Below are 57,671 nucleotides of genomic sequence, written 5' to 3' on the forward strand. Positions count from 1 at the left end.
GGGAGGCGAATTCTACAGCGTTACACGCTGCTGTCAACACCTCTTTTTCAACTTCCTTTTGGCTTCGATGAACTGAAGCAACTTGCTGTCGAATCTCGCATAACTCATTGTTTACCAAGGAGTTTTCAGTTTCGACTGCGCCGGAAGTGGGGCGAATTATAGACTTCCTGATTCTGCGGTCAAGGACTAATTACACTTTTGTTGCAGATGGTGCTTTTTTAGCCATAAGACGCGGGATTCGACGCATCACAGGCGGGATCCGCAGGAGCAAGAGCAACGCGCCTATAGAAGCATAGATAGCCCACTCCTTCAGATCAGCCCGTACGATCCAAAGCATATGCAATAAACCAAGCCCCAGAATCACGTACACCAAGCGATGCAGCTTCTTCCAACGGCTCCCCAGCCGACGCTGGCTGTAGCGATTGGAGGTCACCGCCAACGCCAGCAAACACAGGAAACCCAACGCCCCCACAATAATGTAGGGCCGCTTGCGTAACTCCACGCCCAATTGCGACCAATCCAACCCTAGGATAAATACGCAGTAAGCCGCGAGGTGCAACACCACATAGGCAAAACACCACAACCCCAGCTGTCGACGCACAGCGATCCACCCTGCCCAACCGCTGAGCTTTTGCAGAGGCGTCATCCCCAGGGTGACCAGCAACAGGATCAGCGTCCCCAACCCCAGGCGATCAACCAGCACTTTGCCGGGATCAGGCCCCAAGGCCAAACTCCAGGCCTCATACAACCAATACAACGGCCACACCGCCGCTGCTATAAAGACGCCAACGCGCCAGATGGGGTAACGCATCAATAGTTCTTCCGCAGATCAAGACCCGTATAAAGAGAGGCGACCTCTTCCGAGTAACCGTTGAACATCTGCGTCTCGCGCACATTCGGGCTGAATAAACCACTGGGCAGGCGTCGTTCTCGCGCCTGGGTCCAGCGCGGATGGTCGACCGTGGGATTCACATTCGCATAAAACCCATACTCATCCGCCGCAATGCTTTGCCAGGTAGTTTTCGGCTGCTCACTTACCAGGCTGATCCGCACGATGGACTTCACACTCTTGAAACCATACTTCCATGGCACCACCAAACGCAGCGGCGCACCGTTCTGGTTGGGCAATTCACGCCCATACATGCCCACTGCCAGGATCGCCAGAGGGTTCATCGCTTCATCCAGGCGCAACCCTTCTACATAAGGCCAGTCGATCAGGCCGAAGCTCGAACGCTGGCCCGGCATGCTCTTGGGGTCTTGGAGGGTTTCAAAGCGGATGTACTTGGCCTTGGAGGTCGGCTCAACCTGCTTCAGCAGGGCTGATATGGGGAACCCCATCCAGGGAATGACCATCGACCAAGCCTCGACACAGCGCAGACGATAGATCCGCTCTTCTAACTGGTACGGTTTCATGAAGTCTTCCAAGGCGTAACGCCCCGGTTTCGCAACCTCGCCATCAATTACGACACTCCATGGCTCGGTCTTGAGCGGCCCGGCATTTGCCGCGGGGTCGCCCTTGTCTGTACCGAACTCATAGAAGTTGTTGTAGTGGGTCGCATCTTTGAACGGGGTGATGGCCTCATCTTTTACCGTCACTGCCTGCCATTGCGTACCTGGAAGCTTTTCGGCGAACCAGCCAGGCGCCTTGCCGGGCTCGACATCAGCATAACGCGCAGTGTCAGCCGCACTCGCCCAACGCGGCAGGCTACTGGCCGCAATACCGGCAAGCGCGCCACCGAGCAAACTGCGACGGGAGAAATAGAGGGATTCTGGGGTGACATCCGATTCGTGGCAGTCGGACGCTTTGGGCAATTTGATTAACATGGCAACTCCGCAGCATTGGAGAACTGATGCACCAATAGACTGCGGAGTATGTGGGAAATTACATTAAGGCAATGTTTTGTCCCGGCGAAGATGCAACAGGTACTGAACCGGACCCGAAGCGGCATATACCAGGAACGCCAGCAGCAGAATCCGCGGCGGATCGCTGAAGACGACCGCGAAAACCAGCACCACCACCAGAATTGCCACGAAAGGCACCCGCCCCTTCAGGTCGAGCTCCTTGAAGCTGTTGTACTTGATGTTGCTGACCATCAGCATGCCAGCCGCCGCGACCATCAAGGCTACCAGGAACGACATCTTCGACCCCTGGATACCATAGTCACTGAACGCCCAGACAATACCTGCCACCACACCTGCCGCAGCAGGGCTGGCCAGGCCAATGAAGTAGCGCTTGTCGGCAGTGCCTACCTGGGTATTGAAGCGCGCCAGACGCAACGCAGCTCCCGCCACATAGATGAAGGCAACCATCCAGCCAACCTTGCCCATATCCCCCAGCGCCCAGGCAAACGCCAACAACGCAGGTGCGACACCAAAGGCAACCATGTCCGACAGCGAGTCGTACTCGGCACCGAAGGCGCTTTGGGTATTGGTCATCCGCGCCACGCGCCCATCAAGGCCGTCGAGCACCATGGCCACGAAGATCGCGATGGCGGCAAAACCGAAATATTTGCTGGCACTCGCCGCATCACCTGCCGCCAATGCGCTCTGGGCACTCATGGAATTGATGATGGAGTAGAAACCGGCAAACAGGTTCGCCGTGGTGAACAGGTTGGGCAGAAGATAGATGCCACGATGCCGGACCTTGCGGCCTTCCGCGTCATGCCCTTCTTCGACATGCTCATCGATCGGTAGCAGGCTTTCGGCGTCAGAGGCCTGGTTTGGCTCTTCGGGACGTTCGCTCATGGACTTTACCTTGCAACGGTGTGAAAAAATTCGACAGACACTTGCGGCGAGTGTTCGCCCGCAAACGATGCAGCTTTATACCAGAACCAGCCCTCAAACGAAAAAACGCGGCCTAGGCCGCGTTTTCACTTGATCCGTACGACTTAGTTCTTGGCTTTGTCGACGATCTTGTTGGCACCGATCCACGGCATCATGGAGCGCAGTTGCTCGCCGATGATTTCGATACCGTGAGCGGCGTTGTTACGACGCTTGGCGGTCATCGAAGGGTAGCCGGTTGCGCCTTCGCTGATGAACATTTTGGCGTACTCGCCGTCCTGAATACGTTTCAGGGCGTTGCGCATGGCCTGACGGGATTCGGCGTTGATCACTTCCGGGCCGGTCACATACTCGCCGTATTCAGCGTTGTTGGAGATCGAGTAGTTCATGTTGGCGATACCGCCTTCGTACATGAGGTCAACGATCAGCTTCAGTTCGTGCAGGCACTCGAAGTAGGCCATTTCCGGCGCGTAGCCAGCTTCAACCAGGGTTTCGAAACCGGCTTTTACCAGCTCGACGGTACCGCCGCACAGAACAGCCTGCTCGCCGAACAGGTCGGTTTCGGTCTCGTCCTTGAAGGTGGTTTCGATGATGCCGGTACGACCACCACCAACGCCAGCAGCGTAGGACAGTGCAACGTTCTTGGCGTTGCCCGAGGCGTCCTGGTAGATCGCGATCAGGTCAGGGATACCGCCGCCCTTGACGAACTCGGAACGCACGGTGTGGCCCGGTGCTTTCGGCGCGATCATGATCACGTCGAGGTCAGCGCGCGGCACAACCTGGTTGTAGTGGATCGCGAAGCCGTGGGAGAAGGCCAGGGTAGCGCCCTTCTTGATGTTCGGTTCGATTTCGTTCTTGTACAGCGCGGACTGGAACTCGTCCGGGGTCAGGATCATGACCAGGTCGGCAGCAGCAACAGCGGAAGCAACGTCAGTCACTTTCAGGCCATGAGCCTCGGCCTTGGCAACGGTCGCCGAGCCTTTGCGCAGGCCAACAGTCACGTCAACGCCGGAGTCTTTCAGGTTGCACGCTTGAGCGTGGCCCTGGGAACCGTAGCCGATGATGGCGACTTTTTTGCCCTGGATGATCGACAGGTCACAATCTTTTTCGTAATAAACTTTCATGAGGTTCCTCTATATATCCAGGCCGTAAGGCCATTCACTAATTTGGGTTAGATGCTGAGTACTTTGTCGCCACGGGCAATCCCGGTGACACCACTGCGTACGGTTTCCAGAATCGAGGCCGTCCCGATCGACTGGATGAAGCTGTCCAGCTTGTCGCTTGTACCGGTCAGTTGCACGGTATAAACGCTGGCGCTCACATCGACGATCTGCCCACGATAAATATCGGTAGTGCGCTTGATCTCGGCACGTTGGGCACCCGTAGCCTTGACTTTAACCAGCATCAGCTCACGCTCGATGTGGGCACTTTCCGACAGATCGACCAGCTTGACCACTTCGATCAGCTTGTTGAGGTTCTTGGTGATCTGCTCGATCACCTCATCGTGACCTACAGTAGTCAACGTCAGGCGCGACAGGGTCGGGTCTTCGGTCGGGGCCACGGTCAGGCTTTCGATGTTGTAGTTGCGTTGCGAAAACAGGCCGACCACACGAGACAGAGCGCCGGGTTCGTTCTCCAGAAGCAGGGAGATAATGTGCCGCATGATTAGGTTCGCTCCGTCTTGTTCAGCCACATGTCGCGCATAGAGCCGTCTTTGATCTGCATCGGGTAGACGTGCTCGCTGGTGTCGACCTGGATGTCGATGAACACCAGGCGATCCTTCATGGCGAACGCCTCTTCCATCTTCGGCTTCAGATCCTTCAAATCAGTGATGCGCATGCCGACATGGCCATAGGCTTCAACCAGCTTGACGAAATCAGGCAGCGATTCCATGTAGGAATGGGAGTGACGGCTGTTGTAGCTCATGTCCTGCCACTGGCGAACCATGCCCAGTACACCGTTGTTCAGGCAGACGATCTTCACCGGCAAGCCATACTGCAGGCAGGTCGACAGCTCCTGGATGTTCATCTGGATACTGCCCTCACCGGTCACGCACGCAACGTCGGTGTCGGGGAAGCTCAGCTTCACACCCATGGCCGCAGGGAAACCAAAGCCCATCGTGCCCAGGCCACCGGAGTTGATCCAGCGGTTAGGCTTGTCGAACTTGTAGTACTGCGCGGCGAACATCTGGTGCTGGCCCACGTCGGAGGTCACAAAGGCGTCGCCCTTGGTCACTTCGCACAGGGTTTCGATCACGGTCTGTGGCTTGATGATGCTGCCGTCGCCCTTGTCGTAAGGGAACAGGCCGCGGTCACCACGCCATTCGTCGATCTGCTTCCACCAACTGGCAACGGACTCCTTGTTCGGCGTCTCGCCAATGTCCTTGAGCGCGGCGACCATTTCGGTCAATACGCTTTCCACTGGACCTACGATCGGCACGTCGGCCTTGATGGTCTTGGAGATGGACGCCGGGTCGATGTCGATGTGGATGATTTTGGCATTCGGGCAGAACTTGCTCGCGCCGTTGATCACCCGGTCATCGAACCGCGCACCCACGGCCAAAATCACGTCGGCATGGTGCATGGTCAGGTTGGCCGTGTAGCTGCCGTGCATGCCGAGCATGCCGACGAACTGACGATCCGAACCCGGGAAGGCACCGAGGCCCATCAAGGTGTTGGTCACCGGCAGGTTGAGCATCTTGGCCAATTCGGTCAAAGGTGCGGAACCACCACCCAGGATCACCCCACCACCGGAGTACAGCACCGGACGCTTGGCCGCCAGGAGCATTTCTGCGGCCTTGCGGATCTGCCCCGAGTGCCCACGAACGGCCGGGCTGTAGGAACGCAGCTTGGCTTTCTTGGGGAAGACGTATTCGAATTTTTCCGCCGGGTTGGTCATGTCTTTCGGGATATCGACCACCACAGGCCCCGGGCGACCGGACTGTGCGAGGTAGAAGGCCTTTTTCATGACGTCCGGGATCTCCGACGGATGCTTGATCATGAAGCTGTGTTTCACGATCGGCCGGGAGATACCGATCATATCGGTTTCCTGGAATGCATCGGTACCAACCATGGTGCTAGGCACCTGGCCGGAAATGATCACCATCGGAATGGAGTCCATATAAGCAGTCGCGATGCCGGTAATGGCATTGGTTGCGCCTGGGCCGGACGTTACCAGCACCACGCCGGCTTTACCGGTGGCACGGGCGTAACCGTCAGCCATATGGGTCGCGGCCTGTTCGTGGCGAACCAGGATGTGGGTAACACCAGGTTCCTTGAACAGTGCGTCGTAGACATGCAGCAGAGCACCACCTGGGTACCCGTAGATATAGTCGACGCCTTCGTCACGCAAAAAGCGGACGAGCATCTCACCACCAGATAAAAGCTCCACGTTGTTCACCTCTAAAACGCCAGAATACCGTCCGTTGAAAACCGACGGGTCTTAATAGGTTTACTTCTCAACAGAGCATGAGCGACGGTGGTCGCCGACTACGTCAGCACTGACTGAGCAAGTATTGGGATCGTCCCAAGTGTTGCGGGCTTTTCCCACCCAGCGCGAGGTAACGCGTTGCGGGTGTAACAGGTCGGCGCGGATGTGCGCCTCATGATCTGCTGAGCGGGCCTGCTTCTGGCAGTCCCGATACAGCGGACTTTGGATTCTTCTGTTTCAGCCTCTTCAAGTCAAGCAATAATTGCGCTTTTTTCCAAGTAAGCGCATGAGAACGAAGAAGAAAGGGGTTTGAGGAGGGATAAAACTCGCCTGAATGTCGTCAAGCGGTAGAAATGTGCGCAAGACTGCCGGAAAACCCGGCAGTCAGGCAATTAACGAGCGTCGACGATCAGTTGGTCGAACTTTTTCAGCGCATTGCGCAAGCCGAGGCTCTCGCGCGGACGATCGGCGTAGACCATCTCGGCCATCTCCAGGATTCCCGACGCATTGGGCAGCGGCAAGTCCTGTTCCAGGATCTGTTTCATCCGGGCCAGGAAAACCCACTGCAACCACTGGTGAAAGTCCAGGGTATCGACAGAAAACGGCTCGACGCTGCTCAGCGCCTCGACACTGGGAGACACATCATCCCACCAGCCCTGCACACGCAGTTCACGCTCAATCAACAACAACTGTTCGGCAATCGCCGGAAAACGCGAATCCATCAGAGGCTGACCTTGGCTTTTTGCCGGGCCTGGGCGGCGCCGGCAGCATCACCTTGCGCGGCACGTGCATCACCAATCAAGGCCCACAGGCTGGCCTGCAGATCAGGACGACCGTTGGCCATGGTCAAGCCACGACGGGCGAACTGTTCAGCTTGCGGCACGTCACCCTGGGCCATGCGCACTTGCGCCAGACGGTAGAGCACCTGCGGCTCACGTGGTGCAACACGCTGGGCGCGCTCGAGGCTGGACGATGCGCCGTTCAAGTCGCCACCGGCCTGCTGTTGCTGCGCGGTGGTGAGCAAGGCCAGGACCGGGCCGTCCAACTGCTCGTCGGCAGACAAGCCGCCAGCATTGGCCGAAGGAATCCCGCTCGGTGTCGACGGCATGTTGTAGGAACCCTGGTTGATCGGCGCCGTATCAATCGGCGCGGAATTCGACGGCCCTGGTGTAATCGGGCCCGGCGTCCAAGGCGCGGAGCTGATCGGCGCTGACGTGGTGGCGCCTCCGCCAGGGACCATCACTACCACGCCAGAATCCTGCGGCACGGCCTGGGTCGTGGCAGGGTTGGGACGGGTGGTCACGGTCTGGCGAAAGCCGCCATTGGCCGAAATCCGATCATTGTTGGACACAGCCGTGCCGGAATCCACCACAGGGATGGAGCCGCGCTGCACGCTGGAGCAACCACTGAGCAAAGCTAACGTTGTAATAGCCGGAATCAACCACTTGTTCACTTGAAATCCTCTTTGCTTAATTCATCCAGCCCTTGACCCAATCCATCACCGAATCCGCGTCTGTGGGCACACCTGTGCCACACGGAGCGCCGGCTGGCGGTTCGCTGCCGCGAATATACGGCATCTGCACCGCGCCCGGACAGTTGGCATCGGAGCCCTGGCCGGTATGGGGGTCGATCCAGGCCTGAACGATATTGTCAGGTTGTGGCATGTTCAGTGGCAGCGGGTCGGCCTTGCGCATAAAGCTGGTCCAGACCTGCAACGCGCCGGTCGCGCCGGTAAAGGGTGTCTTGCCGTTGTCATCGCGCCCCAGCCATACCACCGCAAGTAGGTCCTGGCTGAAACCGGCGAACCAACTGTCACGGGAATCGTTACTGGTACCGGTTTTGCCAGCCAGCGTCAGGTTGCCCGGCAGTGAGCTATACACCGACCGCCCGGTACCTTCGCGCATGACGCGCTGCATGGCGTTCTGGATCAGGTAGATGGAGGCCGGATCAAAGCGCTGCTCGATCTGGAACGGGTAGCGCTTGAGCGGTTCGCCTTCCGCCGTGAGCACACTACGGATCCCGCGCATCGGCGTATTGAAACCACCGTTGGCGAGGGTCTGGTACATGGTTGCCACTTCCATCGGGCTCAAGCCCCCCGCGCCCAGCAACATCGACGGGAACGCCGGGAACTCGCGGCTGACGCCCAGCCGCGCCAGCGTCTTGAGCACATTCGGCACACCCAGTTCCAGGCCTAGCCGCGCCGTGGACAGGTTGTAGGAATGCGCCAGCCCCTGGTACAGGAATACGGTGCCGTGGGAGCGACGATCATAGTTCTGCGGCTTCCACACCTGGCCGTCGGCGCCCTTGACCGAAAACGCTTCGTCGGACAGCCAACTGGTCAGGGTGTATTTGCTCGGTTTTTCCAGCGCGGTGAGGTACACCGCCGGCTTGATCAGCGAGCCAATCGGCCGCACGGCATCCAGCGCCCGATTGAAACCGGCGAAGCTGGCCTGGCGGCTGCCGATCATGGCCTGGACCTCGCCGGTCTCCGGATTGGTCACCACCATGGCGGCTTCGACTTCGTCCGAGCCTTTACGCCCGGCCAGGCGCTTGAAGGTATCGCTGACCGAGGCTTCGGCCTTCATCTGCAGAATCGGGTCGAAACTGGTAAAGATCCGCAGGCCTTCTTCGGTCAAGTCTTCGTCACGATAGTCTTCGCGCAACTGGCGTTTGACCAGGTCGATAAAGCCGGGGAAGGAACTGTCGGCCAGCTTGCCACGGGTGGTGACACCCAGGGGCATCTTCTTCGCAGCAGCAACCTGTTCAGCGGTCGCAACGCCCTGCTGCTCCAGCACATCGAGCACCAGGTTGCGGCGCTCCAGGGCCCGTTCCGGGTTGCGGCGCGGGTTGTAATAGGACGGTCCCTTGACCATGCCCACCAGCAGCGCCACTTGGTGCAACTTGAGCTCGGACAATGGCTGGCCGAAGAAGAACTGACTGGCCAGGCCGAAACCGTGCACCGCGCGCTGACCATCCTGGCCGACGAACACCTCGTTGAGGTAGGCCTCCAGAATCTCCTGCTTGCTGTAATGCAACTCCAGCAGCATCGCCATCATGGCTTCGGTGAGTTTACGGGTCAGGCTGCGTTCGCTGGTCAGGTAGAAGTTCTTGACCAATTGTTGCGTCAGGGTACTGCCGCCCTGGGTCATCCGCCCACCCGATGTGTTGACCCAGATGGCGCGGGCGATGGACTTGGGCGATACGCCCCAGTGGCTATAGAAATCCCGGTCTTCGACCGCAACCAGGGTTTCCAGCAGATACGGCGGCACCTGATCGATCTTGATCAGGATGCGATCTTCAAGGTTCTTCGGGTAAATCCCGCCGATCAACAATGGTTCAAGGCGCACCACCGGCAGCTTGCCGCCATTGAGTGCAGAAAGCTCAGCCACGTAGTCCCCGGAGAAGCGCACGCGCACCGGCTGCGCCTTTTCGAGGCCCTCGTAGAACTGGAAGCCGCGGGTGTTCAGATCCACGGTATTGCCGCTGACCGCCGCCGCCCCCGGACCATTGGCCACGGCTTCGCGCCGGTAGCCCAACGCATCGAGTTCGGTGAGAAAGTCGGCCTTGCTCAGCTTCTGGCCGGTAAACAGTTCCAGCGGGCGAGCGTAGACCTTCGCCGGGATGGTCCAGCGCTTGCCAGAGAACTTCTCCTGCACCACCGCATCGAGGTAGACCGCGATGCCGGCGATCACCACTAGGCCCACCAGGCCGAGCTTGAGCGCCCAGCCCAACCAGGGGCGCAGGCTGCGGGAAGGAGGTTTTTTACGGGAACGGGGAGATCGAGTACGAGTCATGGCGGCGGATTATACGCACTTTATTGATGATCAACATGAACCGGACGGCGGTTTGCATGACCGGCTTGAGCGGCCATAATGCGCTCCATTATTTTCCCAGACTCCGAAGGATCGCCCGTGAGCCAGCCCCTGATTGCCGCCCTGCAAAACCCGGCCCTGTTTCCTCATCCGGTCGAAACGTTTCAAGTCATCGAAACCCATATTTCCTGGGTCCTGCTCACCGGTCCCTTTGCCTATAAAATCAAGAAACCGGTGAACTTCGGCTTCCTCGACTTCACCCAACTGGATGCCCGCGCCCACTTCTGCAACGAAGAGCTGCGCCTGAACCAACGCCTGACGCAAGATTTGTATCTTGAAGTGTTGCCGATCACCGGCAGCGTTGAAGCACCGCAACTGGGCGGCGAAGGCCCCGCCATCGAACATGTGCTGAAAATGCGCCAGTTCCCGCAAAGCCAACTGCTGAGTACCTTGCAGGCCAACGGCGAGCTGACCAGTGGCCACATTGATGAGATGGCTAGCCAGATTGCGCAATTTCACCTGAACGCGCCCAAGGTTCCCGAGGCACATCCGGCCGGCACCCCGAACGAAGTGATGGCGCCGGTGCGGCAGAACTTCGAGCAGATTCTTCCGTTCCTCAGCGACAAGGCCGACCTGGCCCAACTGGAAGCACTGCAAGCCTGGGCCGAGAGCAGCTTTGAACGCCTCAAGCCCCTGCTGGAGCAGCGCAAGCTCAATGGTTTTATCCGCGAGTGCCACGGTGATATCCACCTGGGCAACGCGACCATGATCGACGGGCACGTGGTGATCTTCGATTGCATCGAGTTCAACGAACCGTTCCGCTTCACCGACGTGTGCGCCGACACCGGCTTCCTGGCCATGGATCTGGAAGACCGTGGTCTCAAGTCCCTGGCCCGGCGTTTTATCAGCCAGTACCTGGAGCTGACCGGCGACTACCAGAGCCTGGAGCTGCTGAACTTCTACAAAGCCTACCGCGCGCTGGTCCGCGCCAAGGTCGCGCTGTTCAGCATGCCGTCCGAGGCAACTCCGGTCGAACGTGCAACCACCCTGCGCCAATACCGCAACTACGCCAACCTGGCCGAAAGCTACAGCACGATCCCCTCGCGCTTCCTGGCAATTACCCATGGCGTGTCGGCGACCGGCAAGAGCCATGTGGCGATGCGCCTGGTGGACGCGCTGGGCGCCATTCGCCTGCGCTCGGATGTCGAGCGTAAACGCCTGTTCGGCGAGCAGCAGGTGGAGAACACTCCGCAAGCCGGGATCTATGCCTCGGACGCCAGTGCCGCGACCTACGCGCGCCTGAATACCCTCGCCGAAACCGTGCTGCGCGCAGGCTTCCCGGTGGTCCTGGACGCAACCTACCTCAAACGCGAGCAACGAGACGCTGCCGCCAAAGTCGCAGAAGCCACCGGCGCGCCATTCCTGATCCTGGATTGCAATGCACCGCAGGCGGTTATCGCTAGCTGGCTGGCAAAACGTCAGGCAGATAAAAACGATCCGTCCGACGCCACCCTGGCGGTCATTGAACAGCAGCAAGCCAGCCGTGATCCCCTGGGCGCCGAAGAGCTGCTGCTGAGCAAGCGGGTCGAGACCAATGAGAGCGGGACGCTGGACGCGCTGGTTGCCCATGTTCGCCAGCACCTGCCAGGGTTGTAAGAAATATTTCCTGGCCGTGATGCCGTTAACAGCTCACGGCCGGAAATAGTGGCACTATAATGGCATTATAAGTCCAACAGGAGATGCCGCCATGGGCCAGCCGAAGCTGCTTGATACCCCGCTCTACGCGCTGCTGCATAAAGATGACATCCGTGGCTTCAATCAGGAGCGCCCCAAGGATGGCGTCATAGATATGCGCGGCGGCGACTTCCGCGGGCTCGACCTGCGTCACCTGGACGCCGAGGGCGTGGATTTTACCGACGCCTATTTCCGTTCTGCCGACCTGCGTGGCCTGGACTTGCGCGACTGCGCGCTGGAAGGCGCGAGCTTGGCCCATGCGCAGATCTCGGGCACTTACTTCCCCCCAGAACTGAGCGCTGACGAGATCCTCATGTCGGTCAATTTCGGCACTCGCCTGCGTTACCGCACCCGCTGACCGTACACCTTGATACCCAGCTGCGCGCAATGCGGGCTGGGGGCCGGCACCTGCCACCGTCAAGATTCCAGCGTCAGCCTTAGAAGCGTTTACGTCGTTTCTGAGCAAACAACTACGCTTTTCCTACTGAGCGCTACACTCCTTTCAGGCTTGCCTGGTCACGATACCCACCGAACCATTCGGCCGTCGCAAGGAGGCTTGATGAATGATGAGCTGCAACACCTGAAAAACCTTGGCAAGACCTCGGCGCAATGGCTGCATGCGGTGGGCATTCATAGCGCTTCGGACCTGCGTCGCCTGGGCGCGGTAGACGCCTACCGGGCGGTACGTACCCGCGGCTTTCGGGCTTCAAAGGTCCTGCTGTATGCCATCGAGGGCGCATTGATGGACGTGCATTGGAACGATATTCCAACCGAGCGCAAGGAAGCCTTGAATCGCCAATTGGAAGCGTTGTCGGCACGCAATAAGAACTGAGAAGAGCCAAAGCCCAGTGTTTGCGGGGATTCCAAACAAGCGTTTGAGGAAAACCTTCCAGGGTGCAAAAACAAATGTTGACTCTCAAATGAGAATCGTTATGACTATCACAACTGGTCGCGAGATCAGCCGATAACTGAAAGACCATTGGTTCGGACTCTCAGATTATCTCCTCATCAGGCTAATCACGGTTATTTGACCCGGCTCTTGCCGGGTCTTTTTTTGCCTGCGTTTTATGGCCCAGGCACACGAGTGCATTCCTTGTGGGAGCTGGCTTGCCGGCTCCTACCGTTTTTAACGGGCGATGATCAGTGGATGGCCGAGTTCAGGATGGGGCTGCACTAGCACATCCAGGCCAAACACTGCCTTAAGCAGCTCAGGACGCAACACTTGCGTCGGTGTATCCAGGGCATGGGGACGACCGTTCTCCAGCAGCAGGATGCGGTCGCAGTAGCGCGCCGCCAGGTTCAAGTCGTGGAGGATCACCAGCACGGCGGCGCCACGGTCGGCGAAGCTGCGGATGGCCTGCAAGGTGGTGTGCTGGTGCAAGGGGTCAAGCATCGAGGTCGGCTCATCGAGCAATAACGTCTGCCCCGCCTCGCCCGGCCATAATTGCGCCAGCACCCGCGCCAGGTGCACGCGCTGGCGCTCACCGCCGGACAGGGCCAGGTAGCTACGTCCACTCAAATGGCCTACATCGGCAGCGCGTAAGGCCGCTTCGATGATTTCATCGTCGCGTACCCGCCCGCTTTGGTGGGGCAAGCGCCCCATGCCCACCACTTCCTCGACGCGAAAAGCAAAATCCAGGGTCGACACCTGGGGCAGCACCGCCAGCCGCTGTGCCCGTTGCGCGCCCTGCCAATCCTTGAGCTCGCGTTCGTCCAGCCAGACTCGCCCTTCATCCGGATGCAATTGCGCGCACAACGCGCCCAGCAAGGTACTTTTACCCGCTCCATTGGGGCCCAACACACCCAATACTTCACCCGGCCGAAGGTCAAGGGTCACATCGGCCAGTACGGTTTTGCGACCGCGGCGGATCTGCAGGTTTTCCACTCGCAGCATCAGGCGCGTCCTCGCAACAGCAGGTAGAGAAAAAACGGAGCACCGATAAAGGCGGTAACAATGCCGATGGGCAACTCAGCCGGCGCCAGCGCCAGGCGGGCCACCAGATCGGCGAACAGCAACAGACTCGCGCCCGCCAGCACCGAGGCCGGCAGGAGCACGCGGTGATCCGGCCCCGCCAATAGCCGCACCAGGTGCGGCACCACCAACCCGACAAAACCGATCAGCCCTGCAGCAGCGACCGCTGCGCCCACCCCAAGGGCCGTGCAAAACACCAGTTCGCGCTTGAGCCCCTCGACATTGATCCCCAGATGGCTGGCCTCCGATTCGCCCAGGAGCAAGGCATTGAGCGCCTTGGCCCGGCGCGGCAGCCATAGCGCCACGCCCGCACTTACCAGCAGCAACGGCCACAACCGCGAGTAGCTGGCGCCATTGAGGCTGCCCAGGTTCCAGAACGTCAGGGTGCGCAAAGTGGCGTCATCCGCCAGGTAGGTGAACAGGCCCACCGCCGAAGCCGCCAGGGCGGTCAAGGCGATGCCGGCCAAGAGCATGGTTGCAACATTGGTCTGGCCGTCGCGACGCCCCAGGCGATACACCAGTGCAGTCACACCCAAGCCACCAAGAAATGCACACAGCGACAGCAGATACGGCCCCACCGCGTCCGGCAGGCCACCGAAAGCCGCGCCGCCGACGATGGCCACCGCGGCCCCCAGCGCAGCCCCACTGGACACCCCGACCAGCCCCGGGTCGGCCAACGGGTTACGGAACAACCCCTGCATGGCCACCCCCGACAGCGCCAGCACCCCGCCAACCGCCAGCCCCAGCAACGTGCGCGGCAGGCGGATCTGGCCAAGAATCAGTTCAGCCTGCTCCAGGCCCTGGGCCTCGATGGGCACGCCCAGCAAGCGCAGGGCGGCGCGCAATGTGTCGAGCAACGGCAGGCTGACCGGCCCCAGGGCCAGGGACAGCCAGATCGCCAATACACACAACAGGCTCAAGCCGATAAACAGCGCACGCGGTTTAACCAGAGTGGTCATGGGGCGGCTTGGGCTTTAACGGGGTAGAACCCGGCGGACAAAGCTTGCAGGCTAGCCGGCAATCGCGGGCCCAGGCCACCGACCAGCAGCGTGGGGTCCAACTCAAACACCCGGCCTGACTGGGCCGCCGAGGTTTTCGCCAGAATCGGGTTCTCTTTGAACAAGGCCGCGCGGGCCGCCTCGCCACTCAGGGCGCGGTCGGAGAACACCAGCACTTCTGGGCTCAACTCCGCCAGCGACTCAACCGAAAACTGCTTATAGCCGCTGTGCGTCGCCAGGTTGCGCCCACCCGCTTGTTGCAACACCCAATCGGCGGCAGTGTCCGTGCCAGCGATCAGCGGCTTGCCACCGGCATGCCCGAGCACCAGCAGCACGCCGGGCGCCTTTTGCCGGGCTTGCGCCTGGGTCACGGTCTTTTTCTGCAGGTTCAGTTGCTGTTGATAAGTACTGAACAGTGCCGCGGCCTTGTCTTCGGCCCCCAACAACTTGCCCAGGTGTTGCAGGTTGCCTTGCAGGGTCGGCAGGTCCGGTTGCGCGGAGAACAGTTCCACTTGCACCCCCGCGTTACGAATCTGCGCCAGCACCGGTGGTGGCCCCATTTCCTCGGTGCCCACCAGGATCTGCGGGCGCAGGCTCAGGATCCCTTCGGCGGAGAGCTGGCGCTGGTAACCGATACTCGGCAGCGCCTTGAGCGACTGCGGATGCTGGCTGGTAGTATCGACACCCACCAGCTTCGACTCCCCGCCAAGGGCCGCCACCCACTCCGACAACGCACCGCCGGCGCTGACCCAGCGTTGAGGCAGCTCAGCGGCTTGCGCCACGTGGTTGACCAGCAGTCCAACAACAAGCGCAATAGCGCTGGTACTCAGGCGCATAAAAGGGTTTCCTTCCAAGGGTGGGGTCAGTCATATGACCGCCTGGCATCGTACTGAGCACGCAGTCAGCCAACGGGCGAAGCCGGCATTTGATAATTGTTTGCATTTGCACGTCAAGCACTGGGCTCACCCGCAAACCCCGGATCACTCTACAGCCCTTGAGCCGCGCCACCTGAGAACACTTATGAAGTTTCTGTGCCCCTCCCACGAACTAGCCCCTGGCAGCAGTCGCGGCTTCGATCTCGATGGCCGCAAGCTGTTTGCCGTACGCCGCGAAGGCCGCGTGTATTTCTATATCAACCGTTGCCCTCATCGCGGCGTACCGCTGGAGTGGCAACCTGACCGGTTTCTCGACCCCAGCGCGAGCATGATCCAATGTGCCACCCATGGCGCGTTGTTTCTGATCGAAAACGGCGAATGCGTCGCCGGCCCCTGCGCGGGCCAGAGCCTGACGCCCCTGCCCGGCCGCGAAGATGCACAGGGGTTATGGGTGCAACTCTAATCGTTGAGCAACACCAACAAAGGGCGATCGATGCAGATTTGCTGGGCACTCACCTGTACGCCGTAAGCCAGGACTTCCACCCCGGCAGCCTTGGCCTCGCGCAGCGCAACGGCGTACCCCGCATCTATTTCCACAGCGGGCCTTACGCCATCAATGCCGGACAGATTCACGCAATACAACTGCACGGCTCGTACACCGCTACGGGCCAGGTGCGCCAACTCCCGCAAGTGCTTGGCGCCACGCTGAGTCACCGCATCGGGAAACGCCGCGATAGACGTGCCGTCAAAGCCCAGGGTGACACTTTTGACTTCGACATAGGCTGCGCCGCCAGGGTAGTCCAGGCGAAAGTCGATACGGCTCTTCTCCTGGCCGTAGGGTACTTCACGCTTTAACGCGGTAAAGCCGTTGAGCTCCGTGATCACCCCGGCATTCAGCGCCTCTTCAACCAACGGGTTGGCCCGCGCGGTGTTGACGCACGCCAGGCGGCCCTGGGGGGTTTGCGCAATCTCCCAAGTGCCCGGCAGTTTGCGCTTGGGATCGTTGGAGCGACTGAACCAGACCGGGCCGCCCTCAACCATGCAGTTGAACATCGAGCCGGTGTTCGGGCAGTGGATGGTGAGCAGTTCGCCAGTAGCGGTTTCGATATCGGCCAGAAAACGCTTGTAACGGCGAATCAGCCGGCCTTCTTCGAGAGGAGGATTAAAAAGCATCAGCCTTGCCAACTCCGCAAGCCACGGGCAATCCGCTCCACGGCTTCCTGGAGACGGTCGAGGTTTTGCGTGTAGGCAAAACGCACATGATGACCCGCCTGGAAGCGACCGAAATCCAACCCCGGCGTGAATGCCACATGCTCGGTTTCAAGAAAGTGCCGGCAAAATGCGAAAGCATCACCGCCAAAGGCGCTGATATCGGCATACAGGTAAAACGCGCCCTCAGGCTCGACCGCAATACCGAAACCCAACTCACGCAAGGCCGGCAACAAAAAGTCACGCCGGCGCCCGAACTCGGCCCGGCGCTCTTCGAGAATCGCCAGGGTTTGCGGGGTAAAACAGGCCAATGCCGCATGCTGGGCCATGCTGGGTGCACTGATGTACAGGTTCTGCGCCAGCTTCTCCAGTTCGCCCACGGCTGCGGGCGGTGCCACCAGCCAACCCAGGCGCCAACCGGTCATGCCGAAATACTTTGAAAAACTGTTTAGGACAAACGCCTCGTCATCCACTTCCAGCACGCTGGCCGCATCAGTGCCATAGGTCAGGCCATGATAGATCTCATCCACCACCAGATGGCCATTGCGCGCTTTGATCGCACTGGACAGGCCGGCCAGCTCATCGCGGGTCAGGATGGTTCCGGTCGGGTTGGCCGGCGAGGCGACCAAGGCCCCCACACTGTCCTGGTCCCAATAGCGCTCCACCAAGTCGGCGGTCAGTTGGTAGCGCACCTCGGGACCGACCGGCACCAATTGCGCCGCGCCTTCCACCAGTCGCAGGAAGTGCCGGTTGCAGGGGTAGCCGGGATCAGCCAGCAGCCAATGCTTGCCGGGATCCACCAATAGGCTGCTGGCCAGGAGCAAGGCCCCGGAGCCGCCCGGGGTGATCAGGATGCGCTCGGGGTCGATATTCAAGCCGTAGCGCTGCTGGTAGAAACCACTGATGGCCTCGCGCAACTCCGGCAGGCCACGGGCGGCGGTGTAGCGGGTCTTGCCATTGGCCAGCGCGGCCTGACCGGCCTGGATGATCGGCTCGGCGGTGGTGAAGTCCGGCTCGCCGATTTCCAGGTGAATCACATCATGGCCCGCAGCTTGCAACTCATTGGCCCGCGCCAGCAACGCCATGACATGAAACGGTTCGATAGCACGACTGCGAGCACTGTAGGGCTGAGCCATTAGCCTTCCTTAACAATGAGGACAAAATCGGGATTCTACCGAACCCGTGAGGTAAAACATGTTCTATTGCCTGCCCGACCGGGATGATGAGCCGGGCAAGCGCCTGCAAAAAGACTAAAATCATCATTCGAGACGGTGGATGCCCTTCCATGGCGGGTCGCAACAGTTTGCAACCCCCGCGTGACGGGCCCAGACAACCGGGAGTGGCGCACCCCGAATCTATCTGGTAAGTTCGCCCGCTTGCAGCCGCAGGGCCGGCAGGTGTCGGTGATGTTGCAATCCTGCGCAATGGATTAGAAGAGTGAGAGGCGGTCTATTCATGTCCACCCAAGCAAAGCAACAGAGCATCAGCGGCTTCGAACCCTACATCGAGACGAAGGGCGAGGAGTACATGGGCGAGCCCATGCGCAAGCACTTCACCAAGATCCTGCAGAAATGGAAGCAGGACTTGATGCAGGAGGTCGACCGTACGGTTGACCACATGAAGGACGAAGCAGCCAACTTCCCTGACCCGGCCGACCGTGCCAGCCAGGAAGAAGAGTTCAGCCTTGAACTGCGCGCCCGTGATCGCGAGCGCAAGCTGATCAAGAAGATCGACAAGACGCTGCAACTGATCGAAGACGAAGAGTACGGCTGGTGCGAATCCTGCGGCGTCGAGATCGGCATTCGTCGCCTGGAAGCCCGTCCTACTGCTGACATGTGCGTAGACTGCAAGACCTTGGCCGAAATCAAGGAAAAACAGGTCGGCAAGTAATCCCTGCCGGGCTGAACGAATGGGGCGTGCAAACGCCCCATTTTTGTTTCTGGAGTTTGGCGGTTTTCCAGTAATATCCAGGCCATGACAGCCTCTCCTTATATCGGGCGCTTCGCCCCCACGCCCAGCGGCCATTTGCACTTTGGCTCCCTGGTTGCAGCCCTCGCCTCCTACCTCGACGCCCGCGCCAATCACGGCCGCTGGCTGATGCGCATGGAAGACCTCGACCCACCCCGTGAAGAACCCGGCGCCCAGGCGGCGATCCTGCATGCCCTGGAAAGCTACGGTTTTGAATGGGACGGCGAACTGGTCCGCCAAAGCGAGCGGCATGATGCCTACGCCAAAGTTTTGAACGATATGTTCAACCATGGCCTGGCCTACGCCTGCACCTGCTCACGCAAGCAACTGGAAGCGTATAACGGCATTTACCCCGGCCTGTGCCGCAATGCCGGTCACGACCAGCAGGGTGCCGCCATTCGTCTACGTGTTCCCGAGCTGGAATACCACTTCACCGACCGTGTTCAAGGCCAATTCCGACAACACCTGGGGCGCGATGTCGGCGATTTCATCATCCGCCGCCGCGACGGCCTGTACGCCTATCAACTGGCCGTGGTGCTCGACGATGCCTGGCAAGGCGTCACCGATATCGTGCGCGGCGCCGACCTGCTGGACTCCACACCGCGCCAGTTGTACCTGCAGGAGCTGCTGGGCCTGCGCCAGCCGCGCTACCTGCATGTGCCCCTGATCACCCAGCCGGACGGTAACAAGCTGGGCAAATCCTATCGCTCCCCGCCGTTGACGCCCGACCAGGCCACGCCGTTGCTACTGAGGGCGTTGCGCGCGCTCGGCCAACAACCGGGGGATGAACTGCACCATGCCAGCCCACGAGAATTGCTGGATTGGGGCATTGCGCACTGGGATGCCACCCGGATCCCGCGCACACTCACATTGGCCGAGGCGCAATTACACTGAAGGCGCTTGCAGCCTGCCAGCCATCCGTTAACATCGCCGCAGTTTTTCAATCAGAGGCCAACATGTACATCTATCGCTTGGTCCTGCTGTTGGTCGTCGGGATCTACCTGTTTTCTCCCGCCATCATGGACTGGTGGATCGACGCCACGGGCGCCTGGTATCGCCCCTATCTGCTGTGGCTGATCCTGATCGTCGTGACCTTTATCCTGCAGAGCCAAAAAGATGCCGATGAGCTTTAGCCTGACCCAGATGCTGCTGATCAGCGCCGCCTACCTGGCGGCGCTGTTCGGGGTGGCCTGGATCAGTGAGCGTGGAATGATCCCGCGGGCGATCATTCGCCACCCGCTGACCTACACCTTGTCGCTGGGCGTGTATGCCAGCGCCTGGGCGTTCTATGGTACGGTGGGCCTGGCCTACCAGTACGGTTATGGGTTTCTTTCCAGCTACCTCGGGGTGTCCGGGGCCTTCCTGCTGGCGCCGGTGTTGCTGTACCCGATCCTGAAGATCACCCGCACCTACCAGTTGTCGTCGTTGGCCGACCTGTTTGCGTTCCGCTTTCGCAGCACCTGGGCCGGCGCGCTGACCACCATTTTCATGCTGATCGGCGTACTACCGCTGCTGGCCCTGCAAATCCAGGCCGTGGCTGACTCCATCAGCATCCTCACCCATGAACCGGTGCAACATCGGGTGGCCCTGAGCTTTTGTGCGCTGATTACCCTGTTCACGATTTTTTTTGGCTCGCGGCATATCGCCACCCGGGAAAAACACGAAGGCTTGGTGTTTGCGATTGCCTTCGAGTCGGTGATCAAGCTGATCGCTATCGGTGGCGTGGGCCTGTACGCGCTGTACGGGGTGTTCGACGGCCCGCAGCAACTCGAGCTGTGGCTGCTGCAAAACCAGACCGCCCTCGCCGCCCTGCACACCCCGTTGCAAGAAGGCCCATGGCGCACGCTGTTGCTGGTGTTCTTTGCCTCCGCCATCGTCATGCCGCACATGTACCACATGACCTTTACCGAGAACCTCAACCCGCGCTCGCTGGTCAGCGCCAGTTGGGGCTTGCCGCTGTTCCTGCTGCTGATGAGCCTGGCAGTACCGCTGATCCTCTGGGCCGGCCTGAAACTGGGGGCCACCACCAACCCGGAATATTTCACCCTCGGTATCGGCATCGCGGCCAACAGTAAGTCCCTGGCATTGCTGGCCTACGTCGGCGGCTTATCGGCGGCCAGTGGCTTGATCATTGTCACCACCCTGGCGCTGTCGGGCATGGCCCTCAACCACCTGGTGCTGCCGCTTTACCAGCCGCCTGCCGAAGGCAACATCTACCGCTGGCTGAAATGGACACGCCGCGCGCTGATCGTAGCCATCATCATGGCCGGCTATGGCTTCTACCTGCTGATGGCGGCCGAGCAGGACCTGGCCAACCTCGGAATCGTGGCCTTCGTCGCCACCTTGCAGTTCTTGCCGGGGGTTCTGTCGGTGCTGTACTGGCCGACCGCCAATCGACGCGGGTTCATCGCCGGGCTGCTGGCGGGGATCCTGGTGTGGCTGGTGACTATGCTGCTGCCGCTGGTGGGCAATCTGCAGGGCTTCTATATCCCGCTGCTGAACATGATCTACGTGCTGGATGACACCAGTTGGCACATGGCTGCCATCGCCTCGCTGGCGGCCAACGTGCTGATGTTCACCCTGATTTCCCTGTTCACCAACGCCAGCCCCGAAGAAACCAGCGCTGCCGAAGCCTGCGCGGTGGATAACGTGCGCCGCCCGCAACGCCGCGAACTGCATGCGGCATCGCCCCAGGAGTTCGCCACCCAACTGGCCAAGCCCCTGGGCGCCAAGGCCGCACAAAAGGAAGTGGAGCAGGCACTGCGCGATCTGTACCTGCCCTTCGATGAGCGCCGCCCCTACGCCCTGCGCCGCCTGCGCGACCGCATCGAGGCCAACCTGTCGGGGTTGATGGGCCCCAGCGTGTCCCAGGACATGGTGGAGACTTTCCTGCCCTACAAGGCCGGCGGCGAAAACTATGTCACCGAAGATATCCATTTCATCGAGAGCCGGCTGGAGGACTACCACTCGCGCCTCACCGGCCTTGCCGCCGAACTCGACGCCCTGCGCCGCTACCACCGCCAGACCCTGCAGGAACTGCCCATGGGCGTCTGCTCCCTGGCCAAGGACCAGGAAATCCTGATGTGGAACAAGGCCATGGAAGAGCTTACCGGCATCGCCGCCCAGCGCGTGGTGGGCTCGCGCCTGACCACCATCGCCGATCCGTGGAAGGAACTGCTGCAGGGCTTTATCAACCTGCCGGACGAACACTTGCACAAACAGCATCTGGCCCTCGACGGCCAGACGCGCTGGCTGAACCTGCACAAAGCGGCGATCGACGAGCCCCTGGCCCCCGGTAACAGTGGCCTGGTATTGCTGGTCGAAGACCTGACCGAAACCCAAATGCTCGAAGACAAACTGGTGCACTCCGAGCGCCTGGCCAGTATCGGGCGCCTGGCGGCCGGGGTGGCCCACGAGATTGGCAATCCGATCACCGGTATCGCGTGCCTGGCGCAGAACCTGCGCGAAGAGCGCGAAGAGGACGACGAAATCACCGAAATCAGCGGGCAGATCCTCGAACAGACCAAACGCGTCTCGCGCATCGTGCAATCGCTGATGAGCTTTGCCCATGCCGGCGGCCACCAGAATCACGATGAAGCCGTGTGCCTGGCCGAAGTCGCCCAGGATGCCATTGGGCTGCTGGCCTTGAACCGGCGCAATTTCGAAGTACAGTTCTATAACTTGTGCGATCCGGAACACTGGGTGGTCGGCGACTCACAACGCCTGGCCCAGGTGTTGATCAACCTGCTGTCCAATGCCCGCGACGCGACACCCGCCGGCAGTGCGGTAAGGGTCAAGAGCGAGGCTTTCGAGCACACGGTCGACCTGATCGTGGAGGACGAAGGCAGCGGTATTCCACAGAACATCATGGACCGATTGTTCGAACCCTTCTTCACCACCAAGGACCCTGGTGAAGGTACCGGTCTGGGCCTTGCACTGGTCTATTCCATCGTTGAAGAGCATTATGGACAAATCACCATCGACAGCCCGGCTGACACCGAAAGCCAACGCGGCACCCGTATTCGGGTGACCTTGCCGCGTCATGTCGAAGCGACGTCCGCTGTGAACTGAGACCGTCGAGAGAATTGAATCAATGCCGCACATTTTGATCGTCGAAGACGAAACCATTATCCGCTCTGCCTTGCGTCGCCTGCTTGAACGTAATCAGTACCAGGTCAGCGAAGCCGGCTCGGTGCAGGAAGCCCAGGAGCGTTTCAGCATTCCCACCTTTGACCTGATCGTCAGTGACCTGCGCCTGCCTGGCGCACCGGGCACCGAACTGATCAAGCTGGGCCAGGGCACGCCGGTGCTGATCATGACCAGCTACGCCAGCCTGCGCTCCGCCGTCGACTCGATGAAGATGGGCGCGGTGGACTACATCGCCAAGCCTTTCGATCACGACGAAATGCTCCAGGCGGTGGCTCGCATCCTGCGTGATCGTCAATCGGCCAGCAGTGCCCCGGCGGAACGGCCGGCCGGCAAGGCCGCCAGCGACAAGCCCGGGGTCGACAACAGCAATGGCGAAATCGGCATCATCGGCTCCTGCCCGCCCATGCAGGACCTGTACGTCAAGATCCGCAAGGTTGCGCCCACGGACTCCAATGTATTGATCCAGGGCGAGTCCGGTACCGGCAAGGAGTTGGTGGCCCGCGCCCTGCACAACCTGTCCAAGCGTGCCAAGGCGCCGATGATTTCGGTGAACTGCGCGGCAATCCCTGAATCCCTGATCGAGTCCGAACTGTTCGGCCATGAGAAAGGTGCCTTTACCGGTGCCAGCGCCGGACGCGCAGGCCTGGTAGAAGCGGCGGACGGCGGCACGCTGTTCCTCGACGAAATCGGTGAATTGCCCCTGGAAGCCCAGGCGCGCCTGCTGCGAGTGTTGCAGGAAGGCGAGATTCGTCGGGTCGGCTCGGTCCAGTCGCAAAAAGTCGATGTGCGTCTGATCGCCGCGACTCACCGCGACCTGAAAAGCCTGGCCAAGATCGGCCAGTTCCGCGAAGACCTGTACTACCGCCTGCACGTGATCGCCCTCAAGCTGCCGGCCTTGCGTGAACGCGGCGCCGACGTCAACGAGATTGCCAATGCGTTCCTGTTGCGCCAGAGCGCACGGGTCAACCGTACCGACCTGACGTTCGCGGCCGACGCCGAACAGGCCATCCGCCACTATTCGTGGCCAGGCAACGTGCGCGAGCTGGAAAACGCCGTGGAACGCGCGGTAATCCTTTCGGAAAGCCCGCAGATCTCCGCAGAGCTCTTGGGCATCGACATCGAACTGAGCGACCTGGACGATGACGACTTCATTGGCCTGGCACCCCAACAGGGCGGCAGTAACACCAGCCATGAGCCCACGGAAGACTTGTCCCTGGAAGACTACTTCCAGCACTTCGTCCTGGAACACCAGGACCACATGACCGAGACCGAACTGGCGCGCAAATTGGGCGTCAGCCGCAAATGCCTGTGGGAGCGGCGCCAGCGCCTGGGCATTCCAAGGCGCAAGACCGGGGTTGCCAGCGAAAGCTGAGGCCAACTCACATGGGGTAACACCCCAAACGTGAAAAAACTGTTACCTCAGATATTCACGTAACAAAAAGCCGGGGCTTACGGTAACGAAGCCCCGGCTTTTTTATGCCCGCCAAACCCACCAGATCCCACCAAACCCCTTGTTTTGCTGGGGTTTGCAAAAGTTGGCACGCACCCTGCTATATGCTTAGTACAAGAACAATAAAAAGCACCGTACACACACAATAAAAATAAGACGAATCGACTCACGCACAATAAAAACAACACGGCGGAGGCGCAGCTAACTGATTCTTTTGGAGAGGCGTTGCATTTGGGGCTTGCCCCGCAACCAGGCCGAGAACAACAAAAACTGCCCTAAGGCAGAGCCTGAACTGGTTGGATCATTGATCATCGCAACACAGCGACCAAAGCAATCCGTTTGCTCTTGACTCCCGATTGGGAGTGTCATGAAGGTCAAATCTCATGACGAGGGCGATCAACAAAAACAAGAAGCCCGAAATCAATAATAAAAATAGAGCACGCAACTACTTTCTGGGGGAGCTTCGGCTCCCCTTGTAGTTTCTGCGATTTGAGCGTCAACCGGCCTCATTTAAGCATCTGGCTCACGGCTTGCAGCTAGTTCCTACACCATCCCCTGACTAAATGCTAGAATCCCGGCCCATCATGCGGTCATTCTTCGTTATGGCCGAACATTCCTTCAAACAGTGCATCCCATGCTGAAGAAGTTGTTCCAGTCATTCCGTTCCCCCTTGCGTCGTACGCAACACATTCGCAGCACGCCTGAAGTGCTCAACAGCAATCAACATTCGCTGCAGCGCGCCCAGTTCAGCCGTTATGCGGTGAACATCGTCGAACGCCTGCAGAACGCTGGCTACCAGGCCTACCTGGTCGGCGGCTGCGTGCGCGACATGTTGCTCAACATCACCCCAAAGGATTTCGACGTCGCCACCAGCGCCACGCCTGAACAAGTGCGTGCCGAGTTTCGCAACGCGCGGATCATCGGCCGGCGCTTCAAATTGGTGCATATCCACTTTGGTCGCGAGATCATCGAGGTCGCGACCTTCCGCGCGGGCCACCCGCAAAACGATGAAGAGGAAGACAGCAACCAATCTTCCCGCAACGAAAGCGGACGCATCCTGCGGGACAATGTTTACGGCACCCTGGAAGAAGACGCGCAACGTCGCGACTTCACCATCAATGCCCTCTATTACGATCCGGTCAGCGAGCGCATCCTCGATTACGCCAACGGCGTGCACGATATCCGCAATCACCTGATCCGCCTGATCGGCGACCCCACGCAGCGCTACCAGGAAGACCCGGTGCGCATGCTGCGGGCCGTGCGGTTTGCCGCCAAGCTGAACTTCGGTATCGAGAAACACACAGCCGCGCCGATTCGCGAACTGGCTCCGATGCTGCGGGAAATCCCCTCGGCGCGCCTGTTCGAAGAAGTGCTCAAGCTGTTCCTGTCCGGGCATGCCGCCGACACGTTCGAAATGCTGGTGGACCTGCAGTTGTTCGACCCACTGTTCCCGGCCAGCGCCGATGCACTGGAGCACAACCCGACGTACACCCACACCCTGATCAGTGAAGCCTTGATCAACACTGACCTTAGGATCAAACAGAACAAACCGGTGACCCCGGCCTTCCTGTTTGCTGCCCTGCTCTGGCCTGCGTTGCCAGCCCGGGTGCTGCGCCTGCAGAACCGTGGCATGCCGCCAATTCCAGCGATGCAGGAAGCCGCCCACGAACTGATCGCTGAACAGTGCCAGCGCATCGCGATCCCCAAGCGTTTCACCATGCCGATCCGCGAGATCTGGGACATGCAGGAGCGCCTGCCACGCCGCAGTGGCAAACGTGCCGACCTGCTGCTGGACAACCCGCGCTTCCGTGCCGGCTATGACTTCCTGCTGCTGCGCGAAAGCGCCGGCGAGCAGACCGATGGCCTGGGCGAATGGTGGACCGACTACCAGGACGCCAATGACAGCGAACGTCGCGAGATGATCCGTGAGCTCAGCAGCAAAGGCGAAGCCACTGGCGACGGGCCGAAGAAACGCCGCCGCAGCAGTGGCAGCAAACGCAAGCGCAGTGCCGCCGACACCTCTGGCGAATAAGCACGGTGGAGCGTATCTACATCGGTATGGGCAGCAACCTTGCTGCCCCGCAACAGCAGTTGCGCGACGCCCTCAAGGCGTTGGCGCAATTGCCGAACACCACATTCGCGGGTGTTTCTGCCTTCTATCAAAGTGATTCCCTGCTTAGCGGCCAGCCGCGCTACACCAATGCCGTGGCGGCGCTGGACAGCACGCTTGCGCCGCTGGTACTGCTGGATGCGCTGCAGGCCATCGAGAACGATCAGGGCCGCGAACGCCTTGAGCGCTGGGGGCCACGCACCCTGGACCTGGATATCCTGCTGTTTGGTGATCGCCTGATCGACGAGCCGCGCCTCAAGGTGCCTCATTACCAAATGCATCTAAGGGCTTTTGTGCTCTATCCACTTGCCGAATTGGCGCCGTCCACTTTAAAACTGCCTGACGGCCGCCTACTCAGCGAAGTGCTCGGCGAATGCCCGTTCGTCGGCCTCGAACGCCTGCGGTTGTAGGAGCGAGCTTGCTCGCGAAAATCGTCAATATAAATGCAGGCGGCCTGATTAAACGCGTTGTCTAGATGTTCTTCGCGAGCAAGCTCGCTCCTACAATCGCATCAGTAACAGCGGTAACACCCCGCTCGTAACAATGCGGTAACACATCCAATTGACTTCCCGAGTCCTCCTCACGACTATAGGCGTCCCGCTGCCGCCAACCCGGCGCTGAAGGGCGCAATCCAGGCCTTATAAGCACTGCTCTGAAGAAAGTGCGCCTGTATAAACGAAGACTCACGCGCGTTACTCGCTGTTTCCAAGCGCCTGAACGAGGACCCTTTTCATGCCAGACATTACCCTGACCACTTTGCAGAGCCTCAAACTCAAAGGTGAAAAAATCGCCATGCTGACCTGCTATGACGCCACGTTCGCCCAGGCCTGCTGCCAGGCCGGCGTCGAGGTGTTACTGGTAGGTGACTCCCTGGGCATGGTTCTTCAAGGGAATGACAGCACCCTCCCCGTCACCACCGATGAGCTCGCCTACCACACCGCCAGCGTCAAGCGCGGTAACGAGGGCGCGTTCATCATCGCCGACCTGCCGTTCATGGGTTACGCGACGCTGGAGCAGACGTTCCAGAACGCCGGCAAGCTGATGCAGGCCGGGGCACATATGATCAAAGTGGAAGGTGCCGTGTGGCTCGCCGAGTCGATCCGCCTGCTGGCTGAACGCGGCGTGCCGGTATGCGCGCATATGGGCCTCACGCCACAGTCGGTGAACATCCTCGGTGGCTACAAGGTCCAGGGCCGCAATGAAGCCCAGGCGCGGCAGATGCGTGCCGATGCCATCGCCCTGGAGCAGGCTGGCGCCGCGATGATCGTACTCGAATGCGTGCCAAGCGAACTGGCGCAAGAAATCACCCAGGCGGTGAAAATCCCGGTGATCGGCATTGGTGCGGGCAGCGCGACTGACGGCCAGGTCCTGGTACTGCACGATATGCTGGGCCTGAACCTCACCGGCCGCGCACCAAAATTCGTGAAGAACTTCATGGCCGGCCAGGACAACATCCAGGCTGCACTGAGCACCTATGTCGCCGAAGTCAAAGCCGTTACCTTCCCAGGCATCGAACACGGATTCTCTGCATGAACACCGTCAAAACCCTGCGCGAACTGCGAGCCGCCGTCACCCACGCGCGTAGCGCCGGCAAGCGCATCGGCTTCGTGCCCACCATGGGCAACCTGCATGCCGGCCACGCTACGCTGGTAACCCGCGCCGCCGAGCAAGCCGACTTCGTGGTGGCGAGCATTTTCGTCAACCCACTGCAGTTTGGCGCCGGCGAAGACCTGGACAAGTACCCACGCACCCTCGCCGCCGACCAGGAAAAGCTGCTGGTGGCAGGCTGCAACCTGCTATTTGCCCCTACGGTTGACGAGATGTACCCCGGCGGCATGACCGTGCAGACTCGGGTCAGCGTGCCGCAATTGTCCGAAGGCCTGTGCGGCGCCAGCCGTCCGGGCCACTTCGAGGGTGTGGCGACCGTGGTGAGCAAGTTGTTCAACATGGTCCAGCCTGACCTGGCGGTATTCGGGCAAAAGGACTATCAGCAACTGGCGGTGATCCGCGCCATGGTGCGCGACCTGAACATGCCGATCCAGATTATCGGCGAACCCACCGTGCGCGCCGAGGACGGCCTCGCGCTGTCCTCGCGCAACGGTTACCTGAGCGAAGAACAGCGCGCCATCGCCCCGGTGCTGTACCGCAGCCTTTGCCAGATCGCCACCGCGATCCAAGCCGGCGACCGCGACTTTGCCAAACTGCGCGCCGAACAGATCCAGCACATCGAGGCCGCCGGCCTGCGGATGGACTACCTGGAAGTTCGCCAGGGCCAGCACCTGCGCCCTGCAACTGTCGAGGATCGTGATGTGGTGATCCTCGTTGCCGCTTACCTGGGCGCGACCCGGCTGATCGACAACCTGCACCTCACGCTCCCCGCCTGATCCTGGCGATACTCCACTGTAGGAAAGGCTTGTGTGGGAGCGGGCTTGCCCGCGAAGGCGTCGGGTCAGCGACAAATGCATCGACTGACAGTCTGCAATCGCGGGCAAGCCCGCTCCCACACAAAGCGGCTCCCACAGTGGTTTGGTAGCCCCCCTCAGGCCCCGGTATAAAAAAGTACCGGCCTCTGCACAGACAAAGCCAAGACATATCGACACGCTAGGTTTAATGTAATCGCCCGGCGTTATAGTAAGCGCTGTCTGGAACCCAATCCTTGATACAAGACTGGACGTTCCGGGTTTAGAAGTGTCCTAAAGGCAGTCCCAGCAATAAAAAGGAAACCCGCAGCGATGGCGTACTACCGCACTCCCCATGACGTTACCGCTCTGCCCGCTTGGCAAGCGCTCAATCAACATCGCCAGGCCATGCAGGATTTCAGCATGCGCGAAGCGTTCAATGCCGATCCCCAGCGCTTTACCCAGTTCACTTTGAGCAGCTGCGGGCTGTTCCTCGATTACTCGAAAAACCTGATTACCCCTGAAACACGCGACCTGCTGGTGGGCCTGGCCAACGAAGTCGATCTCAAAGGTGCGATCAAGGCGCTGTTCGACGGCGAGCCGGTCAACTCTTCGGAAGGTCGTCCGGCGCTGCACACTGCACTGCGCCGCCCGGTGGGCGACAAGTTGTCGGTCAACGGCACCAACATCATGCCCGACGTGCACAAGGTGCTGAACCAGATCACCGATCTGGTGGGCCGCATCCATGATGGCCTGTGGCGCGGCTACACCGAAAAACCAATCACCGACGTGGTCAACATCGGCATCGGTGGCTCGTTCCTCGGCCCGGAGCTGGTCTCTGAAGCGCTGTTGTCCTACGCCCACAAAGGTGTGCGCTGCCATTACCTGGCGAATATCGATGGCAGTGAGTTCCACGAACTCACCCAGAAGCTGCGCGCCGAGACCACGCTGTTTATTGTCTCGTCGAAATCCTTCAACACCCTCGAAACCCTGAAAAACGCCCAGGCCGCCCGCGCCTGGTACCTGGCCCAGGGTGGCTCGGAAGCCGAGCTGTATCGCCACTTCATCGCCGTGTCGAGCAACAACGCGGCGGCCGTGGCCTTCGGTATCCGTGAAGAGAATATCTTCCCGATGTGGGACTGGGTCGGCGGCCGTTACTCGTTGTGGTCGGCCATCGGCTTGCCTATCGCCCTGGCGATTGGCATGTCCAACTTCAAGGAACTGCTGTCTGGCGCCTACTCCATGGACCAGCACTTCCAGAACACCCCATTCGAGCAGAATATGCCTGTGCTGCTGGGTCTGCTGGGTGTGTGGTACGGCAATTTCTGGGGCGCTCAGAGCCATGCGATCCTGCCGTACGACCACTACCTGCGCAACATCACCAAGCACCTGCAACAACTGGACATGGAATCCAACGGCAAAAGCGTACGCCAGGACGGCAAGCCGGTTGCGGTCGACACGGGCCCGGTGATCTGGGGCGGCGTGGGCTGCAACGGCCAGCACGCTTACCACCAGTTGCTGCACCAGGGCACCCAACTGATCCCGGCCGACTTCATTGTGCCGATCGTCAGCTTCAACCCGGTCTCCGACCATCACCAGTGGCTGTATGCCAACTGCCTGTCCCAGAGCCAGGCGCTGATGCTCGGCAAGACCCGCAGCGAAGCCGAAGCCGAGCTGCGTGACAAAGGCATGGCCGAGGAAGAAGTACAGAAACTGGCGCCACACAAAGTCATCCCTGGCAACCGCCCGAGCAACACCCTGGTGGTCGAACGGATCAGCCCGCGACGCCTCGGCGCACTGGTGGCGATGTATGAGCACAAGGTGTTCGTGCAGAGCGTTATCTGGGGCATCAACGCTTTTGACCAATGGGGCGTTGAGCTGGGCAAGGAGCTGGGCAAAGGCGTCTACAACCGCCTGACAGGCGCTGAGGAAACCTCGGCCGAAGATGCCTCGACCCAGGGCCTGATCAACTACTTCCGTGGTCGTCACCGCGGTTGAAGTGATCGGCACTACAATCAGGGATTGAACCTGCACAAGCGCCCTTGTGTAGGAACTGGCTTGCCAGCTCCTGCACAAGGGTCAGCCTTGAGCTCTTGTATCTATAACAAGAAGAGGGATCCCTTATGTTCGATATCAGCCAGTTTCCCCATGCCGATGCCGTGCGCCGTGCCGCACAACTGGGCCAAGAGGACTATCAGCGCCTCTATCGTCAATCCATCGATCACCCCGATATCTTCTGGGCCGAACAGGCCAAGGCCTTGCTCGACTGGATCACGCCCTGGCAGACCGTCCAGCACTGCGATATCCACACCGGCGCCGCCCAGTGGTTTGCCGGCGGCCAGTTGAACGTCAGCTATAACTGCATTGACCGGCACCTGGCGCAACGTGCCGATCAGCCGGCCTTTATCTGGGAAGGCGACGATCCTGCAAAATCTTCCAAAATCACCTACCGCCAACTTCATCAAAACGTCAGCCGCCTGGCCAATGTGCTGAAAAGCCGTGGGGTGAAGAAAGGCGATCGGGTGTGTATCTACATGCCGATGATTCCCGAGGCCGCCTACGCGATGCTGGCCTGTACGCGGATTGGCGCGGTGCACTCGGTGGTGTTTGGCGGGTTTTCACCGGATGCCTTGCGCGACCGCATTCTGGATGCCGACTGCCGCACGGTGATCACTGCCGATGAAGGCGTGCGCGGCGGCAGGCCCGTGGCACTGAAACAGAATGTCGACAAGGCCTTGGCCAGTTGCCCAAATGTCACGACGGTACTGGTGGTGGAACGCACGGGCGCTGCGGTGGCCTGGACCGAGGGGCGCGACCTCAAGTATCAACAGGCTGTTGACGCGGTCAGCGGCGAATGCCCGCCCGAGGCAATGGATGCCGAAGACCCGCTGTTTATCCTCTATACCTCCGGCAGCACCGGCAAGCCCAAAGGCGTGTTGCACACCACCGGTGGCTACCTGCTGCAAGCGGCAATGACCTTCAAGTACGTGCTCGACTACCGCGAGGGCGAGGTGTTCTGGTGCACCGCCGACGTCGGCTGGGTCACGGGCCATAGCTATATCGTGTACGGGCCACTGGCCAATGGCGCCACCTCCCTGATGTTTGAGGGCGTGCCGAGTTACCCGGACAGCTCGCGCTTCTGGCAGGTGATCGACAAGCATCAGGTGAATATCTTCTACACCGCGCCCACCGCCTTGCGGGCCCTGATGCGTGAGGGCCATGGCCCGCTGGAGAACACATCCCGGGCCAGCCTGAGGTTGCTCGGCAGTGTCGGCGAGCCGATCAACCCGGAAGCCTGGGAGTGGTATTTCAATGCCGTCGGCGAACAGCGCTGCCCGATTGTCGATACCTGGTGGCAGACCGAAACCGGCGGCATCATGCTCAGCCCGCTGGTCAGCGCCCAGCGCATCAAGCCTGGCTGCGCCACCCAACCGATGTTTGGGGTGCAGCCGGTATTGCTCGACGAACAGGGTAAGGAAATCAACGGCGCCGGCAGTGGCGTCCTGGCGATCAAGTCCAGTTGGCCGGGGCAGATCCGCAGCGTGTATGGCGACCCACAGCGGATGATCGATACCTACTTCAAGCCCTACCCCGGCTACTACTTTACCGGCGACGGCGCGCGGCGCGACGAGGATGGCGACTACTGGATCACCGGGCGTATCGACGATGTGATCAACGTGTCCGGCCATCGCATCGGCACCGCCGAGGTGGAAAGCGCGCTGGTGCTGCATGACAAGGTGGCCGAGGCCGCCGTCGTCGGCTATCCCCATGACCTCAAGGGCCAGGGCATCTATGCGTTTGTCACGCCGATGAATGGCGTCGAGCCCAGCGACGAGCTGAAAAAGCACCTCTTGGAACTGGTCAGCAAGGAAATCGGTAGTTTCGCCAAGCCCGAGCTGATCCAATGGGCGCCGGCCTTGCCCAAAACCCGTTCAGGCAAGATCATGCGACGTATCCTGCGCAAGATCGCTTGCAATGAGCTGGACAGCCTGGGCGATACCTCGACCCTGGCCGATCCGAGCGTGGTCGACGGCCTGATCGACAAACGCCTGAACCGATAGGAACCCCCAAGCCACCATGGAATTTCTGCGCAACCGTATCGAATCCCAGTTGATGAGCCTGACGGGCCTGTCCCTCGGCAATCTGGACCTGGAGAGCCCCAAGGGCGACCCAGGGCTGTTCGGGCCGGACTCGGTAAGCTGGAAGGTCCATGGTGACTTCAGCAGCATGCTGATCGGTGGCATCAGCGCCTTGATGTTGCAGGCGCTGCATCCCCTGGCGTTGGCCGGCGTGTGGGACCATTCGAATTTTCGCCAGGACATGCTCGGGCGTTTGCGCCGCACTTCGCAGTTTATTTCCGGTACCACCTTTGGCTCGCGCCGCGACGCGTCATGGCTGATCGAAAAGGTGCGCACCATCCACCTGCAAGTGGTCGGGCATGCGCCTGACGGGCGTCCTTATGCGGCCAGCGATCCCGAGTTACTGACCTGGGTCCACGTCGCCGAAGTCAGCAGCTTTCTCGCGGCGCACCTGCGCTACAAAAACCCGGATTTATCGCCCAGGGATCAGGACCGCTACTACAGCGAAATAGCCCTGATCGCCGAACAGCTGGGAGCTCGGCATGTGCCGCGCTCACGGCAGGAAATTTCGGATTATCTGCAGCGGATTCGCCCACAACTGCTGTGTGACGAACGCAGCCGTGAAGTGCTGCGCCTGCTGCTCAACGCCCCGGCACCCAGCACCCTGGCCAAGCCGTTCGGCGCGCTGATGATGCAAGCGGGTATTGATCTGCTTCCGGACTGGGCCAACGACATGCTTGGCCAACAACAAAGCCCACTGCAACGCCAACTGATCCGCACTGGGGTCAGGCGTAGCGCGCCACTGCTGCGCTGGGCAATGCGCAACGGCTCGGTGCAGCGCGCCCACAGGCGCATGGGCCTGCTGTAACGCAGCTTTGTAGGAGCGGGCTTGCCAGCGAAAATCGTCAACGCTGACGCAACACGCCTGAAGAAACGCGGCGATGTCGAGTTTTTCGCGGGCAAGCCCGCTCCTGTAAAAGCCGGGACCCACAGGAGCTGTTAAACTTGCGCGCTTAAATTCCCCAGCAAGGCGCGCTCCATGTCGTCCCTGAATCAGGCGCTGCGCGCCGCCCTCGATCACCGCCAAGACCTGCTCGCCGAGCTGCATGCCCAAGGCACCGATTGCTATCGGTTATTCCATGGCAGCCAGGAAGGCGCCGGCGGCTTGACCATCGACCGCTACGGCCCGCAATTGATGGTGCAGAGCTTTCACCAGGCGCTGGACAGCGATGCACTGCTGCAATTGCACCTGATGATCAACCAGTACCTGGGGCTTGAATTGTTGCTGGTCTATAACGACCGCTCCCGAGGCAACTCGCGTATCGACCGCGAAGACACCGTATACCGCGCCGAGCCCGCCGCCCTGGAAGACCTGGTCGGCCATGAGTGGGCCCTGAACTATCGCGTGCGCGGCCGCCATCCTGGGCAGGACCCGCTGCTGTTCCTGGACCTGCGCAACACCCGCGGCTGGGTCAAGGCCCACAGTGCCGGCAAAAGCGTACTTAACCTGTTTGCGTACACCTGCGGCGTCGGCCTCAGCGCAGCGGCTGGTGGGGCCCGTGAGGTGTGCAACCTGGATTTTGCCGAGGGCAACCTGGCAGTCGGCCGCGAGAACGGCGACCTGAACCCACAATTGCCGCCCATGACGTTTGTACAGTCCGATTACTTTCCGGCCATCCGCCAACTGGCCGGGCTGCCGATCACCCAGCGTCGCGGGCAAAAACTGCCGAGCTACCCGCGCCTGGAACCACGTCAATATGACCTGGTGCTGCTCGACCCGCCGGCCTGGGCCAAGAGCGCCTTTGGGACCGTGGACTTGCTGCGTGACTACCAGAGCCTGCTCAAGCCGGCATTGCTGGCCACCGCACAAGATGGCGTGCTGATCTGCTGCAACAACCTGGCAAAAGTCAGCATGGACGACTGGCGCGAGCAGGTCTTGCGCTGCGCTGAAAAGGCCGGCCGACCTGTACGCGACTGGAAAGTGATGACACCCGGTGCAGACTTTCCCTCACAAGACCAACAGCCCCCACTGAAGACCTTGATCCTGCAACTGTAGGATTGTCCTGAAATGCTTGGCCTGGCGTAATAAAGGCGCGGTTCTTCGGAACCGCAAACCCGTGCCATACTCCAAGGCACTCCTGATTGATATAGATGGCGTCACCCATGTCCAAAGGATTGATTCGCGCCGCAGGCGCCTTGCTGACCGCCCTTGCACTCTACAGCTTGCTGGGCTTCCTGATTCTGCCCGGTATTGCGCTTCGCGTGGCCAACCAGCAGTTGGCCAACTACGCCACGGTACCGGCCCGTATCGAGCGTATCGAGCTCAACCCGTTCAGCCTGGAGCTGACCCTCTGGGGCCTGAAGATCGGTGAACCCGGCAAGGAGCAAGTGGGCTTTGAGCGCCTCTACGCCAACCTGCAGATCGACAGCCTCTGGACACGCGCCCTGCACCTGGCCGATGTGCAGCTGGACAAACCCAGGACCGAAATCCTCTTCGACAAAGCCGGCACGCTCAACCTGGCGCAACTGTTCAAAGTACCGCCGAGCGAACCAACCCCCGATGACCCCGACAGCAAACCGTTCCCGCTGCGTATCGAACGCATCAAGCTGGCCGACGGCTACGTGCACTTTGAAGACGTGCGCCCCAGCGAGCCTATCGAGTTCCTCTACGACAAACTCGACTTTGAGCTGAAAAACCTCAGCACCCTGCCCGAAGACAATGCCGACATGACCCTGGTCGCCGCCGGCCCCGAAGGCGGTCAGATCGACTGGACCGGCAATTTCAGCCTGGTACCGATCGCCTCCGAAGGTAAGCTCAAGGTCACCGATGGCAAAATGAAGGTCTGGTGGCCCTATGTACGGGACGCCCTGCCGCTGGTCCTGGAAGACGGCATCCTCAACTTCAGCACCGACTACAAGCTGAACCTGGCCAAAGAAACCGAACTGAACCTGACCAACGTCTCCGCGAGCATCGCGCCGTTCGCGATCAAGGCCCCGGATGGGCGGCCCCTGGCGCGCCTGGAACGCCTGGATGTCAGCGAAACCTCGATCGACCTGGCCAAGCAGCAAGTGATCGTTGGCAAGATCCGCAGTAACAAGCTCGAAACCTGGGCCGCCCGCGAAGCCGACGGCCAACTGGACTGGCAGAAACTGTTCGCCAGCCAGCCGAGCAAGCCGGCCACCAAGCCCGAGCCAGCCACGGCGCCCGCTACAGCCGATTCGCCGGAACCCGCCCCCACAGCACCGAGCAAGCCTTGGCAAGTACTGCTCAAGGACGTGCAACTGCGCAACTACCAGGTGCACTTGGCTGATCGCCAGGTAAAACCTGCTGTGGCACTGGAACTGGGCCCGCTGAATGTCGATGTACAAGACTTCGACAGCCTCAATCAAAGCCCCTTCACCTTGAAGATCGACAGTGGCCTGGGCAAGCAGGGCAAGCTCCAGGCGAGCGGCCAGGTCAACCTGAACCCGGTCAGCGCCAAGTTGAAAGTCGACACCAAGGATATCGACCTGCGGGTTGCCCAATCCTATATCAGCCCGTTTATCCGCCTGGAACTGCGTAGCGGCATGCTCGGCAGCAACCTGGACGTGAACCTCAAGAGTACCGAGCCCCTCGCACTGCAGATCACCGGCCGGGCGCAAGTGGATCAGTTGCACACCCTCGATACCCTCAAGACCCGCGACTTCCTCAAGTGGCAGCGCCTGGTGGTCGAAGGCTTGAACTACCAGCACGGCAACAGCCTGTCGATCGACAAGATCAACCTGCTGCAACCCTATGCGCGCTTTATGATCAACGACGACCGCACCACCAACGTCGATGATCTGCTGATCCCGCAACCGGCCGACAGCGGTGCCAAATCTGCCGCCAGATCCAGCGCGAGCAACGAAAAGCCTTTGGGTATCCGCATCGGTCAGATCGTGATCAACGATGGTTCGGCCAACTTTGCCGACTTCAGCCTCACGCCGAACTTCGCCACAGCGATCCAGCAGCTCAATGGCCAGATCGGTACCATCGACAGCCGCCAGGCCAAGCCTGCCAGCGTCGATATCAAGGGTAAGGTCGACCGCTATGCGCCAGTGACCATCAAGGGCAGCGTGAACCCGTTTGACCCGATGGCCGCCCTGGATATCGCCACCAGCTTCAAACGCGTCGAGCTGACTACCCTGACCCCGTATTCCGGCAAATTTGCCGGGTTCCGTATCCGTAAGGGCCGGCTCAACCTCGATCTGCACTACGTGATCACCAAAGGCCAGTTGAAGGCCGAGAACAAGGTGGTAGTGGAGCAACTGCAACTGGGCGAGAAAGTCGATAGCGCAGATGCGGTGGACCTGCCGATTCGCCTGGCGATCGCCCTGCTCAAGGACACGGACGGCAAGATCTCCATCGAATTGCCGGTGACTGGCGACTTGAACAACCCGCAATTCAGCGTGATGCCGATTGTCTGGCAAACCCTGCGCAACCTGGTGGTACGCGCGGCGACGGCGCCGTTCAAGTTCATTGGCGGGCTAGTGACCGGTGGTGGCGCGCAGGACCTGGGTAACGTGTCGTTCGCCGCAGGTTCCAGCGCACTGAGCAAGGACGCCGAGTCGGCCCTGGACAGCCTCGCCAAGGCCCTCAAGGAGCGCCCTGCGCTGCGCCTGGAGATCGAAGGCACCGCGGCAGCCAGCAGCGACGGTCCGTTCCTGGCGGCCGAGCGGCTTGAGCGCGAGTATCAGTACAACTACTACAAGATTCTCCAGCGTCGCGGCGATAAAGTCCCGGCCCAGGCGTCGTTGCTTGTAGTACCTGAAAAGGAAAAAGCCCCGCTGCTCGAAGGCATCTATCGCACCCGCTTGAAGCAACAGCCACCGGCTGAGTGGAAAGACCTGGGCAGCGATGAACGCTCGGCGAAACTGCGCGACGGCGTGATCAAGTTCTGGAGCGGCAGCGACGTGCTGCTACGCCAACTGGGCCAGGACCGTGCCAGTACGATCAAGGACTATCTGGTCGACAAGGGCCAGTTGGAAGATGACCGGGTGTACTTCATCGATGCCAACCTGGGGCAGGCCGAGAAAGATGGCCGGGTTGTTACGCCAATGCACCTGGATGCCGAGTAACTACCGGCACCAGAAACCTGAAGTGTGGGAGCTGGCTTGCCTGCGATGGCGGTGGGTCAGCCAGCCTATTTGCCGCTGATACACCGCCATCGCAGCATCGGTATCTACACAATTTTGCTTCATCGCATAAACCCAGGCAGATAGGGCGTTGTGGCGTTCCGACAAGCCCGCTCGCCACAGGGAAGATCGTCAGCTTCTGAAAGTTGTGTAGATACCTATGGCCATCGCAGGCAAGCCAGCTCCTACATTTCATTTGCTCTGCATAATCTGCAAACATGAATTCCAACCCACAATAAAACGGGCCCCGACACAAGTGCCGGGGCCCGTAGTGACCACATCCCTGTGGTCGGTCGCATGAACCTGTAAGGTGCATTGAGCGGATATCTGCCTCGCTCTAGGCCGCCTGGGTTCAGTCGAGTTGTTAAGCGTTACTCTGCTTTCAGGCCGTCGGCCGATACAGCTTTAACGCCTTTGATTTTCTTGGTGATATTCACCGCAGTAGTTTTCTGCGCTTCAGTCACAGCGACCGAAGAGGACAGGGAAACTACGCCCTTGTTGGTTTCGACTTTGATATCGGTACCAGGAATGCCTTTCTCGGTTACCAGGTCAGCTTTCACTTTGGTAGTGATCCAGGTATCGGAAGTGGACTCTTTGGCGCCTGCAGCTGCGCTTTTGGTTTTGTCGATGTTGTCTGCCTTGGTAGCGCCGCCAGCCAGCAGGCCGTCAGCAGAAACCGCGGTTACACCTTTGATTTTCTTGGTGATCGCTACAGCGGTTGCTTTCTGCGAATCCGAAATGGCTACAGTCGACGACAGGGAAACCACACCTTTGTTGGTTTCAACCTTGATGTCCGAACCAGGAATGCCTTTTTCGGTCAGCAGATCAGACTTAACTTTAGTGGTGATCCAAGTATCCGAAACGCTTTCTTTTGCCTTGGTGGCTTCACCGGCCGCCAGGGTCATTGGAGCTTGGGAAGTCTGGGCAAAGGCCACGTTAGCACCCATGGCCAGGGTCAGAGCGGTAGCAGTAGCGAGAGCGAACTTCTTCATACGAGTAACTCCTGTTTTATTAAAAGTCTGCAGTGTGTGAACCTTGATGCTGCAGCGTTAACAGGAATATTGCAGGCAGTGTGCCAAGTCTAAACACTAAAATAAATCCTTATAAAACAACAAGTTAACAAAATAGGACTTTTTCGGAATCGTGCAACTTGCATGAAGGCCTTCATGCCTGCATGCAAGTTGCGGCTTTTGCCCTAGGCTAAACGGCTGATTTACCTTCACTTTCCCAAAGCCATAAAAAAAGGACTCCGAAGAGTCCTCTTTTTCAGCGTGAAGCCTGGGAGTGATTAAACGCCCGAAGCCTTGGCTGCTGCTACGTCCTTGATGGACAGCTTGATACGGCCGCGGTTGTCCACGTCCAGTACCAGCACTTCCACTTCCTGGCCTTCTTTCAGAATGTCGGTCACTTTCTCAACGCGAGCGTCGCTCAGCATGGAGATGTGAACCAGGCCATCCTTGCCAGGCAGGATGTTGACGAATGCGCCGAAGTCGACGATGCGCTCAACCTTACCCACGTAGATCTTGCCGATCTCGGCTTCAGCGGTGATACCCAGTACGCGCTGACGTGCTGCTTCAGCCGCTTCCTTGGTTTCGCCGAAGATCTTGATCGAACCGTCGTCTTCGATATCGATCGAGGCCTTGGTTTCTTCACAGATCGCACGGATGGTCGCGCCGCCTTTACCGATAACGTCACGGATTTTGTCGGTGTCGATTTTCATCGCGATCATGGTCGGAGCATTTTCCGACAGCTCGGTGCGGGACTGACCAATGATCTGGTTCATCTGACCGAGGATGTTCAGGCGCGCTTCCAGGGCTTGGCCCAGGGCGATCTCCATGATCTCTTCGGTGATGCCCTTGATCTTGATGTCCATCTGCAGCGCGGTAACACCTTTGGCGGTACCGGCTACTTTAAAGTCCATGTCGCCCAGGTGGTCTTCGTCACCCAGGATGTCGGTCAGGATGGCGAACTTCTCGCCTTCTTTAACCAGGCCCATGGCGATACCGGCAACCGGCGCCTTCATCGGCACACCGGCGTCCATCAGTGCCAGGGAAGCACCGCAGACGGAAGCCATGGAGCTGGAACCGTTCGACTCGGTGATTTCCGATACCACACGGATGGTGTACGGGAACACGTCGGCGGCCGGCAGCATGGCCGAAATCGAACGACGGGCCAGGCGGCCGTGGCCGATTTCGCGACGACCAGCACCGCCCATGCGACCACACTCGCCCACCGAGAACGGAGGGAAGTTGTAGTGCAGCATGAAGGGGTCTTTTTTCTCGCCTTCCAGGGTGTCCAGCAGCTGTGCGTCACGGGCAGTACCCAGGGTCGCAACAACCAGGGCCTGGGTTTCACCACGGGTGAACAGGGCCGAACCGTGAGTCTTCGGCAGAACGCCGACATCGATGTTCAGCGGGCGCACGGTGCGGGTGTCGCGACCGTCGATACGTGGCTTGCCGTTAACGATGTTTTCGCGAACGGTGCGGTATTCGATTTCACCGAAGGCTGCTTTGACTTCGCTGGAAGAAGGCTGACCTTCTTCGCCGGACAGCTTGGCAACGACTTGGTCCTTCAGCTCACCCAGGCGTGCGTAACGGTCGGCCTTGACAGTGATGGTGTAGGCGTCGGAGATAGCAGCGCCGAACTCGGAGCGGATAGCGCCCAGCAGTGCGGTGGCTTCTGGCTGAGGAGCCCAGGTCCAGGTTGGCTTGGCAGCTTCGGCAGCCAGTTCTTTAACGGCGTTGATCACGACCTGGAACTCGTCGTGAGCAAACAGTACGGCGCCCAGCATCTGGTCTTCGGTCAGCTCTTTGGCTTCCGATTCAACCATCAACACGGCTTCCGAAGTACCGGCAACGACCATGTCCAGGCTCGAGGCTTTCTGCTGCTCGTAAGTCGGGTTCAGCAGGTAGCCGGTGCTTTCGTGGAAAGCAACGCGAGCGGCGCCGATCGGGCCATCGAACGGAATGCCGGAGATGGCCAGGGCCGCCGAAGTACCGATCATCGCAGCGACGTCCGGATCGGTCTTCTTGCTGGTGGAAACGACGGTGCAGACAACCTGCACTTCGTTCATGAAGCCTTCTGGGAACAGCGGACGGATCGGACGGTCGATCAGTCGGGAAGTCAGGGTTTCTTTCTCGGAAGGACGGCCTTCGCGCTTGAAGAAACCGCCAGGGATCTTACCGGCAGCGTAAGTCTTTTCCTGGTAGTGAACGGACAGAGGGAAGAAGCCTTTGCTCGGGTCAGCGGTCTTGGCGCCAACAACGGTCACCAATACGGTGACGTCGTCGTCAACGGTGACCAGCACTGCGCCGGAGGCCTGACGGGCGATACGGCCTGTCTCGAGGGTAACGGTCGACTGACCGAACTGGAATTTTTTGATTACCGGGTTCACGGTGTCCTACCTTCTTTGTGGCTCTTGGGGAACTTGTCTTCTTGCGAAATTCTTGGGCAATGTCGGGAATCGGCCCAACCCTTGTCCAGGGTAAAACGTGTATCCAGATAAAACTTGAGGCTGGGAGCCTGCCATGGGCCAGCGGGAATCCCACTGACACACGGCAAACAACCAACCTCTAGCGCAATCGCTGATTAGCGACGCAGACCCAGGCGACCGATCAGAGTCTGATAACGACCCAGATCCTTGCCTTTCAGGTAGTCCAGCAGCTTACGGCGCTGGTTTACCATGCGGATCAGACCACGACGGGAGTGGTGATCTTTACCGTTGGCCTTGAAGTGACCTTGCAGCTTGTTGATGTTGTGGGTCAGCAGTGCAACTTGCACTTCTGGCGAACCAGTGTCACCAACAGCTTGCTGATAGTCAGCTACGATTTGTGCTTTTTCTTGAACGTCGAGAGCCATGAGGCAATCCTTTTTTCAGGAAACCACCCAAAGGGCAGTTTCAACAGGCCAGGGACAAATCCCTGTATCTAAAAATGAGTAGTGACCGTGCCTGTTAACAGCCACCCTCGTCCGGTCATTCTGACCGAATCAGTCGACGCGGCGCGATGCGCCCGTCTTCGCTCACTTCACCGATACCGATAAAGCGACCGTTGTGATCTTGTACCCGCACCATGCCGAACTTCGGCGCATCCGGAGCGCGTACCGGTTGGCCGTTAAGCCAGTAGAACGCGCTGTGCTCCGAGAAATGCAGCAATGGCCAATCCAGCAAACCGCTGTCCGATGGCATCAGGAAGCGATCAACTGCTTCGTTGCCGCCTTCGGCATGCACGGCTTCCAACTCTTCCAGCGTGACCGTCTGGGCCAGGGTGAAAGGGCCTGCCTGTGTACGTCGCAGTTCTGCAACGTACGCGCCGCAACCGAGTTGTTCACCAATATCTTCCACCAGGGTACGGATATAGGTGCCTTTGCTGCAGTCCACGGCCAAACGGGCGGTGTCGCCTTCACAGGCGAGCAATTCCAAGCGCGCAATAGTAACAGAACGCGGTTCACGCTCCACTACTTCGCCCGCACGTGCCAGCTTGTAAAGAGGCTGGCCATCACGCTTGAGAGCCGAGTACATGGGCGGTATCTGACTGATTTGCCCACGAAAAGCGGGTAAGGCAGCCTCAATATCTGCACGACCAACGGTCACGTCGCGAACCTGCAGAACATCACCTTCGGCATCGGCCGTGGTGGTGGTCTTGCCCAGTTGCATCAGGGTTTCGTAACCCTTGTCCGAATCGAGCAGGTACTGGGAGAACTTGGTAGCCTCGCCGAAACACAATGGCAATACGCCAGTCGCCAGGGGATCAAGGCTACCGGTGTGCCCCGCCTTCTCGGCATTGAGCAGCCAGCGGACCTTCTGCAAAGCGGCATTGGAGGTAAAGCCAATGGGCTTGTCGAGCAGGATGATACCGCTGACGTTACGACGGATACGTTTGACCTGAGCCACCGCTTACTCCTTGGCGTCTTCAGGTGTGGACGGATGCTGATTGTCTTCAGCCACTGCACGTTCGATCAGGGCCGACAGATGCGCACCACGCACGACGCTTTCGTCGTAGTGGAAGTGCAACTGGGGCACGCTGCGCAGCTTCATCTCGCGGGCCAACTGCATCCGCAAAAACCCTGCGGCGGAGTTGAGCACCTTGATGCTTTGCGCGATCTCTTCGCTGTTGTCCTGGCCCATCACGGTGATGAAGATCTTCGCGTGACCAACGTCACGGCTCACTTCAACAGCGGTGATGGTGACTAGGCCAACGCGCGGGTCTTTGACTTCGCGACGGATCAGTTGGGCCAGCTCGCGCTGCATCTGATCGCCGATACGTTGGGTACGGCTGTATTCTTTTGCCATGTCTTGTTACCTGTTACTGCCACACGGTGAAACCCGTGGGGTCTGAAAGCGGCAAACGCCCGGCCTGACAAAAGCCAGACCGGGCGTTGCGTTTAGAGTCCGGACACTGCGCGGGGCATTTGCATGCCCACACGCGGCGTGGCTCCTGAAGTGCGCGAGTTAGAGGCTGCGAGCAACCTGGACCTTCTCGTAAACTTCGATCTTGTCGCCAGGCTTGACGTCGTTGTAGCTCTTGACGCCGATACCGCATTCCATGCCGGCACGCACTTCGGAAGCGTCATCCTTGAAGCGGCGCAGGGATTCCAGCTCGCCTTCGAAGATAACGATGTCTTCACGCAGTACACGGATTGGACGGTTGCGGTACACAGTACCTTCGATAACCATGCAACCGGCAATCGCGCCGAACTTCGGCGAACGGAACACGTCACGAACTTCAGCGATACCCAGGATATTCTCCCGGACGTCACTGCCAAGCATGCCGGTGAGGGCCTTCTTGACGTCTTCGATGATGTCGTAGATGACGTTGTAGTAACGCATGTCCAGGCCTTCCTGCTCGACGATCTTCCGTGCGCCAGCATCGGCACGCACGTTGAAGCCGAACAGTACAGCGTTGGAAGCCAGTGCCAGGTTGGCGTCGGACTCGGTGATACCACCGACACCGCCACCGACAACACGCACTTGCACTTCGTCGTTACCCAGGCCGTTCAAGGCGCCGTTCAACGCTTCGAGGGAACCACGGACGTCAGATTTGAGGACGATGTTGAGCGTCTTCTTCTCTGCCTGGCCCATGTTCTCGAAGATGTTTTCCAGCTTGCCGGCGTGAGCACGGGCCAGTTTGACTTCGCGGAACTTGCCTTGACGGAACAGAGCCACTTCACGGGCTTTCTTCTCGTCCGACAGTACGCTCATCTCGTCGCCAGCGTCCGGGGTACCGTCCAGGCCGAGGATCTCGACAGGGATGGATGGACCCGCTTCCTTGATTGGCTTGCCATTCTCGTCGAGCATGGCACGTACACGGCCATAGTTCGAACCGACCAGCACCATGTCGCCTTGGCGCAGGGTACCGTCTTGAACCAGAACGGTAGCAACCGGGCCACGACCTTTGTCGAGACGCGATTCAACCACAACACCACGACCCGGGGCCGATGGGGTTGCCTTGAGTTCCAGGACTTCGGCTTGCAGCAGAACAGCTTCGAGCAGTTCGTCTACACCAGTACCGACCTTCGCCGAAACCGAAACGAACGGCGTATCACCGCCCCACTCTTCGGAAGTCACACCGTGAACCGACAGTTCGCTACGGATGCGATCAAGATCAGCGCCCGGCTTGTCGATTTTGTTCACGGCAACAACCAGTGGAACACCAGCGGCCTTGGCGTGCTGGACAGCTTCAATGGTCTGCGGCATTACGCCGTCGTCCGCTGCAACTACCAGGATCACGATGTCGGTCGCCTTGGCACCACGGGCACGCATTGCGGTAAACGCGGCGTGACCTGGGGTGTCAAGGAAGGTGACCATGCCGCGCTCGGTTTCAACGTGGTACGCACCGATGTGCTGGGTGATACCACCGGCTTCGCCGGCAGCTACCTTGGCACGACGGATGTAGTCGAGCAGCGAGGTCTTACCATGGTCAACGTGGCCCATTACGGTCACGACTGGCGCACGGGAGAAGGTCTCGCCTTCAAACTTAAGGGACTCGGCCAGGGAGTCTTCCAGGGCGGTGTCGCTGACCAGGGTCACTTTGTGGCCCAGTTCTTCGGCTACCAGTTGAGCAGTTTCCTGGTCAAGCACCTGGTTGATGGTCGCTGGAGTACCCAGTTTGAACATGAACTTGATGATTTCAGCAGCCTTGACCGACATCTGATTGGCCAAATCGCCAACAGTGATGGTCTCGCCGATCTGCACATCACGCACGACAGGGCCGGTTGGGCTCTGGAAACCGTGGGCGTTGCGTTTTTTCAGCTTGGCCTTGCCGCGACCACCACGACGGAAGCCATCGCTTTCTTCGTCGGTAGTACGTGGCGCAACGCGTGGAGCAGGCGCTTTCTCTTTGACCGAGGCACGATGCGGAGCGTTTTTACGCTCGCCATCGCCACCACCACTGCGACGATTGTTATCGTCGGCACGCGGCTTGTCCGGACGACGAGGTTCGTCGCGCTTGCGAGCGTCAGCAGCAGGTGCTGGCGCAGCGGCAACCGGAGCAGCCTCACGCACAGCTTCAACAGGCGCTGCAGGAGCGGCGACTGCATCAGTAGCGGATTGCGCAGCAGCAGGCTGGCGACGCGCTTCTTCTTCGGCGCGACGCTTGGCTTCTTCTTCAGCCTTCTGACGTGCAGCATTTTCTACTGCGCGACGTTCGTCCATCTCGCGTTTGCGCTCGGCTTCGATTTCTTCCGGGCTGCGCTGTACGAAGACTTTCTTCTTACGTACTTCAACGCTGATGCTCTTGCTACCAGCCACCCGCAGGGTGCTGGTTGTTTTGCGCTGCAATGTAATCTTGCGCGGTTCTTCCACTTTCGCCTTGTGGCTGCTTTTCAAGTGAGTCAGCAACGATTGCTTCTCACTGTCGCTCACATGTTCCTCGGCGGCGGTGTGCGGCAGACCTGCCTCACGCATCTGCTGCAACAGGCGCTCTACCGGTGTTTTGACCTCATCGGCCAGTTGTTTCACCGTGACTTGCGTCATGCACTTCTCTCCTCAGGCCGCGCCTAATTACTCGAACCAATGGGCTCGGGCGGCCATGATCAACTTGCCGGCACGATCATCGTCAATGCCGTCGATGTCGAGCAGGTCGTCAATAGACTGCTCGGCCAGGTCTTCGCGGGTAATTACGCCGCGCACCGCCAGTTCCATCGCCAAATCCTTGTCCATACCCTCAAGCGAGAGCAGGTCTTCGGCCGGATGGGCGTCTGCCAGCTTTTCCTCAGTAGCGATGGCTTTAGTCAACAAGCGATCCTTGGCCCGAGCGCGAAGCTCGTTGACGGTGTCTTCGTCAAAGCCGTCGATGTTGAGCATTTCCTCCACCGGTACGTAGGCAATCTCTTCCAGGCTGGTGAAGCCTTCATCTACCAGCACCTGTGCCAGATCTTCGTCGACTTCCAGCTCGTCGATGAAGTTGCGCAGGATATCGCCGGTTTCTGCTTGCTGCTTAGCCTGGATGTCCGATTCGGTCATGACGTTCAGGGTCCAACCAGTCAACTGGCTGGCCAGACGCACGTTCTGACCACCGCGACCGATGGCCTGGGCCAGATTGTCTGCGCCAACGGCGATGTCCATTGCATGGGCATCTTCGTCAACAATAATTGCCGCAACTTCGGCCGGGGACATGGCGTTGATCACGAACTGCGCTGGGTTATCGTCCCACAGCACGATATCCACGCGCTCACCGCCCAATTCGCCCGACACTGCCTGGACGCGCGAACCGCGCATACCAATGCAAGCGCCTTGCGGGTCGATGCGTTTGTCCTTGGAGCGGACCGCGATCTTGGCACGCGAACCCGGGTCGCGGGACGCAGCCATGACTTCGATCAGGCCTTCGGCAATTTCCGGCACTTCGATACGGAACAGCTCGATCAACATTTCCGGCGCAGTACGCGACAGGATCAGTTGAGGGCCGCGGTTCTCAGTGCGGATTTCCTTGAGTAGCGCGCGCAAACGCACGCCAACACGGAAGGTTTCGCGGGAAATGATGTCTTCACGGGCCAACAACGCTTCTGCGTTGTTACCCAGGTCGACGATCACGTTGTCGCGAGTCACTTTCTTCACGGTGCCGGAGATGATTTCCCCCAGGCGCTCGCGATAGGCATCAACAACTTGGGCGCGCTCGGCTTCGCGAACCTTTTGCACGATGACCTGCTTGGCAGTCTGTGCAGCGATGCGGCCGAACTCGATGGACTCGATCTTTTCCTCGACGACGTCACCAACCTGGGCACCAGGATGCGTTAACGCAACCTTGCTCGGCCAGGTTTCGATGGCCGGATCATCAAGATCGGCTTCTTCGACGACCGTCCAGCGACGGAAAGTCTCATAGGCTCCGGTGTGGCGATTGATTTCCACACGCAGATCAACTTCGTCTTCAAAACGCTTTTTGGTAGCAGTGGCCAGGGCCAGCTCCAGCGCTTCAAAAATCACGTTTGCCGGTACGCCCTTTTCATTGGATACCGACTCAACAACCAGCAGTACTTCTTTGCTCATCGTACGCCTCGCCTTTCGCAAGCCATTGGATCCGCGGGATCCGCAGTTTCTGGCACGTCTCAGTCAAAACTGGGAATAATGTTGGCCTTGTCGATCATATCGATCGGCAACAGGAACTCGTGGTCTTCTACCTGCACCACTACATCCTGTTCTTCTACACCGCGCAGAAGGCCCTGAAAGTTGCGTCGCCCTTCGAAAGGAGATCGCAGCTTGATCTTCACTTGTTCACCGGCATATTTAGCAAACTGCTCAATAGTGAACAGTGGGCGTTCCATGCCTGGCGAGGAAACTTCGAGGGTGTATTCAACGGCGATCGGATCTTCAACATCCAGGACACCACTGATCTGACGGCTGACGATGGCACAATCGTCCACCAGCACGCCGCCCTCTTTATCGATATAAACGCGCAACATTGAGTGGCGACCTTGAGCCGAAAACTCAATACCCCAGCATTCATAGCCTAGGGCCACGACCACCGGGGCCAGCAAGGCCTGCAACTCTTCTAGCTTGCTCGACACCTGAACCCCCTCGTGCATGTATGTGCATGCTGTGCAAAATAAAAAAATGGGCGAAACGCCCATCCTTGAAACGCCGTCGAACAGCGGCGTTGAAAGTGTCCAGCTAACAAAAAGCCCCTTAAAAGGGGCTCCGCTAAAACTGGTTGCGGGGGCCGGATTTGAACCGACGACCTTCGGGTTATGAGCCCGACGAGCTACCAGACTGCTCCACCCCGCGACAAAGCTGGGGCGGAAGTATACGACCGATCCCTTACAGGGTCAATGTAACCTTCCACCTACAAGAAAGCCCGCAACAGCGGGCTCTCCTGATAATTGGTACCGAGAAGGGGACTCGAACCCCTACACCCTATGGGCACAACCACCTCAAGGTTGCGTGTCTACCAATTCCACCACCTCGGCAATACAGCGTTTACAACCTTCTTACTTCTGCTCTTGAGCTGGAGGCACGTCAGTCGCTGGAGTAGCCGACTTTTGCTCTTGAAGCACCGGGACATCATCAGAAGCCGGTTTTGCTTTTGGAACTTCCAACACTGCTGGATCTGGCAAACCTGCTTGAGTCAGCACATGAGCTTTCTCTTTAGCAAAGTAACCTAACCCCAGGCTGGTTATGAAGAAACCGGCGGCAAGTATAGCAGTAAACTTACTAAGAAAGGTAGAGGAACCTTGGCTTCCGAACACAGTATTTGAAGCACCTGCCCCGAAAGACGCACCAGCGTCCGCACCTTTACCCTGTTGCAGCAATACCAAGGCAACAACGCCCAGTGCACCCAACAGATGAAAAACGACTACGACTGTTTCCAGCATTTTCTCAGTTTCCCGCGGCGCGACAAATCGCACCGAACTCATCTGCATTCAGGGAAGCTCCACCAATGAGCCCCCCATCGATATCCGGCATGCCGAACAGTTCGACCGCATTGGCCGCCTTCACGCTGCCGCCGTATAGAAGCCGCACACCTTGCGCGACCTCAGAATTCTCTGCCGCCAACTGCGCGCGGATGGCTGCGTGCACATCCTGCGCCTGTTGCGGTGTAGCAGTCAGCCCGGTGCCAATGGCCCAGACCGGCTCGTAAGCAATCACTGCCTTTGCAAATGCACCAACACCCAGCTCCTCGATGATGCTGCCCAGCTGACGCGAGACAACTTCAAGAGTCTTGCCGGATTCACGCTGCTCAAGGGTCTCCCCTATGCACAACACGGGAATCAGGCCACAAGCCTGTGCCGCTGCGAACTTGCGGTTGAGTGTCCCATCACGCTCGCCCATCATCTGACGGCGCTCGGAGTGCCCAACGAGCACATAGGAACAACCTGCATCAACCAGCTGACTCGGTGCAATTTCACCAGTCAACGCACCCTGCATGGCTTCTACTGCGGAATTCTGCGCGCCGACCTGGATCGACTTGCCTTTCAAGCCATCAACCACTTGGTTGATATGCAAACAAGGCGGGAATACCGCGATATCGACACCGCTCGGCAGGGCCAAGTGACGAAGGCCATTGACCAGCTCAGCGACACTGGCGCGGGTACCGTGCATCTTCCAGTTACCAGCTACCATAGTGCGACGCATGCTGTACCTCGTCGGTCAAAGTGGGCGCAGATGTTACCCAACCGCATCAACACTGGCAAGCCGAATTCAGGCGCAAACTTCAGTTACCAGTTTTGCCAGCTCTTCGGCATAGCCGCGAACCTGTGTTTCGTCATCGCCTTCGACCATGACACGCACCAAAGGCTCGGTCCCCGACTTGCGCAACAAGACCCGGCCACGGCCCGCCATGGCGACGGTAACACGCTCACAGGCTTCCTTGATGGCCGGGTGCTCGATAGGGTTTTCACCCCCAGAGAAACGCACATTGAGCAGTACCTGAGGACACTTGCGCAATGCTTGACGCGCCTGGGCCAGGCTTTCTTCACGGCGACGCAAGGCCAATAGAACCTGCAACGCAGCGATGATCGCATCACCGGTAGTGGTGTGCTGGAAGCACACTACGTGCCCGGAATTCTCGCCACCCACCACCCAGTTGCGTTCCAGCAGCTCGGCAATCACGTAGCGGTCGCCAACATTGGCGCGCACAAACGGGATCCCCAGATCTGCCAGGGCCAACTCCAGCCCCAGGTTACTCATCAAGGTACCGACGACGCCGCCTTGCAGCTTGTTACGCTCATGCAGGTCACGGGCAATGATGAACAGCAGGTCGTCACCGTCAACGATGGCGCCCGTGTGATCGACCATCAACACGCGGTCGCCGTCGCCATCAAAGGCAATACCCAGGTCCGCGTGCTCAGCCAATACCGCCGCCTGCAACTGCCCCATATGGGTCGAGCCGCAGTTGTCGTTGATGTTCAGGCCGTTGGGCTGAGCCGACAGCACAGTCACCTCGGCCCCCAACTCCTTGAATACGCTGGGCGCCACCTTGTAGGTCGCACCGTGGGCGCAGTCGATCACCACCTTGAGCCCGGCAAAATTGGTACTGGTGGGCACGCTGCTTTTGCAAAACTCGATATAACGACCCGAAGCGTCGTTGATCCGCGAAACCTTGCCCAGCTTGCTCGATTCGACGACGGTCATCGGCGCATCCAGCAGCTCTTCAATCATGTGCTCGATCTCGTCCGGCAGCTTGGTGCCCTGACCCGAAAAGAACTTGATGCCATTATCATCATGGGGATTGTGCGAAGCGCTGATCACAATCCCGGCTTCAGCGTGAAAGGTACGCGTGAGGTAAGCGATCGCCGGCGTAGGCATCGGCCCCAGCAACATCACGTCAGCCCCGGCAGCAGACAGGCCCGCCTCCAATGCAGATTCGAACATGTAACCAGAGATCCGCGTGTCCTTGCCGACCAGGATGCGACATGCCCCCATACTGCGGAAGGCCATCCCGGCCGCCCAGCCCAGCTTGAGCATGAAATCCGGAGTGATCGGGAATTCGCCGACCCGACCACGAATACCGTCGGTGCCAAAATATTTCTTTGTCATAAGTGCTCCATCATTCTTATTCGGCTGATTCTACCGCTTCGATCATCCGCACTACGTCAACGGTCTCGGCCACATCGTGCACCCGTAGAATGCGCGCACCCTTGGCGACAGCCAAGGCCGCCAGGGCCAGTCCGCCGTGCAGGCGCTCGCCCACGGGACGATTCAAGGCCATGCCTATCATGCTCTTGCGCGACACCCCAACCAACAGGGGACGACCAAGGGCATGCAGCGACTGCATATGTTTGAACAGGCTCAAGTTGTGCTGCAGGGTTTTGGCAAAACCAAACCCGGGGTCGAGAATGATCCGCTCAGGTGCAATTCCCACAGCGGCGCATTGGGCAATGCGATCCACCAGGAATTCCGTCACTTCTTCAACAAGGTTGTCGTAGTGCGGAGCGTCCTGCATCGTCCCGGGTTCACCGAGCATATGCATCAGACAGACCGGCAACCCAGTGGCCGCAGCAGCGTCCAGCGCGCCGTCGCGCTGCAATGAGCGCACGTCGTTGATCAACCCCGCTCCGAGCCGCGCGGTTTCGCGCATGACGGCAGGGGTCGAGGTGTCTACTGAAATGATTACATCCAATTCGCGATGGATTCGCTCGACAATCGGCGCTACACGCTCCATCTCCTCCAATGGGGAGACAGCGCGCGCTCCTGGCCGGGTCGATTCGCCACCAACATCGATCAGGGTCGCGCCTGCAGCGACCATCGCTTCTGCATGGCGCAATGCCACATCCAGCTGGCTGAAGCGGCCACCGTCAGAAAAGGAATCAGGGGTTACATTGAGAATGCCCATAACGTGAGTACGGGCCAAATCAAGAACCCGGCTGCCGCAAGGCAACCGGGTAGAGGGCGACGCAGAAGTCATTTCAAGCCTTAAAGGTCGGCAGCCGGGCCACCGATTGGGTTTTCCGGGCGCTCGTTCTGTACTACTGGCGGTGTGCCTGAAGTACCCGAACCACCTTCCCAATCGCGAGGCTCACGAGGCGTACGGCCGGCCATGATGTCGTCAATCTGTTCGGCATCAATGGTCTCGTACTTCATCAGGGCATCAGCCATGGCGTCGAGCTTGTCGCGGTTATCGGTAAGGATCTGCTTGGCCGTGCCGTAGCACTGGTCAATGATGCTGCGCACTTCGGAGTCGATCAGCTTGGCAGTCTCACCAGAGAAGCTGGCACTTTGACCACCGCCGCCACGCCCCAGGAACACTTCACCCTCTTCCTCGGCATACATCAGTGGGCCAAGTTTTTCCGACAGACCCCACTTGGTGACCATATTCCGCGCAATCTGGCTGGCACGCATGATGTCGTTGGATGCGCCGGTGGTAACACCGTCAAAACCCAAGGTCATCTCTTCAGCGATACGGCCGCCGTACAGCGAACAGATCTGGCTGATCAGGGCGCGTTTGGAGAGGCTGTAGCGATCCTCTTCCGGCAGGAACATGGTGACACCCAGCGCCCGACCACGCGGAATGATCGAGACCTTGTAGACCGGGTCATGCTCAGGCACAACACGACCGACAATGGCGTGACCAGCTTCGTGATAAGCGGTGTTCTGCTTCTCTTTTTCGGACATCACCATGGATTTGCGCTCGGCACCCATCATGATCTTGTCTTTGGCCAGCTCGAATTCTTTCATCTCGACGATGCGCTTGCCGGTACGGGCAGCGAACAGCGAGGCCTCGTTCACCAGGTTGGCCAGGTCGGCACCGGAGAAACCAGGAGTACCACGGGCAATCACACCCGGAGCCACGTCATCGCCCATCGGCACTTTGCGCATGTGGACCTTGAGAATCTGCTCGCGGCCACGGATATCTGGCAAGCCCACCACGACCTGACGGTCGAAACGGCCCGGACGCAGCAGCGCAGGGTCAAGTACGTCAGGACGGTTGGTGGCGGCAATCACGATGATGCCATCGTTCATTTCAAAGCCGTCCATCTCCACCAGCAACTGGTTGAGGGTCTGCTCACGCTCGTCGTGACCACCGCCCATACCAGCACCACGATGGCGACCGACAGCGTCGATTTCATCGATGAAGATGATGCAAGGCGCGTGCTTCTTGGCCTGCTCGAACATGTCACGCACACGGCTTGCACCTACGCCGACAAACATCTCGACGAAGTCGGAACCGGAAATGGTGAAGAACGGTACCTTGGCTTCGCCGGCAATCGCCTTGGCAAGCAGGGTCTTACCGGTACCCGGAGGACCGACCATCAGTACACCGCGAGGAATACGGCCGCCCAGGCGCTGGAACTTGCCCGGATCGCGCAGGAACTCGACCAACTCACCGACTTCTTCCTTGGCTTCGTCGCAACCGGCAACGTCAGCCAGGGTAGTTTTCACCTGATCTTCAGAAAGCAGGCGCGCCTTGCTCTTGCCGAAGCTCATCGGCCCGCCCTTGCCCCCCCCGCCGCCTTGCATCTGGCGCATGAAGAACATGAACACGGCGATAATCACCAGGATCGGGAAGCTGGCTACCAGCAACTGGGTCCAGATGCTCTGCTGCTCAGGCTGCTTACCTTCGACGACGACCTTGTTATCCACCAGGTCGCCGATCAGGCCATTGTCCTGGATCGCCGGACGAATGGTCTTGAAGCTATCGCCATCGTTGCGCTTGCCAGTGATCACGTAGCCATCAACCGCCACGCGCTCGACCTTGCCATCCTTAACTTGCTGGATGAAGTCGGAATAGTTGAGGGTCTGCGGCTCGTTAGGGCTGGAGAAGTTGTTCATCACCGTCACCAGGACAGCCGCGATGATCAACCACAGGATCAGATTCTTTGCCATATCGTTCAATTAACTACCCTCTGAAGCAAGCTCCGCTACTGGCGCGCGCTTCGCATGATATTCACCGGCCTAACTTACTACATTACCTACAACTCTGGCAGGCGCCGTCTGTAACCCTTTGTGAAACTTTGACTACACAATATTCGTAAAGCTTCATGACGAAAGCGATATAAAAAAACCTATCGCCTACCTCGAATTCCTCAAAAACGCTCTTCGCTCGCAGCGCCCTCGACACCGCGGAAGCCGCGGCACAACAAATACTGCTCCCTGGACCTGTCCCGGGAAGAGTCAGGCTTGCGCGTCTGCACCTTGTCGAACAACTTGCGAATGTTCTTGTGGTACTCGTCAAAACCTTCGCCCTGGAAGACCTTCACAAGGAAATCTCCACCTGGACGCAAAACCCGACCTGCCAAATCCAGCGCCAATTCACAAAGGAACATCGCGCGCGGCATATCAACGGCCGGTAATCCACTCATATTGGGGGCCATGTCGGAAATCACAAGGTCTACCTGTGAATTTCCTACCGCCTCAAGGATCTGCGCAAGTACGGCGTCTTCGGTGAAGTCACCGTGAACAAAGGTCACATCCGGGATGCTGTCCATTTCCAGGATATCGGACGCGATCAGACGCCCCTGCCCACCAATCAGACGACTGGTCACCTGGGACCAACCACCTGGGGCGGCCCCCAGGTCAATAACGCTCATGCCCGGACGGATCAACTTGTCCTTGTCCTGGATCTCCAGCAGTTTGTAACTGGCCCGTGAACGGTAGCCGTCCTTCTGCGCCTTTTTGACGTAAGGATCGTTGAAATGCTCTTGCAGCCACTTAAGGCTAGTTTTGGAACGGGCCACGGGCCACCTCGAAAATAAAACGGGTCGTGATTAACTGGGCGGTCCCGGACTCGCTCGGGTAAACTGGCCGCCGCTTTTTACAAGATCAGACGCAGGGGTCAGATTATGCCGCTCACTCAAGAGCAGAAGAAACAGTACAAATCCATTGGCCACCATCTGAAACCAGTTCTGATTGTGGCAGACAACGGTTTGACTGAAGGTGTGTTAGCCGAACTTGAACGCGCATTAGGCGATCACGAGCTGATCAAGATCAAGGTCAATATCCTTGATCGCGAAGCACGCCTGGCCGCCATTGCAGAACTGTGCAAGGTGGGCAAAGCGGACCTGGTTCAGGTCATCGGCAAGATGGCGCTGCTGTATCGCAAGAATTTCAGCGCCAACAAGCAACTGTCGAACGTTCATCGCTTCAAATGATTCAAGGGTCACGGGCGTGCTTCGCGCGCCCTGCCGCTCCACCCCGGCGCAGGCTGTACCACCAGCACCAAGCCAGAAAACCCTAGCACAAGATAGCTGAACAGCTGCCAGCGCAACGCTTCCGGCAGCAATATGCACACCACGCAATACATTGCGCACGCATACAGCGCCATCAACAGCAGTTGCCCGCGCATATCCCGCCACAAACTCCCCAAGCCCTCGGCCTTGATCAGCACAAGTGCCTGGAGCGTCACGCACGCGGCCGCAAAACCTACCAGCAACGCACTCAATAATCCGCCGATCTCATCGATCAGCAACGGCGCCAGGCCAATCATGCCCAGCACCGGCAATACACCCAGGTGCAACAGCCACAGGCCGCCGACCCAGAGCATCTGGGTCAACTGCCAAAGCATGGCGCCCGCTCGAAGCGGGCGCCGCCGTTCAGATGTGACGAACTTCGACAATCTCGTACTCGATCACGCCACCAGGCGTCTTGACGGCCACCACATCACCCTCTTCCTTGGCGACCAAGGCACGGGCCAGGGGCGAGCCGACGGAGATCTTGCCGAGTTTGAAGTCAGCTTCATCCTCACCCACGATGTGGTAAGTCACGCGCTCATCCGTCTCGACGTTGGCGATTTCCACAGTGGTACCGAAAATCACTTTGCCGGTGTACGGAATGCTTGTGACATCAATGATGACCTGATTCTGAATCCGCCCTTCAATATCACGGATCCGCGCCTCGACCATACCCTGCTGCTCGCGGGCAGCGTGGTATTCGGCGTTTTCCTTCAAGTCACCCAGCTCGCGGGCCGTACCGATGTCCTGGCTCAGCTTTGGACGTACGACCTTGGTCAGATGGGCGTGCTCCTCTTCCAGGGCCTTGGCGCCCTGGACAGTCATAGGGTATTTGATCATGCCTTCAATCCTGCGTGTAGATCCTGCAAGCGACGCACGGTCTTTTCAGGACCGAACTTGAGCGCTTCACAGATAGCTTCGCCAGCAGCAATGGTGGTGGTGCAGTAGATCTTGTGCTGCAAGGCGTTTCGACGAATGGAGTAGGAGTCCGCGATCGACTGGCGACCTTCGGTGGTGTTGATGATCAGGGTGACTTCGTCATTCTTGATCATGTCGACCACGTGCGGACGACCTTCCGTTACCTTGTTCACGCGACGCACTTTCAGGCCAGCCGCCTCAATCAGCTTGGCAGTCCCGGCAGTCGCGACGACTTCGAAGCCCAAGTTGATCAGATCACGGGCCACGCCTGCAACCAGTGGCTTGTCATCGTCACGCACGCTGATAAACGCAGTACCGCCGGTCGGCAGCACTTCGCTGGCGCCCATCTGGGCCTTGGCGAATGCTTCGCCGAAGGTATCGCCCACGCCCATCACTTCACCGGTGGACTTCATCTCTGGGCCCAGGATCGGGTCCACACCAGGGAATTTGGCGAAAGGGAACACCGCTTCTTTCACACTGTAGAAGTTCGGAATGATTTCCTTGGTGAAGCCGATTTCCTTCAAGGTTTTACCGGCCATCACACGGGCGGCAATCATCGCCAGGGACACGCCGATGCACTTGGAAACAAACGGCACGGTACGCGAAGCACGCGGGTTGACTTCGATGACGTAGATGTCTTCGCCTTGCAGCGCCAACTGTACGTTCATCAGGCCGACCACACCCAGTTCCAGGGCCATTTTCTTGACCTGCTCGCGCATCTCGTCCTGGATGTGCAGCGGCAGCGAGTACGGCGGCAGGGAGCACGCGGAGTCACCGGAGTGAACGCCTGCCTGCTCGATGTGCTGCATGATCGCGCCAATCACCACATCGGTACCGTCGCAGACCGCATCCACATCCATCTCGATGGCGCAGTTGAGGAAGTGGTCCAGCAGCACCGGGCTATCATTGGACACTTTCACCGCGTCACGCAGGTAGCGCTTGAGTTCTTCTTCTTCGTAGACGATTTCCATCGCCCGGCCGCCCAGCACGTAGGACGGACGCACCACCAACGGGTAGCCGATCTTGCTGGCTGCACGGATGGCCTCGTCTTCGCTGCGCACGGTCGCGTTTGGCGGCTGGCGCAGGTTCAGGCGCTCGACCATCTGCTGGAAGCGCTCACGGTCTTCGGCACGGTCGATGGCGTCAGGGCTGGTACCGATGATCGGCACGCCGGCCGCTTCCAGGGCACGCGCCAGTTTCAGTGGAGTTTGCCCGCCGTACTGAACGATCACGCCTTTGGGCTTCTCGACGCGACAGATTTCCAGCACGTCTTCCAGGGTTACCGGCTCGAAGTACAGGCGATCGGAGGTGTCGTAGTCAGTGGAAACGGTTTCCGGGTTGCAGTTGACCATGATGGTCTCGTACCCGTCTTCGCGCAGGGCGAGGGCGGCGTGGACGCAGCAGTAGTCGAACTCGATGCCCTGGCCGATACGGTTTGGACCGCCGCCCAGGATGATGATCTTGTCGCGGCCCGACGGCGCGGCTTCGCACTCTTCCTCGTAGGTGGAGTACAGGTACGCGGTGTCGGTGGCGAACT

Annotated in this window: 50 protein-coding genes and 2 tRNA genes (1 of these 52 running past the window's edge); 19 read left to right on the forward strand and 33 right to left on the reverse strand. The window is 59.4% G+C overall.

Annotation, left to right across the window (positions count from 1 at the left end; all coding sequences use genetic code 11):
- Nucleotides 1-190 precede the first annotated feature (190 nt).
- The 9 genes from msrQ to mrcB form a co-directional block, all read right to left on the reverse strand.
- Nucleotides 191-811 carry a protein-methionine-sulfoxide reductase heme-binding subunit MsrQ gene (msrQ, locus tag FIV38_RS20290; RefSeq protein ID WP_092233408.1) on the reverse strand — a complete coding sequence of 207 codons (621 nt, stop codon included), beginning with the start codon at nucleotides 809-811 and terminating at the stop codon, nucleotides 191-193.
- A complete protein-coding gene (msrP, locus tag FIV38_RS20295) occupies nucleotides 811-1,824 on the reverse strand; it encodes a protein-methionine-sulfoxide reductase catalytic subunit MsrP (protein WP_092233405.1) in 1,014 nt (337 codons plus the stop codon). Before msrP ends, msrQ begins: the two co-directional genes overlap by 1 nt.
- 63 nt (nucleotides 1,825-1,887) lie before the next feature.
- The gene (pssA, locus tag FIV38_RS20300) at nucleotides 1,888-2,745 is read right to left on the reverse strand and encodes a CDP-diacylglycerol--serine O-phosphatidyltransferase (protein WP_092233402.1); all 858 of its coding nucleotides are present in this window, start codon (nucleotides 2,743-2,745) and stop codon (nucleotides 1,888-1,890) included.
- A 143-nt stretch (nucleotides 2,746-2,888) separates the two neighbouring features.
- Nucleotides 2,889-3,905 carry a ketol-acid reductoisomerase gene (gene ilvC / locus FIV38_RS20305; protein WP_007948647.1) on the reverse strand — a complete coding sequence of 339 codons (1,017 nt, stop codon included), beginning with the start codon at nucleotides 3,903-3,905 and terminating at the stop codon, nucleotides 2,889-2,891.
- Between the two features lie 47 nt (nucleotides 3,906-3,952).
- Nucleotides 3,953-4,444, reverse strand: a complete 492-nt coding sequence (gene ilvN / locus FIV38_RS20310) for an acetolactate synthase small subunit (protein WP_003176102.1) — start codon at nucleotides 4,442-4,444, stop codon at nucleotides 3,953-3,955.
- A 2-nt stretch (nucleotides 4,445-4,446) separates the two neighbouring features.
- Entirely contained in the window at nucleotides 4,447-6,171 is a 1,725-nt protein-coding gene (locus FIV38_RS20315) for an acetolactate synthase 3 large subunit (protein ID WP_029298914.1), read from the reverse strand.
- Between the two features lie 431 nt (nucleotides 6,172-6,602).
- Entirely contained in the window at nucleotides 6,603-6,932 is a 330-nt protein-coding gene (locus FIV38_RS20320; protein ID WP_092233399.1) for a YqcC family protein, read from the reverse strand.
- On the reverse strand, nucleotides 6,932-7,663 hold the full coding sequence (locus FIV38_RS20325; protein ID WP_092233396.1) for a tetratricopeptide repeat protein: 732 nt from the start codon (nucleotides 7,661-7,663) through the stop codon (nucleotides 6,932-6,934). Before FIV38_RS20325 ends, FIV38_RS20320 begins: the two co-directional genes overlap by 1 nt.
- A 16-nt stretch (nucleotides 7,664-7,679) precedes the next feature.
- Nucleotides 7,680-10,004: a penicillin-binding protein 1B gene (mrcB, locus tag FIV38_RS20330; RefSeq protein WP_029298920.1), complete on the reverse strand. Its 2,325-nt coding sequence runs from the start codon at nucleotides 10,002-10,004 to the stop codon at nucleotides 7,680-7,682.
- 117 nt (nucleotides 10,005-10,121) lie between these two features.
- Between mrcB and FIV38_RS20335 the strand changes: the two genes are divergently transcribed.
- The 3 genes from FIV38_RS20335 (at nucleotide 10,122) to FIV38_RS20345 (ending at nucleotide 12,588) form a co-directional block, all read left to right on the forward strand.
- A complete protein-coding gene (locus tag FIV38_RS20335; RefSeq protein ID WP_092233392.1) occupies nucleotides 10,122-11,678 on the forward strand; it encodes a bifunctional aminoglycoside phosphotransferase/ATP-binding protein in 1,557 nt (518 codons plus the stop codon).
- Nucleotides 11,679-11,769: 91 nt separating this feature from the next.
- Nucleotides 11,770-12,114 (forward strand): pentapeptide repeat-containing protein, encoded by a 345-nt coding sequence (locus FIV38_RS20340; RefSeq protein ID WP_070994367.1) that lies wholly within the window; start codon nucleotides 11,770-11,772, stop codon nucleotides 12,112-12,114.
- 201 nt (nucleotides 12,115-12,315) lie between these two features.
- The gene (locus tag FIV38_RS20345; protein WP_029298926.1) at nucleotides 12,316-12,588 is read left to right on the forward strand and encodes a TfoX/Sxy family protein; all 273 of its coding nucleotides are present in this window, start codon (nucleotides 12,316-12,318) and stop codon (nucleotides 12,586-12,588) included.
- 294 nt (nucleotides 12,589-12,882) lie between these two features.
- Here FIV38_RS20345 and FIV38_RS20350 read toward each other — a convergent pair whose 3' ends face one another.
- The 3 genes from FIV38_RS20350 to FIV38_RS20360 are packed head-to-tail and all read right to left on the reverse strand — an operon-like array spanning nucleotide 12,883 to nucleotide 15,562.
- Nucleotides 12,883-13,650, reverse strand: a complete 768-nt coding sequence (locus FIV38_RS20350; RefSeq protein ID WP_029298928.1) for a heme ABC transporter ATP-binding protein — start codon at nucleotides 13,648-13,650, stop codon at nucleotides 12,883-12,885.
- Complete coding sequence (locus tag FIV38_RS20355; protein WP_032862939.1) at nucleotides 13,650-14,687, reverse strand: FecCD family ABC transporter permease; 1,038 nt, start codon at nucleotides 14,685-14,687, stop codon at nucleotides 13,650-13,652. Before FIV38_RS20355 ends, FIV38_RS20350 begins: the two co-directional genes overlap by 1 nt.
- Nucleotides 14,684-15,562 carry a heme/hemin ABC transporter substrate-binding protein gene (locus tag FIV38_RS20360; protein WP_092233389.1) on the reverse strand — a complete coding sequence of 293 codons (879 nt, stop codon included), beginning with the start codon at nucleotides 15,560-15,562 and terminating at the stop codon, nucleotides 14,684-14,686. Before FIV38_RS20360 ends, FIV38_RS20355 begins: the two co-directional genes overlap by 4 nt.
- A 184-nt stretch (nucleotides 15,563-15,746) precedes the next feature.
- Here FIV38_RS20360 and FIV38_RS20365 point away from each other — a divergent pair, with 184 nt between their 5' ends.
- The gene (locus tag FIV38_RS20365; protein WP_029298934.1) at nucleotides 15,747-16,064 is read left to right on the forward strand and encodes a Rieske (2Fe-2S) protein; all 318 of its coding nucleotides are present in this window, start codon (nucleotides 15,747-15,749) and stop codon (nucleotides 16,062-16,064) included.
- On the opposite strand, the gene sfsA is transcribed toward FIV38_RS20365, so the two are convergent.
- On the reverse strand, nucleotides 16,061-16,774 hold the full coding sequence (gene sfsA / locus FIV38_RS20370; protein ID WP_029298936.1) for a DNA/RNA nuclease SfsA: 714 nt from the start codon (nucleotides 16,772-16,774) through the stop codon (nucleotides 16,061-16,063). The two genes, FIV38_RS20365 and sfsA, sit on opposite strands and share 4 nt — an antisense overlap.
- Nucleotides 16,774-17,946, reverse strand: coding sequence for a pyridoxal phosphate-dependent aminotransferase (locus FIV38_RS20375; RefSeq protein ID WP_029298938.1), 1,173 nt, complete (start codon nucleotides 17,944-17,946; stop codon nucleotides 16,774-16,776). The genes sfsA and FIV38_RS20375 overlap by 1 nt, the downstream gene beginning before the upstream one ends.
- A gap of 319 nt (nucleotides 17,947-18,265) precedes the next feature.
- On the opposite strand from FIV38_RS20375, the gene dksA reads away from it, so the two are divergent.
- From dksA to FIV38_RS20445, 14 genes are all read left to right on the forward strand, one after another.
- The gene (gene dksA, locus FIV38_RS20380; RefSeq protein WP_029298940.1) at nucleotides 18,266-18,700 is read left to right on the forward strand and encodes an RNA polymerase-binding protein DksA; all 435 of its coding nucleotides are present in this window, start codon (nucleotides 18,266-18,268) and stop codon (nucleotides 18,698-18,700) included.
- An 84-nt stretch (nucleotides 18,701-18,784) separates the two neighbouring features.
- Nucleotides 18,785-19,672 carry a tRNA glutamyl-Q(34) synthetase GluQRS gene (gene gluQRS / locus FIV38_RS20385; protein ID WP_092233385.1) on the forward strand — a complete coding sequence of 296 codons (888 nt, stop codon included), beginning with the start codon at nucleotides 18,785-18,787 and terminating at the stop codon, nucleotides 19,670-19,672.
- A 62-nt stretch (nucleotides 19,673-19,734) separates the two neighbouring features.
- Nucleotides 19,735-19,911, forward strand: coding sequence for a hypothetical protein (locus FIV38_RS20390; protein ID WP_003176118.1), 177 nt, complete (start codon nucleotides 19,735-19,737; stop codon nucleotides 19,909-19,911).
- Nucleotides 19,895-22,849, forward strand: coding sequence for a sensor histidine kinase (locus tag FIV38_RS20395; protein WP_029298944.1), 2,955 nt, complete (start codon nucleotides 19,895-19,897; stop codon nucleotides 22,847-22,849). Before FIV38_RS20390 ends, FIV38_RS20395 begins: the two co-directional genes overlap by 17 nt.
- Before the next feature lie 22 nt (nucleotides 22,850-22,871).
- Nucleotides 22,872-24,299: a sigma-54-dependent transcriptional regulator gene (locus FIV38_RS20400; RefSeq protein WP_029298946.1), complete on the forward strand. Its 1,428-nt coding sequence runs from the start codon at nucleotides 22,872-22,874 to the stop codon at nucleotides 24,297-24,299.
- 712 nt (nucleotides 24,300-25,011) lie between these two features.
- Complete coding sequence (locus FIV38_RS20405) at nucleotides 25,012-26,409, forward strand: polynucleotide adenylyltransferase PcnB (RefSeq protein ID WP_029298948.1); 1,398 nt, start codon at nucleotides 25,012-25,014, stop codon at nucleotides 26,407-26,409.
- Nucleotides 26,410-26,414: 5 nt separating this feature from the next.
- On the forward strand, nucleotides 26,415-26,897 hold the full coding sequence (gene folK, locus FIV38_RS20410; RefSeq protein WP_092233383.1) for a 2-amino-4-hydroxy-6-hydroxymethyldihydropteridine diphosphokinase: 483 nt from the start codon (nucleotides 26,415-26,417) through the stop codon (nucleotides 26,895-26,897).
- Between the two features lie 322 nt (nucleotides 26,898-27,219).
- Complete coding sequence (panB, locus tag FIV38_RS20415) at nucleotides 27,220-28,020, forward strand: 3-methyl-2-oxobutanoate hydroxymethyltransferase (RefSeq protein ID WP_092233379.1); 801 nt, start codon at nucleotides 27,220-27,222, stop codon at nucleotides 28,018-28,020.
- A complete protein-coding gene (gene panC / locus FIV38_RS20420) occupies nucleotides 28,017-28,871 on the forward strand; it encodes a pantoate--beta-alanine ligase (protein WP_029298955.1) in 855 nt (284 codons plus the stop codon). Before panB ends, panC begins: the two co-directional genes overlap by 4 nt.
- 348 nt (nucleotides 28,872-29,219) lie before the next feature.
- Nucleotides 29,220-30,884: a glucose-6-phosphate isomerase gene (pgi, locus tag FIV38_RS20425; RefSeq protein ID WP_029298957.1), complete on the forward strand. Its 1,665-nt coding sequence runs from the start codon at nucleotides 29,220-29,222 to the stop codon at nucleotides 30,882-30,884.
- Nucleotides 30,885-31,009: 125 nt separating this feature from the next.
- A complete protein-coding gene (acs, locus tag FIV38_RS20430; RefSeq protein ID WP_092233376.1) occupies nucleotides 31,010-32,947 on the forward strand; it encodes an acetate--CoA ligase in 1,938 nt (645 codons plus the stop codon).
- A 16-nt stretch (nucleotides 32,948-32,963) separates the two neighbouring features.
- On the forward strand, nucleotides 32,964-33,833 hold the full coding sequence (locus FIV38_RS20435; protein ID WP_029298961.1) for an oxygenase MpaB family protein: 870 nt from the start codon (nucleotides 32,964-32,966) through the stop codon (nucleotides 33,831-33,833).
- Nucleotides 33,834-34,004: 171 nt separating this feature from the next.
- Nucleotides 34,005-35,021, forward strand: a complete 1,017-nt coding sequence (locus FIV38_RS20440; RefSeq protein ID WP_092233373.1) for a class I SAM-dependent rRNA methyltransferase — start codon at nucleotides 34,005-34,007, stop codon at nucleotides 35,019-35,021.
- Nucleotides 35,022-35,128: 107 nt separating this feature from the next.
- On the forward strand, nucleotides 35,129-38,062 hold the full coding sequence (locus FIV38_RS20445; RefSeq protein ID WP_092233370.1) for a DUF748 domain-containing protein: 2,934 nt from the start codon (nucleotides 35,129-35,131) through the stop codon (nucleotides 38,060-38,062).
- Between the two features lie 428 nt (nucleotides 38,063-38,490).
- On the opposite strand, the gene FIV38_RS20450 is transcribed toward FIV38_RS20445, so the two are convergent.
- From FIV38_RS20450 to rlmE, 16 genes are all read right to left on the reverse strand, one after another.
- Nucleotides 38,491-39,111 (reverse strand): BON domain-containing protein, encoded by a 621-nt coding sequence (locus FIV38_RS20450; protein ID WP_029298967.1) that lies wholly within the window; start codon nucleotides 39,109-39,111, stop codon nucleotides 38,491-38,493.
- Nucleotides 39,112-39,407: 296 nt separating this feature from the next.
- Nucleotides 39,408-41,513: a polyribonucleotide nucleotidyltransferase gene (pnp, locus tag FIV38_RS20455; RefSeq protein WP_092233367.1), complete on the reverse strand. Its 2,106-nt coding sequence runs from the start codon at nucleotides 41,511-41,513 to the stop codon at nucleotides 39,408-39,410.
- A gap of 194 nt (nucleotides 41,514-41,707) precedes the next feature.
- Nucleotides 41,708-41,977, reverse strand: a complete 270-nt coding sequence (rpsO, locus tag FIV38_RS20460; protein WP_003177875.1) for a 30S ribosomal protein S15 — start codon at nucleotides 41,975-41,977, stop codon at nucleotides 41,708-41,710.
- Between the two features lie 115 nt (nucleotides 41,978-42,092).
- Nucleotides 42,093-43,010 carry a tRNA pseudouridine(55) synthase TruB gene (gene truB, locus FIV38_RS20465; RefSeq protein WP_003176136.1) on the reverse strand — a complete coding sequence of 306 codons (918 nt, stop codon included), beginning with the start codon at nucleotides 43,008-43,010 and terminating at the stop codon, nucleotides 42,093-42,095.
- A gap of 3 nt (nucleotides 43,011-43,013) precedes the next feature.
- Nucleotides 43,014-43,409, reverse strand: coding sequence for a 30S ribosome-binding factor RbfA (gene rbfA / locus FIV38_RS20470; RefSeq protein ID WP_029298974.1), 396 nt, complete (start codon nucleotides 43,407-43,409; stop codon nucleotides 43,014-43,016).
- A 159-nt stretch (nucleotides 43,410-43,568) separates the two neighbouring features.
- Entirely contained in the window at nucleotides 43,569-46,091 is a 2,523-nt protein-coding gene (gene infB, locus FIV38_RS20475; RefSeq protein WP_029298975.1) for a translation initiation factor IF-2, read from the reverse strand.
- Between the two features lie 27 nt (nucleotides 46,092-46,118).
- On the reverse strand, nucleotides 46,119-47,600 hold the full coding sequence (gene nusA, locus FIV38_RS20480) for a transcription termination factor NusA (RefSeq protein WP_029298976.1): 1,482 nt from the start codon (nucleotides 47,598-47,600) through the stop codon (nucleotides 46,119-46,121).
- Nucleotides 47,601-47,659: 59 nt separating this feature from the next.
- Nucleotides 47,660-48,118, reverse strand: a complete 459-nt coding sequence (rimP, locus tag FIV38_RS20485) for a ribosome maturation factor RimP (protein WP_032867412.1) — start codon at nucleotides 48,116-48,118, stop codon at nucleotides 47,660-47,662.
- A gap of 140 nt (nucleotides 48,119-48,258) precedes the next feature.
- Nucleotides 48,259-48,335: transfer RNA gene (locus FIV38_RS20490), tRNA-Met, on the reverse strand.
- Between the two features lie 96 nt (nucleotides 48,336-48,431).
- Nucleotides 48,432-48,517, reverse strand: a tRNA-Leu gene (locus FIV38_RS20495).
- Nucleotides 48,518-48,538: 21 nt separating this feature from the next.
- A complete protein-coding gene (gene secG, locus FIV38_RS20500; RefSeq protein WP_029298979.1) occupies nucleotides 48,539-48,922 on the reverse strand; it encodes a preprotein translocase subunit SecG in 384 nt (127 codons plus the stop codon).
- A gap of 4 nt (nucleotides 48,923-48,926) precedes the next feature.
- Complete coding sequence (gene tpiA, locus FIV38_RS20505; RefSeq protein ID WP_070994377.1) at nucleotides 48,927-49,682, reverse strand: triose-phosphate isomerase; 756 nt, start codon at nucleotides 49,680-49,682, stop codon at nucleotides 48,927-48,929.
- A 66-nt stretch (nucleotides 49,683-49,748) separates the two neighbouring features.
- Nucleotides 49,749-51,086, reverse strand: a complete 1,338-nt coding sequence (gene glmM / locus FIV38_RS20510) for a phosphoglucosamine mutase (RefSeq protein WP_029298983.1) — start codon at nucleotides 51,084-51,086, stop codon at nucleotides 49,749-49,751.
- A gap of 16 nt (nucleotides 51,087-51,102) precedes the next feature.
- Nucleotides 51,103-51,954: a dihydropteroate synthase gene (gene folP, locus FIV38_RS20515; protein WP_092233364.1), complete on the reverse strand. Its 852-nt coding sequence runs from the start codon at nucleotides 51,952-51,954 to the stop codon at nucleotides 51,103-51,105.
- Between the two features lie 8 nt (nucleotides 51,955-51,962).
- Nucleotides 51,963-53,873, reverse strand: a complete 1,911-nt coding sequence (gene ftsH / locus FIV38_RS20520) for an ATP-dependent zinc metalloprotease FtsH (protein ID WP_092233361.1) — start codon at nucleotides 53,871-53,873, stop codon at nucleotides 51,963-51,965.
- A gap of 200 nt (nucleotides 53,874-54,073) precedes the next feature.
- The gene (rlmE, locus tag FIV38_RS20525; protein ID WP_029298990.1) at nucleotides 54,074-54,724 is read right to left on the reverse strand and encodes a 23S rRNA (uridine(2552)-2'-O)-methyltransferase RlmE; all 651 of its coding nucleotides are present in this window, start codon (nucleotides 54,722-54,724) and stop codon (nucleotides 54,074-54,076) included.
- Between the two features lie 105 nt (nucleotides 54,725-54,829).
- Between rlmE and FIV38_RS20530 the strand changes: the two genes are divergently transcribed.
- Nucleotides 54,830-55,138 carry a YhbY family RNA-binding protein gene (locus FIV38_RS20530; protein ID WP_029298992.1) on the forward strand — a complete coding sequence of 103 codons (309 nt, stop codon included), beginning with the start codon at nucleotides 54,830-54,832 and terminating at the stop codon, nucleotides 55,136-55,138.
- A gap of 8 nt (nucleotides 55,139-55,146) precedes the next feature.
- Here FIV38_RS20530 and FIV38_RS20535 read toward each other — a convergent pair whose 3' ends face one another.
- The 3 genes in view from FIV38_RS20535 to carB are tightly spaced (at most 28 nt apart) and all read right to left on the reverse strand, a layout consistent with a single transcriptional unit that may run on beyond the window.
- A complete protein-coding gene (locus FIV38_RS20535) occupies nucleotides 55,147-55,551 on the reverse strand; it encodes an MFS transporter (RefSeq protein ID WP_092233358.1) in 405 nt (134 codons plus the stop codon).
- Nucleotides 55,552-55,579: 28 nt separating this feature from the next.
- Nucleotides 55,580-56,056 carry a transcription elongation factor GreA gene (gene greA, locus FIV38_RS20540; protein ID WP_092233355.1) on the reverse strand — a complete coding sequence of 159 codons (477 nt, stop codon included), beginning with the start codon at nucleotides 56,054-56,056 and terminating at the stop codon, nucleotides 55,580-55,582.
- Nucleotides 56,053-57,671, reverse strand: the 3' portion of a protein-coding gene (gene carB, locus FIV38_RS20545; protein WP_029298996.1) for a carbamoyl-phosphate synthase large subunit. It continues 1,603 nt past the right edge of the window; only the last 1,619 of its 3,222 coding nucleotides appear in the window; its start codon lies beyond the right edge, outside the window; the stop codon is at nucleotides 56,053-56,055. The genes greA and carB overlap by 4 nt, the downstream gene beginning before the upstream one ends.

Origin of the sequence: Pseudomonas proteolytica, assembly GCF_007858275.1 — a bacterium.
Classification (GTDB): Bacteria; Pseudomonadota; Gammaproteobacteria; order Pseudomonadales; family Pseudomonadaceae; genus Aquipseudomonas; species Aquipseudomonas proteolytica.

What these genes read in the sequence shown, in the direction of transcription:
- msrQ (WP_092233408.1), bottom strand. Translation starts at nt 811, where the DNA reads ATGCGTTACCCCATCTGGCGCGTTGGCGTCTTTATAGCAGCGGCGGTG.
- msrP (WP_092233405.1), bottom strand. Translation starts at nt 1,824, where the DNA reads ATGTTAATCAAATTGCCCAAAGCGTCCGACTGCCACGAATCGGATGTC.
- pssA (WP_092233402.1), bottom strand. Translation starts at nt 2,745, where the DNA reads ATGAGCGAACGTCCCGAAGAGCCAAACCAGGCCTCTGACGCCGAAAGC.
- ilvC (WP_007948647.1), bottom strand. Translation starts at nt 3,905, where the DNA reads ATGAAAGTTTATTACGAAAAAGATTGTGACCTGTCGATCATCCAGGGC.
- ilvN (WP_003176102.1), bottom strand. Translation starts at nt 4,444, where the DNA reads ATGCGGCACATTATCTCCCTGCTTCTGGAGAACGAACCCGGCGCTCTG.
- FIV38_RS20320 (WP_092233399.1), bottom strand. Translation starts at nt 6,932, where the DNA reads ATGGATTCGCGTTTTCCGGCGATTGCCGAACAGTTGTTGTTGATTGAG.
- mrcB (WP_029298920.1), bottom strand. Translation starts at nt 10,004, where the DNA reads ATGACTCGTACTCGATCTCCCCGTTCCCGTAAAAAACCTCCTTCCCGC.
- FIV38_RS20340 (WP_070994367.1), top strand. Translation starts at nt 11,770, where the DNA reads ATGGGCCAGCCGAAGCTGCTTGATACCCCGCTCTACGCGCTGCTGCAT.
- FIV38_RS20345 (WP_029298926.1), top strand. Translation starts at nt 12,316, where the DNA reads ATGAATGATGAGCTGCAACACCTGAAAAACCTTGGCAAGACCTCGGCG.
- FIV38_RS20350 (WP_029298928.1), bottom strand. Translation starts at nt 13,650, where the DNA reads ATGCTGCGAGTGGAAAACCTGCAGATCCGCCGCGGTCGCAAAACCGTA.
- FIV38_RS20355 (WP_032862939.1), bottom strand. Translation starts at nt 14,687, where the DNA reads ATGACCACTCTGGTTAAACCGCGTGCGCTGTTTATCGGCTTGAGCCTG.
- FIV38_RS20360 (WP_092233389.1), bottom strand. Translation starts at nt 15,562, where the DNA reads ATGCGCCTGAGTACCAGCGCTATTGCGCTTGTTGTTGGACTGCTGGTC.
- FIV38_RS20365 (WP_029298934.1), top strand. Translation starts at nt 15,747, where the DNA reads ATGAAGTTTCTGTGCCCCTCCCACGAACTAGCCCCTGGCAGCAGTCGC.
- sfsA (WP_029298936.1), bottom strand. Translation starts at nt 16,774, where the DNA reads ATGCTTTTTAATCCTCCTCTCGAAGAAGGCCGGCTGATTCGCCGTTAC.
- FIV38_RS20375 (WP_029298938.1), bottom strand. Translation starts at nt 17,946, where the DNA reads ATGGCTCAGCCCTACAGTGCTCGCAGTCGTGCTATCGAACCGTTTCAT.
- dksA (WP_029298940.1), top strand. Translation starts at nt 18,266, where the DNA reads ATGTCCACCCAAGCAAAGCAACAGAGCATCAGCGGCTTCGAACCCTAC.
- gluQRS (WP_092233385.1), top strand. Translation starts at nt 18,785, where the DNA reads ATGACAGCCTCTCCTTATATCGGGCGCTTCGCCCCCACGCCCAGCGGC.
- FIV38_RS20390 (WP_003176118.1), top strand. Translation starts at nt 19,735, where the DNA reads ATGTACATCTATCGCTTGGTCCTGCTGTTGGTCGTCGGGATCTACCTG.
- FIV38_RS20395 (WP_029298944.1), top strand. Translation starts at nt 19,895, where the DNA reads ATGCCGATGAGCTTTAGCCTGACCCAGATGCTGCTGATCAGCGCCGCC.
- FIV38_RS20400 (WP_029298946.1), top strand. Translation starts at nt 22,872, where the DNA reads ATGCCGCACATTTTGATCGTCGAAGACGAAACCATTATCCGCTCTGCC.
- FIV38_RS20405 (WP_029298948.1), top strand. Translation starts at nt 25,012, where the DNA reads ATGCTGAAGAAGTTGTTCCAGTCATTCCGTTCCCCCTTGCGTCGTACG.
- panB (WP_092233379.1), top strand. Translation starts at nt 27,220, where the DNA reads ATGCCAGACATTACCCTGACCACTTTGCAGAGCCTCAAACTCAAAGGT.
- panC (WP_029298955.1), top strand. Translation starts at nt 28,017, where the DNA reads ATGAACACCGTCAAAACCCTGCGCGAACTGCGAGCCGCCGTCACCCAC.
- pgi (WP_029298957.1), top strand. Translation starts at nt 29,220, where the DNA reads ATGGCGTACTACCGCACTCCCCATGACGTTACCGCTCTGCCCGCTTGG.
- acs (WP_092233376.1), top strand. Translation starts at nt 31,010, where the DNA reads ATGTTCGATATCAGCCAGTTTCCCCATGCCGATGCCGTGCGCCGTGCC.
- FIV38_RS20435 (WP_029298961.1), top strand. Translation starts at nt 32,964, where the DNA reads ATGGAATTTCTGCGCAACCGTATCGAATCCCAGTTGATGAGCCTGACG.
- FIV38_RS20440 (WP_092233373.1), top strand. Translation starts at nt 34,005, where the DNA reads ATGTCGTCCCTGAATCAGGCGCTGCGCGCCGCCCTCGATCACCGCCAA.
- FIV38_RS20445 (WP_092233370.1), top strand. Translation starts at nt 35,129, where the DNA reads ATGTCCAAAGGATTGATTCGCGCCGCAGGCGCCTTGCTGACCGCCCTT.
- FIV38_RS20450 (WP_029298967.1), bottom strand. Translation starts at nt 39,111, where the DNA reads ATGAAGAAGTTCGCTCTCGCTACTGCTACCGCTCTGACCCTGGCCATG.
- rpsO (WP_003177875.1), bottom strand. Translation starts at nt 41,977, where the DNA reads ATGGCTCTCGACGTTCAAGAAAAAGCACAAATCGTAGCTGACTATCAG.
- rbfA (WP_029298974.1), bottom strand. Translation starts at nt 43,409, where the DNA reads ATGGCAAAAGAATACAGCCGTACCCAACGTATCGGCGATCAGATGCAG.
- infB (WP_029298975.1), bottom strand. Translation starts at nt 46,091, where the DNA reads ATGACGCAAGTCACGGTGAAACAACTGGCCGATGAGGTCAAAACACCG.
- nusA (WP_029298976.1), bottom strand. Translation starts at nt 47,600, where the DNA reads ATGAGCAAAGAAGTACTGCTGGTTGTTGAGTCGGTATCCAATGAAAAG.
- secG (WP_029298979.1), bottom strand. Translation starts at nt 48,922, where the DNA reads ATGCTGGAAACAGTCGTAGTCGTTTTTCATCTGTTGGGTGCACTGGGC.
- tpiA (WP_070994377.1), bottom strand. Translation starts at nt 49,682, where the DNA reads ATGCGTCGCACTATGGTAGCTGGTAACTGGAAGATGCACGGTACCCGC.
- glmM (WP_029298983.1), bottom strand. Translation starts at nt 51,086, where the DNA reads ATGACAAAGAAATATTTTGGCACCGACGGTATTCGTGGTCGGGTCGGC.
- folP (WP_092233364.1), bottom strand. Translation starts at nt 51,954, where the DNA reads ATGACTTCTGCGTCGCCCTCTACCCGGTTGCCTTGCGGCAGCCGGGTT.
- ftsH (WP_092233361.1), bottom strand. Translation starts at nt 53,873, where the DNA reads ATGGCAAAGAATCTGATCCTGTGGTTGATCATCGCGGCTGTCCTGGTG.
- FIV38_RS20530 (WP_029298992.1), top strand. Translation starts at nt 54,830, where the DNA reads ATGCCGCTCACTCAAGAGCAGAAGAAACAGTACAAATCCATTGGCCAC.
- FIV38_RS20535 (WP_092233358.1), bottom strand. Translation starts at nt 55,551, where the DNA reads ATGCTTTGGCAGTTGACCCAGATGCTCTGGGTCGGCGGCCTGTGGCTG.
- greA (WP_092233355.1), bottom strand. Translation starts at nt 56,056, where the DNA reads ATGATCAAATACCCTATGACTGTCCAGGGCGCCAAGGCCCTGGAAGAG.